The sequence below is a fragment of the uncultured Marinobacter sp. genome, from assembly GCF_913055835.1.
Taxonomy (GTDB): domain Bacteria; phylum Pseudomonadota; class Gammaproteobacteria; order Pseudomonadales; family Oleiphilaceae; genus Marinobacter.
On record NZ_CAJXKQ010000001.1, the window covers coordinates 223,005 to 278,879 of the forward strand.

56 protein-coding genes (2 of these 56 running past the window's edge) are annotated in these 55,875 nt (G+C 57.0%); 28 read left to right on the top strand and 28 right to left on the bottom strand.

Annotated features, from left to right (window positions below):
• Nucleotides 1–1,133, top strand: the 3' portion of a protein-coding gene (locus QZ534_RS01140; protein ID WP_296930389.1) for a hypothetical protein. The gene continues 184 nt to the left of window position 1, outside the view; the window shows 1,133 of its 1,317 coding nt (coding positions 185–1,317); the start codon falls outside the window, past its left edge; its stop codon occupies nt 1,131–1,133.
• On the opposite strand, the gene QZ534_RS01145 is transcribed toward QZ534_RS01140, so the two are convergent.
• From QZ534_RS01145 to QZ534_RS01155, 3 genes are all read right to left on the bottom strand, one after another.
• On the bottom strand, nt 1,130–2,212 hold the full coding sequence (locus QZ534_RS01145) for a helix-turn-helix transcriptional regulator (RefSeq protein WP_296930392.1): 1,083 nt from the start codon (nt 2,210–2,212) through the stop codon (nt 1,130–1,132). The two genes, QZ534_RS01140 and QZ534_RS01145, sit on opposite strands and share 4 nt — an antisense overlap.
• A 14-nt stretch (nt 2,213–2,226) precedes the next feature.
• Nucleotides 2,227–3,813 (bottom strand): hypothetical protein, encoded by a 1,587-nt coding sequence (locus QZ534_RS01150; protein ID WP_296930395.1) that lies wholly within the window; start codon nt 3,811–3,813, stop codon nt 2,227–2,229.
• A 105-nt stretch (nt 3,814–3,918) separates the two neighbouring features.
• Nucleotides 3,919–4,683 (bottom strand): DUF3750 domain-containing protein, encoded by a 765-nt coding sequence (locus QZ534_RS01155; protein ID WP_296930398.1) that lies wholly within the window; start codon nt 4,681–4,683, stop codon nt 3,919–3,921.
• A gap of 193 nt (nt 4,684–4,876) precedes the next feature.
• Between QZ534_RS01155 and QZ534_RS01160 the strand changes: the two genes are divergently transcribed.
• The 3 genes from QZ534_RS01160 to QZ534_RS01170 are packed head-to-tail and all read left to right on the top strand — an operon-like array spanning nt 4,877 to nt 7,040.
• Nucleotides 4,877–5,092 carry a dodecin gene (locus QZ534_RS01160; RefSeq protein ID WP_069182941.1) on the top strand — a complete coding sequence of 72 codons (216 nt, stop codon included), beginning with the start codon at nt 4,877–4,879 and terminating at the stop codon, nt 5,090–5,092.
• A 34-nt stretch (nt 5,093–5,126) separates the two neighbouring features.
• Nucleotides 5,127–5,675, top strand: coding sequence for an isochorismatase family protein (locus QZ534_RS01165; RefSeq protein ID WP_296930406.1), 549 nt, complete (start codon nt 5,127–5,129; stop codon nt 5,673–5,675).
• Between the two features lie 27 nt (nt 5,676–5,702).
• Nucleotides 5,703–7,040, top strand: a complete 1,338-nt coding sequence (locus QZ534_RS01170) for a nicotinate phosphoribosyltransferase (RefSeq protein ID WP_296930409.1) — start codon at nt 5,703–5,705, stop codon at nt 7,038–7,040.
• A gap of 27 nt (nt 7,041–7,067) precedes the next feature.
• Here the strand turns inward: QZ534_RS01170 and QZ534_RS01175 are convergent, their stop codons facing one another.
• A complete protein-coding gene (locus tag QZ534_RS01175) occupies nt 7,068–7,733 on the bottom strand; it encodes a hypothetical protein (protein WP_296930411.1) in 666 nt (221 codons plus the stop codon).
• Between the two features lie 48 nt (nt 7,734–7,781).
• Nucleotides 7,782–8,948, bottom strand: a complete 1,167-nt coding sequence (locus tag QZ534_RS01180) for a GNAT family N-acetyltransferase (RefSeq protein WP_296930414.1) — start codon at nt 8,946–8,948, stop codon at nt 7,782–7,784.
• 174 nt (nt 8,949–9,122) lie between these two features.
• On the opposite strand from QZ534_RS01180, the gene QZ534_RS01185 reads away from it, so the two are divergent.
• Nucleotides 9,123–9,809, top strand: coding sequence for a response regulator transcription factor (locus QZ534_RS01185; protein ID WP_296930416.1), 687 nt, complete (start codon nt 9,123–9,125; stop codon nt 9,807–9,809).
• Nucleotides 9,806–11,128: a HAMP domain-containing sensor histidine kinase gene (locus QZ534_RS01190; RefSeq protein WP_296930419.1), complete on the top strand. Its 1,323-nt coding sequence runs from the start codon at nt 9,806–9,808 to the stop codon at nt 11,126–11,128. Before QZ534_RS01185 ends, QZ534_RS01190 begins: the two co-directional genes overlap by 4 nt.
• Here QZ534_RS01190 and QZ534_RS01195 read toward each other — a convergent pair.
• Nucleotides 11,084–11,284, bottom strand: a complete 201-nt coding sequence (locus tag QZ534_RS01195; RefSeq protein ID WP_296930422.1) for a hypothetical protein — start codon at nt 11,282–11,284, stop codon at nt 11,084–11,086. The genes QZ534_RS01190 and QZ534_RS01195 overlap by 45 nt on opposite strands.
• A gap of 12 nt (nt 11,285–11,296) precedes the next feature.
• Here QZ534_RS01195 and QZ534_RS01200 point away from each other — a divergent pair, with 12 nt between their 5' ends.
• The 4 genes from QZ534_RS01200 (at nt 11,297) to QZ534_RS01215 (ending at nt 14,303) form a co-directional block, all read left to right on the top strand.
• Nucleotides 11,297–11,902 (top strand): YigZ family protein, encoded by a 606-nt coding sequence (locus QZ534_RS01200; RefSeq protein WP_296930425.1) that lies wholly within the window; start codon nt 11,297–11,299, stop codon nt 11,900–11,902.
• A gap of 82 nt (nt 11,903–11,984) precedes the next feature.
• Nucleotides 11,985–12,512, top strand: a complete 528-nt coding sequence (locus QZ534_RS01205; RefSeq protein ID WP_296930666.1) for a DUF4136 domain-containing protein — start codon at nt 11,985–11,987, stop codon at nt 12,510–12,512.
• A gap of 35 nt (nt 12,513–12,547) precedes the next feature.
• Nucleotides 12,548–12,904 (top strand): translation initiation factor Sui1, encoded by a 357-nt coding sequence (locus QZ534_RS01210; RefSeq protein ID WP_296930428.1) that lies wholly within the window; start codon nt 12,548–12,550, stop codon nt 12,902–12,904.
• A gap of 145 nt (nt 12,905–13,049) precedes the next feature.
• Nucleotides 13,050–14,303 (top strand): D-amino acid dehydrogenase, encoded by a 1,254-nt coding sequence (locus QZ534_RS01215; protein ID WP_296930431.1) that lies wholly within the window; start codon nt 13,050–13,052, stop codon nt 14,301–14,303.
• Nucleotides 14,304–14,364: 61 nt separating this feature from the next.
• Here the strand turns inward: QZ534_RS01215 and QZ534_RS01220 are convergent, their stop codons facing one another.
• The 8 genes from QZ534_RS01220 to QZ534_RS01255 all read right to left on the bottom strand — a co-directional run bounded on the left by QZ534_RS01220 (nt 14,365) and on the right by QZ534_RS01255 (nt 22,367).
• On the bottom strand, nt 14,365–16,008 hold the full coding sequence (locus tag QZ534_RS01220) for a fatty acid--CoA ligase (RefSeq protein WP_296930434.1): 1,644 nt from the start codon (nt 16,006–16,008) through the stop codon (nt 14,365–14,367).
• A 171-nt stretch (nt 16,009–16,179) separates the two neighbouring features.
• Nucleotides 16,180–16,461 (bottom strand): pyrimidine/purine nucleoside phosphorylase, encoded by a 282-nt coding sequence (locus QZ534_RS01225; protein WP_064228261.1) that lies wholly within the window; start codon nt 16,459–16,461, stop codon nt 16,180–16,182.
• 96 nt (nt 16,462–16,557) lie between these two features.
• Nucleotides 16,558–16,890, bottom strand: coding sequence for a Na+/H+ antiporter subunit G (locus tag QZ534_RS01230; protein ID WP_296930437.1), 333 nt, complete (start codon nt 16,888–16,890; stop codon nt 16,558–16,560).
• Between the two features lie 39 nt (nt 16,891–16,929).
• Nucleotides 16,930–17,199 (bottom strand): K+/H+ antiporter subunit F, encoded by a 270-nt coding sequence (locus QZ534_RS01235; protein ID WP_296930440.1) that lies wholly within the window; start codon nt 17,197–17,199, stop codon nt 16,930–16,932.
• Complete coding sequence (locus QZ534_RS01240) at nt 17,196–17,684, bottom strand: Na+/H+ antiporter subunit E (protein WP_069182954.1); 489 nt, start codon at nt 17,682–17,684, stop codon at nt 17,196–17,198. Before QZ534_RS01240 ends, QZ534_RS01235 begins: the two co-directional genes overlap by 4 nt.
• A complete protein-coding gene (locus tag QZ534_RS01245) occupies nt 17,684–19,201 on the bottom strand; it encodes a monovalent cation/H+ antiporter subunit D (RefSeq protein WP_296930445.1) in 1,518 nt (505 codons plus the stop codon). Before QZ534_RS01245 ends, QZ534_RS01240 begins: the two co-directional genes overlap by 1 nt.
• Nucleotides 19,198–19,566, bottom strand: coding sequence for a Na+/H+ antiporter subunit C (locus tag QZ534_RS01250; protein ID WP_069182956.1), 369 nt, complete (start codon nt 19,564–19,566; stop codon nt 19,198–19,200). The genes QZ534_RS01245 and QZ534_RS01250 overlap by 4 nt, the downstream gene beginning before the upstream one ends.
• On the bottom strand, nt 19,566–22,367 hold the full coding sequence (locus QZ534_RS01255) for a monovalent cation/H+ antiporter subunit A (protein ID WP_296930448.1): 2,802 nt from the start codon (nt 22,365–22,367) through the stop codon (nt 19,566–19,568). The genes QZ534_RS01250 and QZ534_RS01255 overlap by 1 nt, the downstream gene beginning before the upstream one ends.
• Nucleotides 22,368–22,720: 353 nt before the next feature.
• On the opposite strand from QZ534_RS01255, the gene QZ534_RS01260 reads away from it, so the two are divergent.
• Together QZ534_RS01260 and QZ534_RS01265 are read left to right on the top strand one after the other, a co-directional pair.
• Entirely contained in the window at nt 22,721–24,775 is a 2,055-nt protein-coding gene (locus QZ534_RS01260; protein WP_296930451.1) for an NADPH-dependent 2,4-dienoyl-CoA reductase, read from the top strand.
• Entirely contained in the window at nt 24,772–25,794 is a 1,023-nt protein-coding gene (locus QZ534_RS01265) for a CNNM domain-containing protein (RefSeq protein ID WP_296930454.1), read from the top strand. Before QZ534_RS01260 ends, QZ534_RS01265 begins: the two co-directional genes overlap by 4 nt.
• 15 nt (nt 25,795–25,809) lie before the next feature.
• On the opposite strand, the gene QZ534_RS01270 is transcribed toward QZ534_RS01265, so the two are convergent.
• Nucleotides 25,810–25,974, bottom strand: a complete 165-nt coding sequence (locus tag QZ534_RS01270) for a hypothetical protein (RefSeq protein ID WP_296930457.1) — start codon at nt 25,972–25,974, stop codon at nt 25,810–25,812.
• A 110-nt stretch (nt 25,975–26,084) separates the two neighbouring features.
• Entirely contained in the window at nt 26,085–27,080 is a 996-nt protein-coding gene (locus QZ534_RS01275; protein WP_296930460.1) for a helix-turn-helix domain-containing protein, read from the bottom strand.
• Between the two features lie 257 nt (nt 27,081–27,337).
• Here QZ534_RS01275 and QZ534_RS01280 point away from each other — a divergent pair, with 257 nt between their 5' ends.
• Nucleotides 27,338–29,140 (top strand): acyl-CoA dehydrogenase, encoded by a 1,803-nt coding sequence (locus QZ534_RS01280; protein WP_296930463.1) that lies wholly within the window; start codon nt 27,338–27,340, stop codon nt 29,138–29,140.
• A 205-nt stretch (nt 29,141–29,345) separates the two neighbouring features.
• Complete coding sequence (locus QZ534_RS01285; RefSeq protein ID WP_296930466.1) at nt 29,346–30,125, top strand: crotonase/enoyl-CoA hydratase family protein; 780 nt, start codon at nt 29,346–29,348, stop codon at nt 30,123–30,125.
• A gap of 229 nt (nt 30,126–30,354) precedes the next feature.
• On the opposite strand, the gene QZ534_RS01290 is transcribed toward QZ534_RS01285, so the two are convergent.
• Entirely contained in the window at nt 30,355–31,623 is a 1,269-nt protein-coding gene (locus QZ534_RS01290) for an alkane 1-monooxygenase (protein WP_296930469.1), read from the bottom strand.
• A 184-nt stretch (nt 31,624–31,807) separates the two neighbouring features.
• Here QZ534_RS01290 and QZ534_RS01295 point away from each other — a divergent pair, with 184 nt between their 5' ends.
• The 5 genes from QZ534_RS01295 to QZ534_RS01315 all read left to right on the top strand — a co-directional run bounded on the left by QZ534_RS01295 (nt 31,808) and on the right by QZ534_RS01315 (nt 36,924).
• Nucleotides 31,808–32,059, top strand: coding sequence for a hypothetical protein (locus QZ534_RS01295; protein ID WP_296930471.1), 252 nt, complete (start codon nt 31,808–31,810; stop codon nt 32,057–32,059).
• Between the two features lie 91 nt (nt 32,060–32,150).
• On the top strand, nt 32,151–32,447 hold the full coding sequence (locus QZ534_RS01300; protein WP_296930474.1) for a hypothetical protein: 297 nt from the start codon (nt 32,151–32,153) through the stop codon (nt 32,445–32,447).
• 179 nt (nt 32,448–32,626) lie between these two features.
• A complete protein-coding gene (locus QZ534_RS01305) occupies nt 32,627–34,630 on the top strand; it encodes a PhoX family phosphatase (RefSeq protein ID WP_296930476.1) in 2,004 nt (667 codons plus the stop codon).
• A 219-nt stretch (nt 34,631–34,849) separates the two neighbouring features.
• Nucleotides 34,850–36,490, top strand: coding sequence for a methyl-accepting chemotaxis protein (locus tag QZ534_RS01310; RefSeq protein WP_296930479.1), 1,641 nt, complete (start codon nt 34,850–34,852; stop codon nt 36,488–36,490).
• A gap of 68 nt (nt 36,491–36,558) precedes the next feature.
• A complete protein-coding gene (locus tag QZ534_RS01315) occupies nt 36,559–36,924 on the top strand; it encodes a hypothetical protein (RefSeq protein ID WP_296930482.1) in 366 nt (121 codons plus the stop codon).
• Between the two features lie 14 nt (nt 36,925–36,938).
• On the opposite strand, the gene QZ534_RS01320 is transcribed toward QZ534_RS01315, so the two are convergent.
• Entirely contained in the window at nt 36,939–38,252 is a 1,314-nt protein-coding gene (locus QZ534_RS01320; protein ID WP_296930485.1) for an MFS transporter, read from the bottom strand.
• A gap of 186 nt (nt 38,253–38,438) precedes the next feature.
• Here QZ534_RS01320 and rlmJ point away from each other — a divergent pair, with 186 nt between their 5' ends.
• Nucleotides 38,439–39,278, top strand: coding sequence for a 23S rRNA (adenine(2030)-N(6))-methyltransferase RlmJ (gene rlmJ, locus QZ534_RS01325; RefSeq protein ID WP_296930487.1), 840 nt, complete (start codon nt 38,439–38,441; stop codon nt 39,276–39,278).
• A 9-nt stretch (nt 39,279–39,287) separates the two neighbouring features.
• Here the strand turns inward: rlmJ and dctP are convergent, their stop codons facing one another.
• On the bottom strand, nt 39,288–40,367 hold the full coding sequence (gene dctP / locus QZ534_RS01330; RefSeq protein ID WP_296930490.1) for a TRAP transporter substrate-binding protein DctP: 1,080 nt from the start codon (nt 40,365–40,367) through the stop codon (nt 39,288–39,290).
• Between the two features lie 169 nt (nt 40,368–40,536).
• On the opposite strand from dctP, the gene QZ534_RS01335 reads away from it, so the two are divergent.
• Both QZ534_RS01335 and QZ534_RS01340 read left to right on the top strand, forming a co-directional pair.
• Nucleotides 40,537–41,442, top strand: coding sequence for a DMT family transporter (locus tag QZ534_RS01335; RefSeq protein WP_296930492.1), 906 nt, complete (start codon nt 40,537–40,539; stop codon nt 41,440–41,442).
• A gap of 13 nt (nt 41,443–41,455) precedes the next feature.
• Complete coding sequence (locus QZ534_RS01340) at nt 41,456–41,710, top strand: GIY-YIG nuclease family protein (protein WP_296930494.1); 255 nt, start codon at nt 41,456–41,458, stop codon at nt 41,708–41,710.
• Here QZ534_RS01340 and QZ534_RS01345 read toward each other — a convergent pair.
• Nucleotides 41,688–42,581: an alpha/beta hydrolase gene (locus tag QZ534_RS01345; protein WP_296930497.1), complete on the bottom strand. Its 894-nt coding sequence runs from the start codon at nt 42,579–42,581 to the stop codon at nt 41,688–41,690. The two genes, QZ534_RS01340 and QZ534_RS01345, sit on opposite strands and share 23 nt — an antisense overlap.
• Before the next feature lie 77 nt (nt 42,582–42,658).
• Here QZ534_RS01345 and QZ534_RS01350 point away from each other — a divergent pair, with 77 nt between their 5' ends.
• Together QZ534_RS01350 and QZ534_RS01355 are read left to right on the top strand one after the other, a co-directional pair.
• Nucleotides 42,659–43,666, top strand: coding sequence for an alpha/beta hydrolase (locus QZ534_RS01350; RefSeq protein WP_296930500.1), 1,008 nt, complete (start codon nt 42,659–42,661; stop codon nt 43,664–43,666).
• A 37-nt stretch (nt 43,667–43,703) separates the two neighbouring features.
• Nucleotides 43,704–44,360 (top strand): OmpA family protein, encoded by a 657-nt coding sequence (locus QZ534_RS01355; RefSeq protein WP_296930503.1) that lies wholly within the window; start codon nt 43,704–43,706, stop codon nt 44,358–44,360.
• A gap of 68 nt (nt 44,361–44,428) precedes the next feature.
• Here QZ534_RS01355 and serA read toward each other — a convergent pair whose 3' ends face one another.
• The gene (gene serA, locus QZ534_RS01360) at nt 44,429–45,658 is read right to left on the bottom strand and encodes a phosphoglycerate dehydrogenase (protein ID WP_296930506.1); all 1,230 of its coding nucleotides are present in this window, start codon (nt 45,656–45,658) and stop codon (nt 44,429–44,431) included.
• A 190-nt stretch (nt 45,659–45,848) separates the two neighbouring features.
• On the opposite strand from serA, the gene QZ534_RS01365 reads away from it, so the two are divergent.
• Both QZ534_RS01365 and QZ534_RS01370 read left to right on the top strand, forming a co-directional pair.
• The gene (locus tag QZ534_RS01365) at nt 45,849–47,252 is read left to right on the top strand and encodes an FAD-binding oxidoreductase (protein WP_296930509.1); all 1,404 of its coding nucleotides are present in this window, start codon (nt 45,849–45,851) and stop codon (nt 47,250–47,252) included.
• Complete coding sequence (locus tag QZ534_RS01370; protein ID WP_296930512.1) at nt 47,252–47,926, top strand: NAD-dependent deacylase; 675 nt, start codon at nt 47,252–47,254, stop codon at nt 47,924–47,926. Before QZ534_RS01365 ends, QZ534_RS01370 begins: the two co-directional genes overlap by 1 nt.
• On the opposite strand, the gene QZ534_RS01375 is transcribed toward QZ534_RS01370, so the two are convergent.
• From QZ534_RS01375 to QZ534_RS01405, 7 genes are all read right to left on the bottom strand, one after another.
• Entirely contained in the window at nt 47,913–48,374 is a 462-nt protein-coding gene (locus QZ534_RS01375; RefSeq protein WP_296930514.1) for a hypothetical protein, read from the bottom strand. The two genes, QZ534_RS01370 and QZ534_RS01375, sit on opposite strands and share 14 nt — an antisense overlap.
• A 76-nt stretch (nt 48,375–48,450) precedes the next feature.
• Complete coding sequence (locus tag QZ534_RS01380) at nt 48,451–49,302, bottom strand: hypothetical protein (RefSeq protein WP_296930516.1); 852 nt, start codon at nt 49,300–49,302, stop codon at nt 48,451–48,453.
• A 296-nt stretch (nt 49,303–49,598) separates the two neighbouring features.
• Complete coding sequence (locus QZ534_RS01385; RefSeq protein ID WP_296930519.1) at nt 49,599–50,909, bottom strand: AarF/ABC1/UbiB kinase family protein; 1,311 nt, start codon at nt 50,907–50,909, stop codon at nt 49,599–49,601.
• A gap of 49 nt (nt 50,910–50,958) precedes the next feature.
• A complete protein-coding gene (locus QZ534_RS01390) occupies nt 50,959–51,621 on the bottom strand; it encodes a fumarylacetoacetate hydrolase family protein (protein WP_296930522.1) in 663 nt (220 codons plus the stop codon).
• 23 nt (nt 51,622–51,644) lie between these two features.
• Nucleotides 51,645–52,187, bottom strand: a complete 543-nt coding sequence (locus QZ534_RS01395) for an adenine phosphoribosyltransferase (protein WP_296930525.1) — start codon at nt 52,185–52,187, stop codon at nt 51,645–51,647.
• A 30-nt stretch (nt 52,188–52,217) separates the two neighbouring features.
• On the bottom strand, nt 52,218–53,516 hold the full coding sequence (locus QZ534_RS01400) for an NCS2 family permease (protein ID WP_296930528.1): 1,299 nt from the start codon (nt 53,514–53,516) through the stop codon (nt 52,218–52,220).
• 151 nt (nt 53,517–53,667) lie between these two features.
• Nucleotides 53,668–54,285, bottom strand: a complete 618-nt coding sequence (locus QZ534_RS01405) for a trimeric intracellular cation channel family protein (RefSeq protein WP_296930531.1) — start codon at nt 54,283–54,285, stop codon at nt 53,668–53,670.
• A 193-nt stretch (nt 54,286–54,478) separates the two neighbouring features.
• On the opposite strand from QZ534_RS01405, the gene QZ534_RS01410 reads away from it, so the two are divergent.
• Both QZ534_RS01410 and QZ534_RS01415 read left to right on the top strand, forming a co-directional pair.
• Nucleotides 54,479–55,045 (top strand): BLUF domain-containing protein, encoded by a 567-nt coding sequence (locus QZ534_RS01410; protein WP_296930534.1) that lies wholly within the window; start codon nt 54,479–54,481, stop codon nt 55,043–55,045.
• 145 nt (nt 55,046–55,190) lie between these two features.
• A protein-coding gene (locus QZ534_RS01415) for an NADPH:quinone oxidoreductase family protein (protein ID WP_296930537.1) crosses the window boundary here: on the top strand, nt 55,191–55,875 show its 5' portion. 296 nt of this gene lie beyond the right edge of the window; only the first 685 of its 981 coding nucleotides appear in the window; it begins with the start codon at nt 55,191–55,193; its stop codon lies beyond the right edge, outside the window.

Genomic DNA, 55,875 nt, shown 5'->3' on the forward strand with positions numbered 1-55,875 from the left:
CTTTCAGCGGCAGCAGTACGGTGACCAGTGGAGAAGGTCAGCAAAGTGTGTTCACCAGCGCCCAGCTTGCCGAGAAAACCTCAGAGCTGTTTCTGATGGGCCAGCAGGCGCTGAGTGTAAGTCGCGCAGCGCTCGGTGGTGATGCCGGTGTCGAGGGTCGCGGCAGCCTTTCGGTTTCAGCCGGACGCTACATGTTCTACTCCGAGAGTGAATCCAGAAGCTTTGCCTCCACCGGCACCATAAGCCTCGAAAACGGTGAAACCGTTGATTTTACACTCTCCCTGCGACAGTCACAGTCCAGAACCTACGAGTACTCGGAGCTGGTGCAGATCCAGGAGCGGCCGCTCACCGATCCTCTGGTGATCAACTTCGGCAATGCCACTGCGCGCCTGACCGACACGCTGTTCGAATTCGATCTGAACGGCGACGGAGAAACCGGCCAGTTCGCCTCATTGGGCAGCGGAAGCGGGTATCTGGTGCTGGATCGCAATGGCAACGGCAAGGTGGACGACGGTTCCGAGCTGTTCGGCCCCCAGAGCGGATCAGGCTTCGGTGAGTTGGCCCGATTCGACGACGATGGCAACCGCTGGATTGATGCCAATGACGAGATCTTTCAGTCGCTCTCCGTATGGGTTCAAACCGCGGACGGCTCGCAGTCTCTCAAATCCCTCTCGGAAGTCGGGGTTCAGGCCCTGTATGTGGACAATGTCGAAGACCGCTTCACCCTTGCCAACAGCCAGGGTGTACCTCTGGGACAGATCAAGAGTTCCGGCATTTACCTGACCACCGATGGCGAGGTCCGCACCCTCGAAGAAATCGACCTGGCAGAGCAGAACACGGTCGAAGCGCCGGCTTCTGAGACAATCCTGAGCTCTGACCGTGGCTCTTCAGATCGCAGTGGCAATGGTCTGGTGGCTGCCCGCGTGGAAGCAATCCGCTCGGCGCTCGAGAAGCTGAACGAAATCCGCGAAAAACAGAAAGCGTTCATCGAAGAATCCAAAGACTCTGGCAAACCCGAATCACCGCTTGTTGATTACCTGAAACTGATCGACAGAATGCGCCTGGAGATGCTGAACAGCCAGGACGAGAAGAAGCAGGCGGCGAGCCGGTATCTGGAGTTTGCAGCACTTTAGTCGCCGGTGGTCGATCCGGTAGGGCTGGCATTCCCCCAGAGGAAGCAATTCATCAGGTCTGTTTTGCAGTCCACGCCCAGTTTCGCGTAAAGATTCCCAACGTGGGTAATGATCGAATGGCGTGAAATTTTCCAGAGGCTCGCCATATCTGCGAAAGACATACCAGAAGCCAGTCCACAGGCTACCTGAAGCTGTCGCCTCGAAATCGATCGATGATGAAGTTCACGAAACATTTTCAGGCTGAACGGAATGCATCTTTCTGAAACGAGCGCGAGTTGGCCCGGTTGGTTTGTGGGCTGTATATGTATACGGAATTGGCCCCAGGCATTATCAATCAGCTGATAATGTGGCCCTGGGCTTTTGTCCTCAACGCTCAACGCAAGGTTGGATGGCAGGTCGCTGGAGAAGGTGGTGGCCTCTTGCCCGGGGGCATTCTGGTTCAGCATTGTGCAATGCTGCCTGAAGATCGCGGTGCTCTGGCCCAGTCCAGACTGTGACGACCAGATACCCATGCCAGGTGGGCCGGAGGCGATGGCCGGTGCAGTGCCCGCAGAATCGCCGGAGATAATTGTGCCAATGCGTGGAGCAGCCTCGTTCAGCCAGTCCAGTTCATGAGGGGCGAAGGGTGGGTCCTGTTCACCACGGAAAACCACCAATCCGCCAACAGGCTTGGTGTTTGCTGTTACGACGATTCGGGCCAGATCGGAAATGCCCCATGGAGCGAGCATGTACTGGTAGGCCTCTGTTTTCTGAAATTCCGGGTAGCTCATCTGAAGTACATCCGAAAGGGTCTGGGCCCCGAAACTTCCATCCATGTCTTCGCGAAAGGTGGAGCCGCCAACCTGGCGCTCCCGGGCAGAGTTGGCGTAATGCCGCGCGTAATGGGCGATGCCGTTCTCGAGGTCGATCAGGCTCGAATAAGCACCGGCCACCGAGCCGTCGCGGCTTGACCAGAGCAACAAACTGCCCGCCCCGGGGATCGCCTGATCGACGATCCCGAGTACATCCGGGACCGCAGCGGCGGCGGGCAGCTGAAGCTGGCTGATTATTTCAAGTTTTTCAAGCGAATTGACTGACACAGGCACTCATGAGGTTATTGTGAATTGACCTCCAGAGTGTAGTCGACCTGACCGGGCGATGGCCGGAAGCTATCCCGGTTAAAGCCCGGCAGGAAGTTGATGACTTTCAGATAGTACTCACCAGCATCGAGGCTGGTTTCGATGGTTTGGTTGCACTTTCCCTCCTCCCAGTCGCGGGCTATCTGGTTGGAAAACCCGTCTTCATAAAGTTCGAGGCGAAGTCCACCATTGTCAGTACCACAGGGAAAGTCGGTCGCTGTAATCGTGTATTTGCCCTGGCCAACAGTAAACCTGTAGAAACTCTCGTCACTGGTCTGAATCAACCGTCCTACTGTCGCATCCACCTTCTGGTTGATCGGAATTTCCCGGGCAGCTGTTGTTGATTCAGAGCCTTCCGAAACACGCGTGGCGTTGAGGGTAAACCGTGCGACCGGCCCATTCTCATCGTCTTTCTCCACGACAGGGCGAACGTAGTATTTCTCGTTGGCATCCAGACGGAATGTGGTTACGTCTTCTACACCACAAAAGAAACCATCTGCATCGCTATCGCCGAGTTCTGATGCATTCAGGTCAGGTTCACTGTAGACCGTCCAGCGGCAACTGCCCGTATTGTCGTCATCTACGCTGTTATCACCGAATAGTTCGATGGTGTAGTGGCCTTTTACCAGAGGAACGAAGATCACGAACTCGCCACTGTCATCAAGATGATCGCCTCTGAAGGTGGTGTTCTCACAGAATACCCGCGGGTTATCCAGCTTTGCTGCAGTGCATGCGTCCAGGAGCCAGGCAAAACCGCCACCCCCGGCGGCATTAGGTGGTGTCACGCCATACTGGTTTTGAAGAGCCAGGCGGGCGTTCTCAAGTAACTCATCCGACCCGGCATCGTTGATGGCCGCGAGTTCATCCGCGCCGTCGCCGTTGATGCGTCCGTCATCGGCAAAGTCGGCGGCCAGGGTATCAAGCCCCGCTTGACCGATGTCTGCATCCAGGGAAGCCGCTGAGAACAGGAGCAGGTTTGCGCTGTCTGATTCAAGCTCGTCCCTGGCGTTCAGAAGGTTCAGATCAGCCGGCGCGCTGCTTAATCCGAAGGCGGCCTGAGCATCCGATCGGGCCTGGGTGAGAGCACTGTCGAAGTCGGTGCCGCCGGCCATGAGAGATCGTGTCCGGGCTGCTGTAAAGTGAGTAAAAAGGTTGACGTTGGCATTTGGCGGCGTCGATTCCAAAACCCGGATTACCGCTTCCAGTGTGCGCGAGCTGGTCGAGAAGTTGGCGGCAGTTTCGTCAAAATATTCACCTTGCATGCGCAGCAGGGTGGGGCCGGTCCAGGGGATTTCCTCGAATTGGTACTGCCCATTCTCGGCAATGGTTCCATCCAGCTGTTGGTTTCCAGTCGTGCCGTCGTTGGCCAGGATAATGGCTTCGGCGGTGCCCCCCGCCCGAAACGGACCCTTCTGGGCCACGCCGGTCTCTGTGGCTTCCGGGGTGTCAGGGTTTTCTGGTGTGGTGCTGGCAATCGGGTCAGAGTCATTATCACAGCCTGTAAGTGCAAGGCTGCCACTGAACGCCAGAATGGCGCAGAATCCGGTTTTTATGTGAAACATCGTGTTTCTCCTTTAGCTACTCCTTTGCATGAGCCGCGGGCTCAAGAGTCAGCATAGGGAAACGCATTTGCATTGCCTTCCCCTTGCATAGGGAAGGACTTTGGTTCAATTGGTTGGCATCGGATTCGGGTTCCTCAGGGACAGATCGCCCAGCCCGGGAAGTTTTATCCCCAGTGCTGCGGGATTTACACCGAACGACAGCCCGAGAATGTTGACCTCCAGGCCTTCCCTGGCGCCCACGAGTAGGCCAAGGTAGCCGCCTGCGGAAAACTGAAAGCCGGCACCTCCCGGTACTTCTGCAATAAGGCGCTCACCCAGGTAGTCCTTACCGATGGCATGGGCGGGAAGCGCGACATCGAGTCCCGGAACCTCCCTGATTACCCAGGCCACGAAGGTATTGCTGTTCGGGCCTGGCCAGGCTTCGTACTCGGTCGGGTAGGGGTAGGACTCCACTGCCTCGTAGATGTCGGGAATAAGCTTTTCTGCCTCTTCTCCGCGGATATCGGCATAGAGTTCCGGCTTCGCGCCATACCAGTGCCTGTCCGGTTCACCCGGCCTGGAATTAACCACGTAGCTGCGCCAGCCAGTAACCTCATGAACCCGGTAGTGGCTGGCACCTTTTTCCTTGGTGGCTATCCAGGTGTGCACGGCAAAGTAACCACGCCAGCTCCAGGCCCTGGCGCCATAAACCTGGACGATGGCTTCCTCAGCCTGCTCTGGCAAAGGCGCAATCCGGGCACTCTCCCGGGTGGCTGTTTGCCAGCTCTCCGCACCCTGCAGGCTACCGCTGGTGGCAAGCAGGATAGGGCCAGAAAGCAGCAGGAGCAGGGCCCCGACAAACCAGCCGATGTATTTCAGAAATCGTTTCATGAACCAAGTCCGGGACGTGAGGATAACGGGGACTCCTGCAGACGCAGAAAGTTCCGGTACAGGACATTCATTGTAGTGAACAGATACGTCACCCGTTAGTTGACGGATGAGGAGGTTGCCGGGCCGTGGTTTGCTGGCACCAGGCTTCTCTTCTAGGCTCAAAGGTACAAGTTGCAATTTTCAGGAGGATTTTATGTCGGACCATCATGTCTACAAAAAAGTGGAAATTGTCGGTTCTTCGAAGAAAAGCATTGAAGATGCAATCGAGAACGCACTTGAGGAGTGCGGAAAGAGTGTCCGCAACATGGAGTGGTTTGAGGTAACAGAAACCCGCGGCCATATTGTCGACGGCAAGGTCGGCCATTACCAGGTTGTGATGAAAGTAGGTTTCCGTATCGCTGACAGCTGAAATTGACAGAAACGGATAATCCGGGAGGTTTGACATGCCTGATACTCAGAATGCGCTGCTACTCGTGGATATCCAGAACGACTTTTGTGAAGGCGGAAGCCTCGCTGTTCCGGAGGCAAGCCAAATCCTGCCGGTGGTAAATCGCCTGATTGCTGAAGCCTCGGACGCGGGTCAGACGATTATCGCCAGCCGGGACTGGCACACTGTCGATCACGCCAGTTTTGAGGCGCGCGGAGGTCCCTGGCCACCCCATTGCGTTCAGGATACCGAAGGCGCGGCGTTCCATGCCGGCATGCAGCTGCCGGATGACGCGGTGCGGGTCAGTAAGGGAACCGGATTCGACACCGATGCCTATTCGGCCTTCGACGGTACCCAGCTCGACAGCTTTCTCCAGCGACACGGTATCGGCAAACTCAGGGTTGCGGGGCTGGCTCTGGACGTCTGTGTGCGGGCTACCGTGCTGGATGGGTTGAAATGCGGCTTCGATATCGAGCTGATAGCCGACGGAACCCGTGCGGTTGATCGGGAAGGGGCCCCCGGGGTCTTTGAGGAGCTTCGGGCCGCCGGTGCGACCATAGGCTGAACTTTCAGGATTATGCGAGGAGGGGCTTTGATTAAGCAGGAAGATCTTCCTCTGATGGTGGATCTGTATGAGTTGGCCATGGCCCAGGCCTACTGGGCAGAAGGCATGGCTGACACAGCGGTTTTCAGCCTGTTTTTCAGAGAATTGCCTGAGCACCGTAATTTTGTACTAGCCTGCGGCCAGCGGCACATTGCCGAGCTGATCGGTCAGCTGCGATTTACCGAAGATTACATAGAGCGACTGCGACAGCTGAATCGGTTTCAGCCGGAGTTTCTGGACTGGCTCAAAGGGTTTCGCTTCAGCGGCAATATCCGTGCTGTCGAAGAGGGAACGCCGCTGTTCCCGCAGGAACCGATTCTGGAAGTGACCGCGCCGATAGCCGAGGCGCAGCTTCTGGAAAGCCTGATCATGAATTATGTCCATCTTGAGTCGGTTCTGGCGTCAAAGGCAGTTCGCTTGACGTTTGCCGCCGACGGCAAACCGGTGGTGGATTTCGGCATGCGGAGGATGCACGGCCTGGATGCTGCCCACCGGGGCGTGAGGGCTTACCGGTTGGCGGGACTGACAGGTACCAGCAACGTGCTTGCCGGCCTGGATTATGGCATGGATGTCAGTGGCACTATGGCCCACAGCTTTGTGCAGGCGTACCCGGACGAAATGGAGGCGTTCAAGGTGTATGCACGGCTGTATCCGGGTACCACACTTCTTGTTGACACCTACGACACCCGGCGAGCAGTGAGGCGTATCGTTGACTGGCTCCGGCAGGAACCCGGTGTGCGCATCGGGGCAATTCGACTTGATTCCGGAGACCTTGAACAAGAGGCCATGGATTGCCGGCAAATACTGGACGATGCCGGCTTCACGGAGATAAAGATCATGGCCAGCGGAGGCCTGGACGAATACCGGATTGCCGCGCTCTTGCAGGCGGGCGCACCCATTGATGGTTTTGGCGTTGGCACTGCCATCGGGGCAGCGAATGACGCCCCCGCCCTTGAATTGGCCTACAAACTGACCGAATACGCGGGTGAACCGAAGATGAAAAGCTCATCGGGCAAGACGTCCTGGCCGGGCCCAAAGCAGGTTTTTCGGCAGTTCGATGGTAATGGCATGGCCAAGGTCGACATCATTGCGGGTATGGACGAACCAGTGGATGGCGCGCCGTTACTGGAGACCGTAATGGCGGACGGGGCGCTTTTGCCTGGCTTTCCGGCGCCCCTTGATGACCTGGTATCGAGTGCCCGTGATGCCTTGGCCGCTCTGCCGGAGCCGTTCAAAAGATTGCAGCCGGCAAAGGCGTTTCCAGTGGAATTCACCGACTATCTGAAGAATCTTCAGGCCGAAACCCTCAAGAAAGTCTCTGTCTGAACCGGCCCCGGTTGGCACCGGTAAGGCTTATGCGCCCCGGATGGTCCGGTGCCGGATGGAGGAAACGAGCTGGTTCATCAGGTCCCGGGCCTCGCCCTCATGCAGGCTGTGGCATTTGTCCTGCAGTACCCGGCGGTCGTGGTTGGATGAGGCGCTGGAGACGTCTTTGAGCAAATCCAGATACTGGCAGGCGGCCAGGTGGGCCTTTATCTCGGCATCAATGAGCCTGGTTACCAGTTCATCAACGGATTCGGTGCAGAAGGGACGGTTCCGGTTCAGCAGGTTGCGCGCCTCCAGGGCTGCATTGCGGGCTTCCAGTCTGAGTTCGCCGGCGGCTTCGCCCGCTTCAACCGCTCTCAGGAACATGCCCAGGCGTTCGTGAAGATGCCATACCTGGGGCCAGATCTTGCTGTAGGCTTCCACTTCTGTACGGTAGCGGGCTTCCTCGACGGACGAGCCCGGCGCCCCGTTGCCGGCCTCCCCGGGGCGATTGAATTGCGCAACTCTTATGTCGTCAACTTCCCGCCAGAGGGTGTCGGAACGCTCGCGCAGCGCTGTTAACTGCTCCTCGTATCGGCTTCGAGCCCCGGAGCACAAAAACAGGGCTATAAGGGCGAGGATCGATGCCCCGGCAGCAAGAAGCAGTGGCAGGCTGCCTGCCGATATCATGCTCCAAAATGGGTCTGTATCCATGGCTTCTGACCCCCACGAAAATCCTGTCTGGGTCTCTCAGTATAGAAGTTAATCCTGCGTCTGTTGTCGAAAGGGCAGGACTGATTGGGCATCGTTAAAGTAACCCCGGACGTCTTCCGCCTCCTCGTGGGTAAAGTTTTCAATGGCCTCCCGGAAGCCAGGGTGCATAATGCCGTGCCAGGAATGGGTAATCACCGGCTCAAAGCCTCGTACCAGTTTGTGTTCACCCTGGGCGCCGGCGTCGATGTGGCTCATGCCCAGATCCATGGCCAGCTCGATACCCTGGTAATAGCAGGTCTCGAAGTGCAGGTGGTTGTATTCGTCCAGGCAGCCCCAGTAACGGCCATAGAGTGTGCTCTCGCCGGCCAGAAATAGCGCTCCGGCAATCATTTCGCCTTCGCGCTCAGCCATCACCAGATGAACATGCTCGGGTAACTTCTCCAGAAGCAGCTCAAAGAATTGCTTGTTGAGGTAGGGCCGTTGACCACGCTTGAGATAGGTTGCCTGGTAGAACACATAGAAGGCGGAGAGTACATGCTCCGGAATGCCCCGGCCGTGGAAGCGGGTAAAGGAAATACCCTGTTCCGCAACTTGCCGACGCTCCTTGCGTATGGATTTTCGCTTGCGGGACGTCAATGCACCCAGAAAATCCTCGAAGTTCCCATAGCCGTGGTTGTGCCAGTGGAACTGACATCCGATACGGTGTAGCTCCCGGTCGTGGTGGAGCAGTTTCTGGTCCTCGCTGTCCGGAAACAGCAGGTGCCAGGAGTGGGCGCCCAGTGTGTCGGTCAGGGTGTCGAGCAGATCATGAATCTGTTCGGCGGTCAGTTGTTGACGCAGATCCGGATCCAGCAACAACCGGGGGCCTGCAGAGGGCGTGAAAGGAATGGCAATCAACAGCTTTGGGTAATACGAAAGGCCATGTCGCTGGTAGGCATCGGCCCAGGCCCAATCGAAAACATACTCCCCCATGGAGTGGCTTTTCAGGAAAGCCGGTGCCAGGCCGACGATTCTGCCCTCCACCTTGAACACAAGGTGGCTGGGTGACCAACCGGTGGCTTCTGATGTGCAACCGGACGCTTCCAGAGCCTGGAAAAATTCGTAGCGAAGAAAAGGGTTGGAATGCCCAGCCAGCCGTTCCCACTGCCTGGCGGGAATATCATCAATGCTGGTGCACGTTTCCAGTGTAAGGGTTGCTGGTCCGGGTTCTGGCATGGTGGGTGAAAACTCCTTTGTGTACCCGATACCATACGTCAGAAGATGGCTTCTGATCACCCCGAAAGCCATTGTAAAGGTTCTGCAAAGGGGCAAGCCCGAATCAGCGGCCTGCGGGTGGCGTGTTAGACTTCAGGCAGCAACGGTTGCCGGTGCGACAGGTGGAGAAGTGATATGCAGAACAGGGTGTTACTGGTCGAGGACGATGATGAACTGCGAGAGCTGCTTGCCCGCTACCTCAGCAACCAGGGGTTCACCGTCCGCGAGGCGGCAAACGGTCGGGACGGACTGGCCCTGGCGCTCGGCCAGGACTGCGATATCGTGGTTCTCGACATCATGCTGCCAGACATCAGTGGCCTTGAGGTACTACGGGAGTTGAGGGCAGAGACTCATCTGCCGGTGGTACTGCTGACTGCCCGCGGCGATGAGACGGATCGGATTGTGGGTTTTGAAGTGGGTGCTGATGACTACATTCCCAAACCATGTAATCCGCGGGAGCTGGTGGCCCGACTGCAGGCGCTGTTGCGACGGATTGCCTGGGACCAGAAAACTGAAGTTAATGCTGCGCGGACATACGGCGACCTCCGTGTCGAGCCGGGTCATCGCCGGATCTATCAGAACGATGTGGCGATGGAGCTGACTGCCACTGAATACGAGGTTCTGCAGGTTCTGCTGGCGCATGCCGGCAGCGTGGTGCGCAAGACCGATCTCATGCAGTGGGCACTTGGTCGGCGGCTGGAGGCCTACGACCGTACCCTTGATATGCACATCAGCAACCTACGCAAAAAGCTGGGCAATGACGATCCGCCACGGATCGAAACCGTTCGGGGGCTGGGTTATAGCTATCGGGTGCCGGAATGAAGCAACGGCCCATGTTTCCCCTGTTCTGGCGTATTTTTCTCTCGATCTGGCTGGCCATGGTTGTCACCGTGGTGGCCAGCAACCTGGCAACCAGAATGCTCCTGGACCGGGAACGTGAAGCCATCGAGCGGCAGGCGGGGCTCAGGGATCTGGCAGAAGAAGCGATCGCAATTCGCGAGGCTGGTGATCGCGGTGCTGCCTGGCGCTTTCTGCGGGATGAGGGAGAGCGACTTGAATTGTTTCTGGTGCTGCTCGAGCAGGATGAAAACGATGGCAAGTTGCCTTCGTTCATTAGAGACCGAATGAAATCCGGATGGTATCCACAGAAACCGGCGGTTCTGGATGTTGGCAACGGTTACAGGTTGGTAGCCTGGCCCCGGGTGCAGGGCGCTGGCTGGCTCAACCCCCGATTCTTTCGCGCTATCGAGCTGGGGCTGGCCTTGCTGATGATTTCCCTGGCGTGCTGGTGGATTGCCCGCCTCGTATCACGACCGCTCCGGCATATGGAAACCACGGCCAGGGCGATTGCGGAGGGGGATAAGTCACTGAGGGTTAGCGAGAAGATTGCACAGCGCCGGGATGAGGTTGGGCAGTTGGCAACGGCTTTCAATGGGATGACAGAGCAGCTTTGCAGCCTGCTGGAACGACAAAAGCACCTGCTCCGGGATATCTCCCATGACCTGAGGACACCGCTCACTCGCCAACGTATCGCCATCGAGCTGGCAAGCGAGGCCGGTGCGGACGAGGAGCTGATGGCGAGTATTTTGCGCCAGAACGAACGGCTTGAAACCATGACCGGGCAGATACTGACGCTTTACCGGGTCACTGAAGCCGGCGGCGATATCGAGCGCGAGCCCCTCCGGCTGGTCCATGTGATCAATCAGGTTCTGAAGGATGCCGCAGATTACGCCGAACAACAGGGTGTGGACTGCAAGCTTGTGGTTGCGCCGGAAAGCTCGCGGGCATCAGTGCTGGGCGATGAAGGCCTTTTACAGCGCGCTATCGATAACGTGCTTCAGAATGCCCTTGATCACACACCGCCTGGCAGGGCGGTTCATCTGGTCGTGACCGTGGCAGATGACTGGCTGACCCTGACGGTTGATGACGAGGGGCCGGGCGTTCCGGTTGAGCTGATGGGTCAGCTTTTCGAGCCGTTCTTTCGGGCGGACAAGTCTCGGGGAGGCAAGGGCTGGGGACTGGGCCTTGCCATCGCCAGAGACATTGTTGCCGCCCACGATGGTGTCATTGCGGCAGAAGCCGGTGAGTATGGCGGCTTACGGGTGACGGTTCGTCTGCCGGTGTTTTTCGGAGCTGGTTGATTCCGTCTCCGGATCGGAGGGCTTCAGTTTCTCAGCACCGGAAAAGTCGATACCCTCTTGCAGCTCGTCCTCGTCAAACCGGATCCCGCAGGCTGCCTTGCGGATTCTTGCGGGTTTGGCAGTGCCCGGGTTGTTGTACTCGTCGTCAGAGGCCATAGGTCGTTGTCCATGAAAAAAGATTACCCCGTTCCCGCAGGATACCTTGAGCGTGAAACGGAAGTGAAGAAAAGCCGGTTCATTGCACGGGTGGCCCCGGTGAGCTCCCGGGAAGAGGTGAAAGACTGGCTTGAACAGGCGCACCAGGACCATCCGGACGCCCGCCATATCTGCTGGGCTTACCAGATCGGCCGCCCCGGTTCTGCCGCCGAGGCCGCCATGAACGATGATGGCGAGCCTTCCGGAACGGCCGGCAAGCCGATTCTTAATGTGATTCAGCACAAGGATATGGGCGATGTCCTGGTGATGGTGATCCGGTACTTCGGCGGTATAAAGCTGGGTGCCGGCGGACTGGTGCGGGCTTATGCCGGTGCCGCAGAGAGTGTTCTGTCTGCCGTTGACCGGGTGGTCCAGAAACCCATGACCAACGCGCGGGTGTCCCTGTCCTTCGCCGATGAACAGCCCCTTCGCCATTGGTGCGATGTGAACGGTGCATCGGTGGAGTCGGTTGATTATGGGGCGTCCGTCCGTGCCCATGTGCTGGTTCCGGAGGACCTCCAGGCGGAGTTCGGGGCGTTCTGCGATGCCCAGAAGCTGGATTACAGTTTTGAAAGATGATGGATCCCGGGGGCATCGTCACGCGTTAGCTACGCGTATACTGTTTGAATAGCGATCTTCTCAATTGAGGGCAGAAATCATGATGCGTTTTCTGATGTTGGCGGTTGTTGCACTGGCCATGACCGGTTGCGCCAGCAATGTGGTGACCGACTACAACTCGTCTGTGGTTTTTGGAAATTATTCATCCTGGGCGTTTGCCAGTGGTACGAACGAGTCGTCATTTACCTCACTCGATGGCACACGGGTACGCAGTGCCGTTGAGCGAGAGCTGAATCGCAAAGCATTGCGACAGGTGCCTGAGGCCGAGGCGGACTTGCTCGTCAGCTGGCAGATTGTCCCGGAAGAGCGGCTCGAACAGACTGGCCTGGGCCTCGGGTTTGGCTTCGGTAGCGGTAATTTCGGCTGGGCTCTGTCCGCGCCGCCACCGGTGCGTGAGATTGAAGAGGGCAAGCTGGTCGTCGAGCTGGCGGACAGCGAGACGAAGGAAGTTGTCTGGCGTGCAGCCAGCCGACGCTATCTGAATGAAAACCAGTTACCGGAAACCCGCAGGGAACTGATCGACGAAGTCGTGGCTGAAATGTTTACCAAGTACCCTCCCGGTCTTGATTGAAAGACCTGGCAGGACAGCAATTGCACGGAGACGGAATGAAGAAGCGATCTGAGGGCGGTCTGGTTTTCTCGACCGAAAAGGGGCGAATGTGCCCGGATTGCCGCAACCCGGTGGATGAATGCACCTGCAAGGCAGCATCACCGCCTGCCGGAGACGGTATCGTCCGGGTGAGCCGGGAAACCAAGGGCCGGAAGGGCAAGGGTGTCACCCTGATCACCGGTATCCCGCTCGACGACAAGGAACTCAAAGCCTACGCCAAGGTGTTGAAAGCCAAATGTGGCACTGGCGGCACGGTAAAAGACGGTGTGGTCGAAATCCAGGGCGACCAGCGCGACCTTCTGGTTCCATTGCTGGAACAGAAGGGGTGGACCGTCAAACGCGCTGGTGGCTGATGGTATGACACGCAATTCCCCATTGCTCACGCTACAATAGAGCCCTCGAACAACGAATCCCGAGTTTTACATCAACCGGAATCTGGCCGGAAATCCCCGGGGTATATCCCTGGGGGTGGCAAGTTTCGTTCTACCGGAGGCAAGCATGCATATACTGGTTTTGGGCGCAGGCGTTGTGGGCATTACCACGGCCTGGTATCTGCAGAAGCAGGGGCACCAGGTAACGGTGGTTGATCGCCAGAATAAGGCCGGTCTGGAAACCAGTTATGCCAACGGGGGGCAGATCTCGGTCTCCCATGCCGAGCCCTGGGCCAATCCATCAGCTCCCCTGAAGGTGTTGAAGTGGCTTACCAAGCCGGACGCCCCGTTGCTGTTCCGGCCAAAGCTGGACCCGGCCCAATGGCGCTGGGCGCTTTCTTTCCTGGGGCAATGCACTTCGGCCAAGGCCGCTCACAATATCCGCCAGATAGTGAACCTTGGCACCTACAGCCGTAGCCAGTTGCAGGCTCTTCGCAAGGAAGCCGGAATAGAGTACGACCATCTTGAGAAGGGTATCCTCCATTTCTACACCAATCCGGCCGAGTTTGAAGGCGCCATGGAGCCGACCCGGATCATGCAGGAGCTGGGTTGTGACAGGCAGGTTATCGATGCCGATCGCGCCGTTGAACTGGAGCCGGCACTCAAGCCGATCCAGAACCGGATCGCGGGTGCAACCTACACCTCGGAAGATGAATCCGGTGATGCAAGGATGTTCACCCAGAACCTCGCAAAGCGATGCGCAGAGGCCGGTGTTGAGTTCCGGTACGGGACAGAGATTCTGAGCTTCGAGCGTGCCGGCGAGCGGGTGCTTGGGGTTCAGACTCTCCGTGAAGGCCACCATGAGACTCTGCGCGCCGACGCCTATGTTCTGAGTATGGGCAGTTTCAGCGCGGCGCTGGCCCGACAGCTTGGCATCTTCCTCAACATATACCCGGCCAAGGGGTATTCGATTACCGTGCCGGTGAAAAACGAAGAGGCAGCCTTCAAGGTCAGCCTGACCGACGATGAGTACAAACTGGTTTACTCACGCCTCGGGGATCGAATGCGTGTGGCGGGAACCGCGGAACTCAGTGGTTACAGCCGGAAACTGAATTACACCCGTTGCCGCGCCATCGTCCGTCGCACTGCGGAAGTCATGCCCGAAGCAGGCTACTGGGACCAGGCCGAGTTCTGGACGGGCCTGCGGCCTGCGGCCCCTTCCAATGTGCCATACATCGGGAAAAGCCACTTCGCCAACCTTTACCTGAATACCGGTCACGGCACCCTGGGCTGGACCCATTCCTGTGGCTCCGCCGCGGCCCTTGCGGACATTATTGATGGTCGCAAGCCTGAGGTGGATTTTACGTTTTCCGGGCTTTAGAAATGAAAAAGGGGCCAGATGAAAATCTTCATCTGACCCCTGGCTCTGGTTTACGGACTGGTTACTGCAACTGATCCCGAATCAGCTTCTTGTTGATCTTGCCAACACTGGTTTTCGGAATATCCTCCACGAAATCAATGTGCTCTGGGATCGCCCATTTGTTGATTTCGCCGCTTTCCACGAACTGCTTCAGATGGTTCTGGATATCCCCGGCACTGGCCTGCTCACCGGGCTTCAGGGTCACCAGTGCATGCGGGCGTTCGCCCCATTTCTCATCAGGCACGCCCACCACGGCAGCACCTGCGACAGCCGGGTGCTGGCTGATCAGGTTCTCCAGGTCCAGGGACGACAGCCACTCACCGCCGGTCTTGATCACGTCCTTGATGCGGTCCTTGATGGTGATGGTGTTGTCCGGCTCCATGGACGCAACGTCGCCGGTATGCAGCCAGCCACCTTCCCAGAGCTGTTCGCCTTTCTCGGGTTCCTTGAAGTAACCCTGGGTGAGCCAGGGCGCGCGGGCCACGATCTCGCCCTTGGCTTCGCCATCGTGGGGTACCGGGTTGCCCTCTGGGTCTACGATTTCCAGTTCAACCATGGGCGTTGCAATGCCGGTCTTCACCCGCTTCGCCGTTTGCTGTTCAAGAGGCAGTTCCAGATCTTCGGGGGTGAGGTGGGAAGCGCAGAGCAGTGGGCAGGTCTCAGACATGCCGTAGGCAGTGTACATCTTGATGCCGAGCCTGGCTCCGGCGTCGCACAGTCCCTTGGTGAGTGCGCTGCCGCCGATCAGCACGTGCCAGTTGCTCAGGTCTGCGGTCTTGATGGATTCGGTGGCCATCATCATCTGCATGATGGTGGGAACGCAATGGGAGAAGGTGACCTTGTGCTCTTTGATAAGGTCGACCAGCAACTCCGGCTCATAGCGTCCGGGGTAGACCTGCTTGATGCCCATCATGGTGGCGGCATAGGGAACACCCCAGGCATGCACATGGAACATGGGTGTCACCGGCATGTAAACCGATGAAGAGCGCATCAGCGGCATTTCATCGAACGACGCCACGGTGCCGGTCATGGCCAGTGTGTGGAGGACGAGCTGGCGGTGGCTGAAGTAAACACCCTTGGGGTTGCCGGTGGTACCGGTGGTGTAGAAGGTGGTTGCCACACTGTTTTCGTCGAAATCCGGGAAGTCGAATTTGTCATCCGCCTTGGCCAGCAGGCTCTCGTACTCGCCGATGGTTTCAACCGGTGCCTGTTGAGCGGCATCGCTGTCGGTGAGCTGAATCCAGGTCTTGACCGTTTTGATCTCGCCCTTGACGGCTTCAATGATCGGGAGGAAATCATCGTGCACCAGGACCACATCGTCTTCGGCGTGGTTCATGGTGTAAACAATCTGGTCCGGCGACAGCCGGATGTTGACCGTGTGCAGAATGGCACCAATCATCGGAATGGCAAAGAAACACTCCAGATACCGCGGCGTATCCCAGTCCATCACTGCAACCGTATCACCGGGTTTTACACCAGCATCGGTCAGGGCGTTTGCCAGGCGATGGATGCGCTCTACCAGATCGGTGTAAGTGTATTTGCTCCGGTTAGAATACACGATTTCCTGGTCCGGATTGTATCGAGGGCCGGAAAGCAGAAGTCGTTTGATCAACAGGGGGTATTCGTAGGCGTTCTCAGCCGGGGGTAGTATGCGGGTCTGTGCCATTGCTTGTTTCCTCTTTCCCAGTTGTTGGTGTTATCGCGAGAAACAGGAATAAATCTGACACAGTTTGGCTGAAACAGGAACCGGTGAAAGTGAAAAAATGCAGAGCGGACGGCGGGTTAGCCAGGCTTTCTGTTCCGCTCTGCGGACCTTTGGCAAGATCGAAGGCCGGACCTACTCGTAGGTGCAGAGGTAAGCGGTGTCGATGTCGGTTTTTGCCTTGAAGCTGGCCTGGCCGGCTACGTCAAAACTCTCGCCCGCGCCGTAGGTCATCCACTCTTCCATGCCCGGCAGCAGGACGGTCAGGGCGCCACTGATGACGGTCATGGTTTCTTTTTTGCTGGTGCCGAACTCATACTCACCCGGGCTGATAACGCCCACCGTGGCGGGCAGAGTGGAGGTCTGGAAGGCGATGGATTTTGCCTTGCCGTCGAAATATTCATTTACTTTCAGCATGTGCTGGGCTCCTCAAATAAGTTTGGGAGCCTACTATACGGCAATTTTCTTGAAGTCCAATGACAAAATGCGGATCAGGATCCACGATCAAGGTTTTCACTGGTCCCAGGGGTTGCCCTCGGTATTCTCCATGGTTTTGACACCGATATGCATCGCTGCTTTGGCCAGGATATTTGCACTCACCGGTGCGGTCATCAGCAGAAACACAGTGATAAGGATTTCTGAAATGCCGATTCCTGCGCCATTGGCACTGAAATAAAACACAGAGCTCAGCATGATCGCGCCAACACCCACTGTTGTGGCTTTTGTTGGGCCATGCAGGCGGGTGAAGAAATCCGGAAGTCTGGCAAGACCTATGGCGCCTATCAGGGTAAAAGCGCCACCCAGTATCAGCAGAGCTGATATGAGGTATTCCGCAATCAGGCTCATCGTGACATGTCTCCAGCAAGTGAAGGATAGAAAACGGGACTATTCAATGACACTGCCTCGCTTGAGATACTTGGCCATGGCAACGGTCCCGACAAAGCCCATCACCGCGATCAGCAGGGCTGCTTCCAGGTACATACGGGTACCCAGGGTGATTCCGAGGAGGATGATCAGAGCAATGGCGTTGATGTAAAGCGTGTCCAGTGCCAGAACACGATCTGGTGCATCGGGTCCCTTGATCAGCCGGTAGACATTGAGCAATGCGGCCAGAGTCACCATGGCGATCGTGATGTAGAGAGCGACTGTCATCATTGGAACATCTCCATCAGTGGCTTCTCATAGCGCTTGTGAATGGCGTCAATGACCTCCTGATCGCTGCCGGCATCCAGAGTATGGATCAGCAGTGTTTTCTGGTCATCACTGACATCGGCAGATACGGTGCCCGGCGTCAGAGAAATTGTGCTGGCGAGAATTGAAATAGCCAGCGGATGCTCGAGCTGAAGCGGGTAACAGACGAAGATCGGTCTTGGCTGGCGCGGACTCAGAATCAGCCGTGCGACAGAGAAACTGGCTACCACAATATCCTTCAACACGATGGCCAGATAAGCAGGCATCTTCCAGGATTTGATGAATGCCGGTCGCTCAGGCCAGAATCCCTGGGTGATTTGGGGGATCAGCCAGGCGAGAATGATCCCCATCACAACGCTGGCTCCGGATACTCCATCGCTCAGCAACTGCCAGGTCGTAAAAAGGATCAGGCTTAACCAGGGTTGCGGAAAACTCAATCGATCAAGCATCAGTCATCCTCCCCGACCACGGGGGTCTGCAAGATGTTGATATAGGCATCGTTGTTAAAGAGTTGGGTCGCCGTCTCATCGGTGTAGCGTGTTATTGGCCCTGCCAGGACCACTATCGCAACCGCCAGGGCAGTCAGAGCGCCAGCTGCGACGGAAATCCGGCCGTTGAGGGGGTCAGGTTTTTCCAGATGGCCGTCCACAGTCCGCCAGAAAACAATACTGCCCGCACGACTGTACGCGATAACGGTCAGGAAGCTGCCAATAAGCAGTACAGACCATAGCCAGGCCATTTCAGTTCCCGACTGCACGGATTGCAGAATCAGTACCTTGCCAAAGAATCCACTCAGTGGTGGTAGCCCTGCCGCGGCAACGGCGCCGACCAGAAACAGCACGCTGAGGAAGGTGCGGTTTTGCATTTTTGGGGCCGTAACGATGCGATCCTGAGCAGAGCCTCTTTGGTTGGCCACCAGCTCCGAGACGAGGAACAGACCACCAACCGTCCAGGTTGTGCTCAACAAATAGAACAGGGCAGCGGACAGCCCGGCTTCGGAGCCGAGCGATATTGGTGCCAGTAATGTGCCCACGGAAATGATGACCTGCCATGCCACCAGGGTTTTCAGACTGCCAGAACCAAGCGCTCCTATAACGCCCATGGCGAGGGTGGCCAAGGCAATAGGGAACAGCCAGTCCATGCCCAGATTGGCCAATTCGCCCGCATCGTCGCCGAAAATCAGCAAATACACGCGCAAAATCGCATAGATGCCAACCTTGGTCATGACTGCAAACAATGCGGCGACCGGAGCCGTGGCTTTCGAGTAGGCCCTGGGTAGCCAGAAGCATAGAGGCAGAATGGCTGCTTTCAGGCCGAAGACCACGAGAAGCATCATCCCGCCAGCCTTGACAATATTCACGTCCTCGCCCGAGACCTGGGGAATTTTTACTGCCAGATCGGCCATGTTCAGGGTCCCGGTGACACTGTAGATCATTCCGACACTGATGAGGAAAATGGCGGAACCGGCGAGATTCAGGACCACGTAGTGCAGGCCGGGGACGGTTCTGACGGTGCCCCCGCCGTGCATCAGCAAGCCATAGGAGGCAATGAGTAACACCTCGAAGGCAACGAAAAGGTTGAACAGGTCACCGGTGAGGAAGGCAATGTTCAGACCCATGATCTGGAACAGGAACAACGCGTGGAACTGGCGGTTGCCTTCATCGGCGCCGCCAATGGCATAGATATGGCAAAACAGTGCCAGCACGGCTGTCATCACCAGCATCAGTGCAGCCAGGCGATCCAGTACCAGAACAATCCCGAAGGGCGGCTGCCAGTTGCCAAACGCATAGATCCGATAGCTGCCATCGTCTGCCAACACCAGAAGCACGATGGCTGAGACCATGATCAACACAGTTGTTGCCAGCGCCAGGGTGCGGCGCAGACTGATAGGTGCGTAGCCCATGAAAGCCTGAAGAATGCCACCAAGCAACGGAATCAGAACAGGAGCGGTAAGCCAATGGTTCATTTACCGGTTACCTCCTCTTCTTCTTCCGGAGCAGGTGATTTGTAGGGCTGCTTGCCATCGACATGATCGTCATCGTTGTCTGCCAGGTTTCGCAGCGACAACACCACAACGAACGCCGTCATGGCGAAGCCAATCACGATAGCCGTCAGTACCAGCGCCTGTGGCAGTGGGTCTGAGTGGGTAGCTGCAGTGCCGAGCACTGGCTGCTGGCCCGTCGCTAGGCGACCACTGGAAAACAGGAAGAGGTTCACGCCGTAGGAAAGCATGGTCAGACCGACCACCACGGGGAAGGTGCGTGACCGCAGAATCAGATAAACGCCGGATGCCGTCAGGGCGCCAATAACCAGTGCGAAAACGAGCTCCATTACGCACCCTCCTTTTTACTCTTGATAGCCGAGTGGGGCGACAGCCGTCCAATACTCACCAGCGCAAGCAAAGTGGCTCCGATAACCGTCAGATAGACGCCGAGATCAAAAACCAGGGCGGAAGCAACCTCGAATTTTCCTACTACCGGCCAGGTTATGTAGCCGAAGGTGGACGTCAGGAATGGGTAGCCGAAGGCAAAACTTCCGACGCCAGCAATAGTTGCGAACAGAAGGCCCAGACCAATTACGTTGTGATAACGGAATGGAATCCTGTCCTGGGTCCAGATCATGCCGCTGGCAATGTACTGGAGAATGAGTGCCACCGAGGTGATCAGGCCGGCGATGAAGCCGCCGCCAGGCAAGTTGTGGCCTCGCAGGAAAATGAACACCGATACCATCAGAGCCAGTGGTAACATCGGGCGCGCAATCTGGCGAAGCATCAGCGGATAGGCATCCCGGGTCCACGCGTGCCCCTCGCCATCACTTGGGGGTGGTGTCAGGGCCGTGTTTTTGAGCATGGCGTAAATGCCGAGGGCGGCAATAGCCAACACGGCGATTTCCCCGAGGGTATCGAAGCCACGGAAGTCCACCAGAATTACGTTGACCACGTTGGTGCCGCCGCCGCCGGTTTTGCTGTTCTCCAGGAAAAATTCAGAAATTGAACTGAATGGCTGGGTCAGCATGGCGAGCGTGACCAGCGTCATACCGATACCTGCAGCTCCTGCGATCGCCATGTCCCTCAAACGCCGTTTCATTGGGGTTTCTATCGGAGTCCAGGACGGCATGTAGAAAAGTGCGAGCATCAGAAGAACAATGGTCACAACCTCGACAGACAGCTGGGTCATGGCAAGATCCGGCGCCGAGAATCGGGCGAAGGCCAGGGCCACAATCAGGCCCACCACGCTGAGCAGAACCAGTGCATAAAAGCGCTGCCGATGCACGGTAGCGGTTGCCAGGGCGCAAAGAATAAGGATGCCAGCAGCAATCGTCGTAGGTGCATCAATCGGACTCAATCCGTTCTCCCCGACGAAAATCCCCAGACCAAGAAGGGGCGCTGCAGCAACAGCAATAACACTGGCGAAAAGCAGCAATGCGTACCGTTGAAGCGAACCATTCTCGATGCGCGTGGTAACTCTGTTGGCCAGATCGACAACCCGAAGAACCACTGACTCGAAGACAGCTTTTTCGTCAATTTCCTTGAATCGGGCATGGAAGTCGAAGAAACGCTGACGCTGGCTGTACATGAGCAGGCCCCCGAAAAAGGCAACGAAACTCATGAGCAACGGAAGGTTGAAGCCATGGTAGACAGAAAGTGTGTATTCTGGCACATCACCACCAAGCGTGGCGGACGCAGCGATGTAGAGTAGCGGCCCGACCGAAATTGCGGGGAACACACCTACCATGATGCAGGCAAACACCAGGATCTCCACAGGAAACTTCATGTAGCGCGGAGGCTCATGGGGCGGATAGATTGGAAGATCCACCGGTTTGCCATTGAAGAAAACATCGTGGACGAAACGGGCCGAATACGCCACCGCGAAGATACCGGCCAGGGTAGCAACAACCGGTGGCAGCCAGGCCAAAAGACCGGGGAGGTTCAGTTCCAGGGATTCGGCAAAGAACATTTCCTTACTCAGGAAGCCGTTCAGAAGCGGAACACCGGCCATGGAAGAGGCAGCCACCATGGCGAGGGTGGCGGTGTGGGGCATGTAGCGCCACAGGCCGTTGATGCGCCGCATATCCCGGGTGCCGGTTTCATGGTCGATGATACCGGCGGCCATAAACAGGGAGGCTTTAAAGGTCGCGTGGTTGATTACATGGAAAACCGCCGCCACGGCGGCAAGCTGGGTGCCCATGCCAAACAGCAGGGTGATCAGGCCCAGGTGGCTGACCGTTGAATGGGCCAACAGTCCTTTAAGATCATGCTTGAACATGGCGACATAGGCGCCAATGAGCAGGGTGGCCATGCCGGTAAAGCTGACCATATAGAACCATTGCTCGGTGCCTGCCAGGGCCGGATAAAGCCGGGCCATAAGGAAAATGCCGGCTTTGACCATGGTAGCCGAGTGCAGGTAGGCCGACACCGGGGTAGGCGCCTGCATGGCGTGAGGTAGCCAGAAATGGAACGGAAACTGGGCCGATTTGGTGAACGCGCCCAGCAGAACGAGAGTCAGGGCCACCGGGTACATGGCATGTGCCTTGATCTGGTCACCGGCTGCCAGCACGTCATCGAGTTCGAAGCTGCCAACAATGTTGCCGATGATCAGTATGCCGGCCAGCAGCGCCAGGCCACCGCCACCAGTGACCGCAAGCGCCATACGGGCACCGCGACGGGCGTCCTGTTTGTGGGTCCAGAAGCTGATCAACAGGAATGACGTCAGGCTGGTCAGTTCCCAGAAAATCATCATCAGCAGCAGATTACTGGAGAGCACAATGCCCAACATCGAGCCCTTGAAACAGAGCAGGAGGGCGTAGAACTTGCCGACGTTCTCGTGAGCTTTCAGGTAATAACGAGAGTAGAGAATGATCAGCAGGCCGATAATCAGGATCAGCAGGGCGAACAGCAGAGACAGTCCGTCCAGCCGGAAGCTGAAGGACAGGCCGAGGGCCGGGAGCCACTCGTAGCTGTGCAGCACTACACCGCCATCGGCCAGGGTTGCCCAATGAGGGAACAGGGCCGCCAGTGCGATGAGCGCGGGTACGGAAGATGCAACGGCAATCGCCGTTCTGCCGCCCTGGGCGAAAAGGGGTGCGGCTATGGCACCCAGAAATGGCAGTAAAACAACCAGCGGTAGCGACATCGCAACCTCGTTATTGGTTTTCTTTTACGTGAGTATTGAAGGCATGTTTGCCTGAGTCTAGTCTCCGGCCGGCCACCCTGCACATTGATCAAAAAGGCCTTTACGGCATTCAGGGCGGGGTGGATCAGCAGAAAAGAGGCGGGTCGGGGAAGTACGGTAGACGTCCCCGGTGCCGCGCGATGTCAGCGGTAACAGGTGGGCGGGTAACTCTTGTGCAGCCGAAGGACCTTGCGGTCATGGTTGCTCCGTCAGTCGAACTTGATTGCCGATGATACGTGGCCCGTCTGGAAGGTCAAGTCAACTTGCGATTGATCAAGTGTATACTCCCGATAAATATTTCATGAGAGAGCCCCATGAGCGACACCTATCCCAACCTTTTGAAACCGCTGGATCTCGGCTTCACGGAACTGAAGAACCGGGTGCTGATGGGGTCTATGCACACGGGTCTTGAGGACCGATTCTGGAATATCCACAAATTCGCGCAGTACTTTGCGGAGCGGGCTGAAGGCGGTGTCGGGCTCATGGTGACGGGCGGATTCTCGCCAAATCTGGTCGGGCAGTTGGCCCCGCTTGCCTCAACCATGAACAACCGGGCCACGGCCCTGCTGCATCGCCATGTGACTGGAGCGGTGCATGAGGCGGGTGGCAAGATCTGCATGCAGATACTGCATGCGGGTCGCTACGGTTACCAGCCGTTGATTGTCTCGGCCTCGGCAACCAAAGCGCCAATCAGCCCGTTCAAGGCCCGCGCCCTTTCCTCGAAAGGGGTGGAGCGACAGATCAACGATTTTGTCAGTGCCGCGAAACTCGCAAAGTTCGCCGGTTATGACGGCGTCGAGGTGATGGGCTCGGAAGGTTATTTTATCAACCAGTTCTTGTGCGAGCGCACCAATAAACGCACCGACAAGTGGGGCGGCCCTTACGAGAACCGCATGCGCCTGCCCGTGGAAATTGTCCGGCGCATGCGCGAGGCCGTTGGGCCCGAATTCATCATTATCTACCGGTTGTCGATGCTGGACCTGGTAGAAGGTGGCCAGACGTGGGATCAGATCGTGATGCTCGGCAAGGCCATCGAACAGGCCGGTGCCACCATTATCAACACAGGCATTGGCTGGCACGAAGCCCGGGTCCCCACCATTGTTACCTCGGTTCCCCGCGGTGGCTTCGCCAATGTGACTGCAAAGTTCTATGGCGAAGTAGATATCCCGGTGTGTACCACCAACCGCATCAACACCCCGGAGAAAGGGGAAGAAATCCTCGCCGCAGGCAAGGCCGATATGGTTTCCATGGCACGGCCCCTGTTGGCAGACAGTGAGTTTGTGCGCAAGGCCGAGCAGGGGCGCAGCGATGAAATCAACACCTGCATAGCCTGCAACCAGGCCTGCCTGGATCATGCTTTCCAGGCCAAGCGGGCCTCCTGCCTGGTCAACCCGAGAGCTTGCCACGAAACCGAGCTGGTGTTGACGGTGGCCCCCGTTGTGCGCCGAGTTGCTGTAGTAGGCGCCGGACCTGCGGGACTGGCGGCGGCAACAACCGCTGCGAAACGGGGCCACAAAGTGACGCTGTTCGAAGCGGGTGACCGGATCGGCGGCCAGTTCAACTACGCCAAGCGCATCCCGGGCAAGGAAGAGTTTTACGAAACCCTTCGTTACTTCCAGCGCCAGATCGAGCTCCTGGAGATTGAGCTCAAGCTAGGCACCCGCGTGGACGCGGACTCACTGAAAGCGCAAGGGTTCGATGATGTGGTGATCGCCACTGGCGTTAAGCCGAGAACACCGGCGATCGAGGGCATTGATCACCCCAAAGTGCTCGGCTATCTGGATGTCCTTCGCCATAACAAACCCGTTGGTAAGAATGTGGCGGTTATCGGCGCCGGCGGCATTGGTTTCGATGTCAGCGAATTCCTGACCCATGATTTCAGCCATCATCTCGAAGGCGAGCAGGTCAGTGTTGCCGACTGGCAGGCAGAATGGGGCGTTAATCCGGACTTTGATGGACCCGGTGGCCTGGCCGAACGACAACCGACCCCGTCACCCCGCAAGATTTATCTGATGCAGCGAAAAACCGGCAAGGTCGGTGGGGGCCTGGGCAAGACCTCGGGCTGGGTTCACCGCAACAGCCTGAAACATCGCGAAGTGGAAATGCTCCGGGGGTGTCGCTATGAGCGCATCGACGACCAGGGACTGCATATTTCCCTTACCGATAAAGAGGGCAAGGTTACGGAAAGTCGGGTGCTGCCGGTGGACAATGTGATAATTTGCGCCGGTCAGGAACCCTTCCGGGAACTTTTCGACCAGTTGTCGGACTCTGGGGTGAACGCACATTTGATCGGCGGCGCAGACGTTGCCGAAGAACTCGACGCAAAACGGGCCATCCGGCAGGGAACGGAAGTCGCAGCCAAACTATGACACTACTTATTGCCTTCGCAGTACTTTCGATTGGCTTTTCCTTTTTGTGCTCCATTCTTGAAGCGGCGCTGCTCTCGGTCACTCCCAGCTACATCGCTTCATTAAAAAAAGAGAAGCCGCAGCTCTTCGCCCGGTTGCGCAAGCTGAAAGACGATGTGGATGATCCGCTGTCTGCAATCCTTACACTGAATACTGTTGCCCACACCGTCGGCGCCACCGGCGTCGGGGCCCAGGTCACAGTGGTTTTCGGTGAAGCGTGGTTGGGGATTGCCTCCGCAGTGATGACCCTGGCCATCCTGATCTTCTCGGAAATTATTCCCAAAACCATCGGGGCCAAATATTGGCGGGGCATCGCTCCCAGATTGCCCGCCATTCTGGGTTTCATGATCAAGGCACTGCTGCCATTTATCTGGCTGTCCAAACAGGTTACTCGCCGCATTGCCTCCGGTGAGGCAGACACGGACATTCGCGCCGAGATTAGCGCCCTGGCAGAAATAGGTAAGGACCAACAGGCCCTGGATGAAGATGAACGGCGGATGATCCATAACGTCTTGCGCTTTCACGAAATCAAGGTCAGTTCGGTGATGACACCGCGGACGGTGTGTAAATACGTCGACCCGGACATCACCTACGAGCAGTTCCGGGAGCAAGTCAGAAAATCACCGTTCTCCCGCTATCCCGTGATAGACGAGGATGGTGAGGCCCTTGGCTACCTGCACAGGGCTGACCTGATCAATCTTGATGCCGACGTCGACCTGCTGGAACACATGCGCAAGATCAAGCGGGTGAAAGGCAACACCAACATCGAATTCGTGTTCTCGGACATGCTGAGAGAGCGGCAACACCTGGCAGTGGTCTATGACGAACTGGGTACCTGGCTGGGAATAGTGACGCTGGAGGACATACTGGAGACACTTTTGGGCACGGAAATCATGGATGAAACCGACAATGTCTCTAATCTTCGCCGGTATGCGAAGCAGCGCTGGAGCCGTCGCCTGAAGAAGTATGGCTCCGGATAGAAACGGATTTGAGGGTTACCGGGCGGCTTTCAGCGCGTTGGAAATCGCCTCGGCCTCGGCTTCAAGTACCTGACACCGAAGGCTGTTTCCTTGCTGAAGTGCCTGCTCGATCTGCTTTCGCTTCATGTCGTACAGCTTGCTTAGAATGTCTGCCTGGCTTTGTCTGATCGGTGCATTCATGGCGGACCTCCCCATAGTGACACCTGTCGGTATTCTTTACGTTTCAGGCCGAACATTGGCCTTCACCGAAAACAGATGCATAACCCGGGCCATTCAGGCGTTTCCAAACATTACCTGACAAACCGTGACCGGTAGGCGCCCGGGGAGAGCCCGGTATGTTTACGGAAGAGGCGAGTGAACGAGCTCACGTCTTCATACCCCACCAATTGCGTGATTTCATCAATCGGCAGCCGTGATTTCTCCAAATGCTGACGTGCCACCTCAATCCGCAGAAGCTGCAGGTACCCGGTGGGCGTGTCGCCAGTTGCAGTCTTGAATCGGCGAATCATCGAGCGCTCGGTCAGCCCGCCCAATGAGGCCAGGCGCTGGAGGGTTATGTGTTCACTGTAGTGGCCATCCAGCCAGTCCTGAAGTTTTAGAATGGCCGCGTCCGAATGGTAGCGGCGGGCCTGCAGAGCGCCGTAGGGTGCCTGACTGGTTCGCCCCGCATCTATCACAAAGGCCTTTGCCAGCTCCCGCGCCACCTGAGCCCCGGCGTACCGTTCCACCAGGTAAATACCCAGATCCCACCAGGCCATCCCGCCCCCGGCACAGGCAACGTCGCCGTCCACCGTCACCAGCTTGTCTGGCTGCAGATTCACCGTCGGGAACCGCTGCCGGAACTGATGGCTGAAACCCCAGTGCGTCGTCGCCTGACGACCATCCAGAAGTCCCGCCTCGGCGAGCATGAAGGCCCCGGTACAGTTACTGGCAACCCGGACCTGACCGGCGTCTGATGACTGAAAAGAACTGAGCCAATGGATGAGTTCTGCATTTCCAGCCAGAACAACATCAATTGGGCCGCCAATTGTCGGTATCACCACCAGATCACTGCCGTCGCCACCCGGCAGCAGATCATTCCAGGCCCCGTCCGACTGAATGGTCAGCCCGTTGATGCAGCGGCAGGGTGCTCCGTCTTTGGTCAGAAGCCGGGTGGTGAACCGCGGTGCCGGCGTCTCATCGTTAATCCGCGCCCAGGTAACGCCGGCAAGACGGAAAAGATCAATAATCCCAGTGATGGCGCTGGCTAAAGCGCCATCGAAACCAATAACTGAAACTATTCGCATGCAAACTCCAAGGCAGGCTACCAGCGAGGCATTCCCTCCCGGGACTGTCTGCAGCATGGATGCTGCAGTCAAGCGTACAGGGATGTATTTACAGCGTGTCCCGGGAGGGAATGCCTTGCTGGTGGCCGGTCGTCAAGCGTGGGTTTGATCACCAAAAATATTGGGCGTGGCAATAATGACCATAATTATGTCATAAACGCCGGTTCCCAGAAAAAACCAGTTGTGAGAGGCTGTCGACAACAAACAGGAGACCAAGCATGACCGACACCCTGATCGACCGCCGCGACCTGGCGTTCCAACTATACGAAGTCCTCGATACCGAAAGCCTCACCACCCGCGAGCGCTTCAGCGAACACAACCGCGACACCTTCGATGCCGTCATCGAAACTGCCGACAAAATGGCCCGGGAGAAGTTCGCCACCCACAACAGCGCCGCCGACAAAGATGAGCCGAAATTCGTCAACGGCCAGGTCGAGATGCTGCCGCAGGTAAAAGAAGCCTTTGATGCCTACGCCCAGGCTGGCTTTATCGCCGGACGTTATGACTACGAACTGGGAGGCATGCAACTGCCCGAATCCGTCATGGCCGCCTGCAACGGCTTTTTCACTGCTGCGAACCCGGGCACCGCCGGCTACCCCTTCCTGACCACGGCTGCCGCCAACCTCATTCGTGTGTTCGGCAACGACAAGCAGAAAAACACCTTCCTGCCGAACATGCTCAGCGGCCGGTTCAGCGGAACCATGGCGCTGACCGAGCCCCATGCCGGCTCGTCGCTGGCGGATATCCGCACATCAGCGTCGCCAACCGATGAAGGGCACTACCTGATCAAGGGCGCAAAAATTTATATCTCAGGCGGCGAGCAGTCCATCACCGACAACATCGTTCACATGGTGCTGGCCAAGATCAAAGGGGCACCGGCGGGCGTTAAGGGCATCTCCCTGTTCATCGTTCCCAAGTTCCTGGTAGATGACGAAGGTAACCCCACCGAGCGCAATGGTGTCAGCCTGGCCGGTTTGATCCACAAACTGGGCTACCGCGGTACCACCTCAACGGCACTGAGTTTCGGCGACGATGCCCCCTGCCACGGCTATCTGGTGGGCGAGCCCCATCAGGGCCTGAAATACATGTTCCAGATGATGAACGAAGCGCGGGTTGGCGTCGGTTTTGGTGCGGCTGTGATCGGTTATCGCGGTTACATGCACAGCCTGGAGTACGCCAAGGACCGGCTACAGGGCCGCAAGGCCAGCGAGAAGAATCCGGAATCCCCGCAGGTGCCGATCATCGAACACGCGGACGTGCGCCGCATGTTGCTGGCCCAGAAAGCCTACAGCGAGGGTGGCCTGGCCCTGTGCCTCTATGGCGCCCGGCTGATGGACGACCAGCATACCCACCCGGATGAACAAAAACGCCTGGAAGCCGGTAAACTTCTGGACCTGCTCACCCCGGTGATCAAGGCCTGGCCGTCCGAATACGGCCCCAAGGCCAACGATCTGGCCATCCAGGTATACGGTGGTGCTGGCTACACCCGTGAGTATCCGGTGGAGCAGTGCTGGCGTGACAACCGTCTGAATCCGATTCATGAGGGCACCAACGGCATTCAGGCCATGGACCTGCTGGGTAGGAAGATCTGGCAGGATCAGAGCCATGGTTTGCAGCTGCTCATGCAAGAGATGCAGGTAGATCTGCAGGCAGCCACCACCGATCGCTGCCAGCAGTGGGCCCTGTCCCTGAGTGAAACACTGCAGCAGGCGGTGAAGGTTACCCAGAGCCTGGGTAAATCCCTGATGGAAGGTGATCCCGACAGAACTCTGGCCAACGCCTCCTGCTATCTGCACTTGTTTGGGCACATCATGGTGGCCTGGATGTGGTTGCGGCAGGCCAACGCAGCGGCCCATGCCCTGGGTTCAGCCAATACCGATGATGAGCGCAATTTCTACCAGGGCAAACTGCAGGCGGCCCAGTATTTCTTCCACTGGGAGTTGCCGACTGTGGCCCAGGATCTGGTTCTGCTGCGCAATCAGGACGATACCTGCCTGAACATGAAGGCCGATTGGTTCTGACTTAGGAGCGCTCTGGGCCTGCCGGTATCGGAGTAAGCGCGACCAACGGGTGCGGCTTCCCGGGACACGCTACAAGCACATCCATGTGCGCTCGGCTGTGGCCATCCATGGCCACAGACGGTCCCGGGAAGCCGAACCCGTCGGTCGCGCCCCCGCTTGAGTGCGGCCTGGAAGCAACGGCAAAGCATTTAGAAGGTAAAAGAAAATGGCTTTGGTGAACGTTGAAAAGAAACAGCACATCCTGCTGATCGGGCTAAACCGCCCGGAAAAAATGAACGCCATGAACCGCGAGATGTACCACCAGATCGCGGCGGCTTATTACCAATTGGAGAATGATCTTGAGCTCAGGGTCGGCCTGATGTACGCCGAGGGCGACCACTTCACCAGTGGCCTGCAACTGGACGACTGGGCTGGCGTGTTTGCCAATGGCAAAGGCATTGAACCGGGCGAGGGCGAACTGGATCCTTTCCACATCACTGGTCAGGCGCTGAGCAAACCCGTGGTTTTCGCCGCCCAGGGTATCTGCTTCACTTGCGGCGTTGAGATGATGCTCAACACCGATGTGCGAATCGCGGCCAAAGGAACGCGCTTTGCCCAACTGGAAGTCAAACGCGGAATCTTCGCCTGCGGCGGCGCCACCATCCGCCTGCAACGGGAAATCGGTTGGGGTAATGCGCAGCGATACCTGCTGACCGGCGATGAGTGGACGGCCGATCAGGCCTATCAGTGGGGTTTGATCCAGGAATTGGTGGAACCCGGCGAGCAGTTCAACGTTGCCTTGGAAATCGCCGACAAAATCGCAAAGGCGGCGCCCTTGGGCGTTCAGGGCAGTTTGAAATCCTCGAAGATCGCTGTCAGCGAAGGCCAAGAGGCTGCAAAGCAGCGTCTGTTCCCGGATCTTCAGCCTGTAATGGCCAGTGAAGATGTCAAAGAGGGAATCCAGTCATTCCTGGAACGTCGAGAGGCCGTTTTCAAAGGGAAGTGATTCCTGAGTTTTCTCAGGAAACACTGACACACTCCATCTCAACAGATCTGATTTTTTCTTCCGTAGTCCGGGCAGCCGACCGGGGTCTTCCTTCCGGGAGTGTGAGCAGCAAGGATGCTGCGATCAAGCCCCCATGGATGGGTTCACGGCGTCTCCCGGAAGGAAGACCCCGGTCGGCTGCATGCACCAGGCCCTGAAGGCTGGGGCCAGGGCTAAAGAGCAAGCAGAATCAGGCGGCCTCAGAATTCGAGGATTCGCGACGAGCCTTCGCTTCTGCTGCCACCTCCGCAGCGTAGTCCGCATATTTCGCCATCAGTTCCTCCTTCCGATCTGGATCCCAGTTAATCTTGCTCAGATCCCCCTCGTAGTGATCAATCACCCGCTTATCCATGGTTTCATACCACCACTGCGGCAGATAGGCCGGCAACAGCATCGAGGCATAACCGCCGGGTAGCTGCGGTGCCTTCTCGAAATGCCGCAGGGCCTGGAAGCTGCGCTGGGGGTGAGCGTGATGATCTGAATGCCGCTGCAGCTGATACAGGAACAGATTGGTCACGATGTGGTTACTGTTCCAGCTGTGCTCCGGTTGGGTGCGCTCGTACTTGCCGCTCTTATCCTTCTGGCGCAGCAGGCCATAGTGCTCAATGTAGTTCACGCTTTCGAGCAGGCTGGCGCCATATACCGCCTGCGCTGCCAGGAACGGAACCGCTCTTGGTCCGCAAACCAGCGTTGTCGCGCCGAAGAAGCCGGCGCTCATGGCCCAGCCCTGAAGCAGTTCGTTGTCCAGGCTCCAGAAGCTCTTACCTTTGCGGGCAAGTCTGTTCTTTTCGATCTTGATGGAGGATTTGATGCCTCCCAGCACCGTGCGCGGCAGGAATTTCCAGAAACTCTCACCCATGCGGCTGCTGGCCGGATCTTCGGGCGTTGCCACCCGTTTGTGATGGCCGAAGTTATGCTCAACAACAAAGTGGGTGTAGCCGGTGGGGGCCAGGGCCGCCATTGCCAGCAACTTGTTCAGCTTGTTCGACTTGTGGCCGAGTTCGTGGGCCGTGTTGATGCCCACGCCGTTGATGGCGCCAACCGTGAGCGTCAGGCCTATCTTGTCGTCCAGGGGCGTGCTTTTGCGGCTGGCAAGCCAGGCGCCCATGAAGGTCATGGCGTACTGGGTGGGAATGAAGGCCTTTACAATCCGGTCGTAGTATTTGTCCTGCTCCAGTGTCTTAACGGCGGATTCTGGAGGGTTGCTTTGATCCTCACCAATCGCACGGTCCAGGGCGGGAATGATGCCGTGCACCAGCGCTGGGCCGGTCCAGGCCAGGGCTTTCAGCTTTTTCGGGGCCAGGGCGTAGCCTGTGAGAGCGGCCAATCCGATTCCCGGCAGGGCAGGGCCGAGTAGCCACATGTAGCGTTTCGGGTCTTTCCAGTTGCCGGCGGCTTCTTTTTCGACAGGTGATGTGACCTGATGGGATTGCAGATTGTCTGGGGTTTTGGCGTTCATTGTTGTCTCCCGTTCGGTGCGCGTAACTGCAATCTATGTCGGACAATCTAACAATGCAACGGTCGTCGAGGTTCAATAGGGATCATTGGCTCGAAATGACAAAAACCAATTCTTTGGCAGAAATCTGGTTTCTGAGCCAGACTGATGTAAATAAGAAGAGCTTGATCACAAGGAAGAATCAGCCATGACGAATCCTTCTTCTGCCACTGCTTCATACTCCGTTCAAGGGATGCTTCGTGAGTACCTGTCGTCCGGCAAGCTTGCCGAGGTGGTGTACCGCGACAGCGCCGGCCAGATCTGTCTGGTTCATGATGTTATTCGCGATCTCTTCAGCCGAGCCGGTCAGGATTTTCTGCTACTCGGGCGCGGCACCATGCTTCCGTTTGATCACCTGATTACCATCGATGGCCAGATGCTCTCTGACAACGCTGGCTAACGAAAGGGTAATCGGTCGGTAATTGTGTTTTCCAAAGCTCTCGCCGTACCCTGTGCCCCGTTGTAAATACTTACCAACAGAGGGATATGGTATGAATAAGCTCACACTGAGTGCGCTTTTGATGGTGCTTTCACTGGGCCTTGCTGCCTGCAGTTCGGAAGAGAATGAAGGGGTCGATGTCGAGCAGGCTGCGGATAACGCCGGAGACATGATGGAGGACGCGGCCGATTCCACTGAGGAAACCGTGGAAGAAGCCACCGGCCAGGACGAAAGTGCCATGGGCGAATTGCAGGAAGGCGCAGAGGAAGCTGGTGAGGCCATGAGTGATGCTGCCGAAGAAGCTGGCGATTCAATCGAAGAGGGCTATGAAGAAGCCACGGAGCAGTAATTGAGTGGACTGACCGCTCTGGCGCAACAGATTGCCCGGAGCGGTCGGATCGCCGGTGCCAACCCTTGTAAACTAATGTTAACGCATTTGTCTTTTTAACTTCCGCTTACTGTCATATTTCCCGCCGAAACTGGCCTCTCAACAACATTGACCCGCTGTTCTTTGAGAGAGGCAATAACATGGCTAAGCACGACCTTGATCCCAATTACCTGGATCCCAACTACGAGCCGGTAGTCAACCATACTGAAAACACCCCATTCCACCAGGTCCTTGCCGCACGCATGCAGCGACGCACGCTGATGAAAGGCAGCGTCGGCGCAGCGCTTGCCAGTGTTATGGGCCTGGGGCTTGCCGGCTGTGGCAGCGACAGCGACGACAGCACCACCAGCAGCAATGTGTCGAGCACCGATATCGGTTTCAAGGCGGTGCCGACATCAACGGCTAACGAAGTGGTTGTTCCAGAAGGCTACTCCTCCGAAACATTCCTGCCCTGGGGCACTCCCATCACCGGGTCTTACCCTGAGTACAAGCCGGATGGCACCAATACCGGCGCGGAGCAGGAGCAGCAGGTGGGCATGCACCACGACGGCGTGCACTTCTTCCCGATTGACCTGAAGGCTGGCGGCAACAGCTCAACCGAAGGCCTTCTGGTGATGAACCATGAGTACATTGCCCAGGGTGCGTTGCATGCCAACGGAGCCACCTATGTTAACGATATGCGCCCTGCGGACGAAGTTCGCAAGGAAATCGCTGCACACGGTGTTTCCGTTGTGCACATCAAGCAAGACGCCAATGGCAAGTGGGATATTGTGTTTGGCAGCCCATTCAACCGTCGCATCACCGGCAACACCGAAATGGATATTCGTGGTCCGGTCCGCGGGTATAGCAAACTGATCACTAAGTACAGCCCCGATGCAACCGAGACCCGCGGCACGCTGAATAACTGTGCAATGGGGCCCACCCCCTGGGGAACCTACCTGGCCGCTGAAGAGAACTGGCACGGCTACTTCGCCAACGGTGACGCCACACAGCCCCGGGAACAGTCCCGCCATGGCGTAGGCAGTTCCAGCCGATATGACTGGGAACTGGCCGACAGTGCTGAGGACCAGTACGTTCGATTCAATGTGAGCACCATTGGCGCAACGGCTGCCGATGACTATCGCAATGAAGCCAACACCTACGGCTACATGGTTGAGATCGATCCGTTTACTCCTGAAAACAAGCCACAAAAGCGAACAGCCCTGGGCCGATTCGGTCACGAGGGTGTGATCTTCGCACCGGCCAGGGAAGGCGAACCGGTGGTTTGCTACTCCGGCGATGACTCCCGTTTCGAGTACATCTACAAATTCGTGTCGTCGAAGCCCTACTACGCCGCCACGGCCGGTGGATATCTGTTGGATGAAGGTACTCTCTACGTAGCTCGGTTCAATGACGACGGTTCAGGCGACTGGTTGTCACTGGATCTCGACGACGCCGACTTTGCGGCCAAGGTTGCTGCGGCCGAGGGCACTCAGGTGGGTGATGTCCAGTTTGACGGTTTTGAAAACCAGGCTGACGTGCTTCTGAACACCCGTCTGGCCGCCGATATCGCCGGTGCAACCCCGATGGACCGTCCGGAGTGGGGGGCCGTCGACCCGAATTCTGGCCAGGTTTATTTCACCCTGACCAACAATTCCCGCCGGACAGAAGAACAGGTGAATGCAGCGAACCCGAACGCTAACAACCGCACTGGCCACATCATTCGCTGGAGCGAGGAAGGCAACGACCACACCGCTACCACTTTTGACTGGGACATCTTTGTGTTCGCCGGTGAGCAGGGTACGGAAACCGTGGTAGACGACGAGGTGATCGTATCCCTGACTGACGACAACATCTTCAACAGCCCGGATGGCCTGTGGTTCGACTACAATGGCCGTCTCTGGATCCAGACCGATGGCTCCGATGCTGCCCCGTACCAGAACAACATGATGCTGGCCGCCAATCCGGAGACCCGCGAAATCAAGCGCTTCTTCGTTGGTCCCGTGGGCTGTGAGGTAACCGGCGTTGTCTCCACTCCGGATGTGAAGACCATGTTCGTTAACATCCAGCACCCTGACGGAAACTGGCCGGATTCCAGCGATCCGCGCCCGCGCGATGCAACTGTCATCGTTACCAAGGACGACGGCGGTGTCATCGGCGCGTGAGCCCAGGCTGAAGTAGCCTTCTGAATACCGCAAACCCGGCCCACTCGGTAACAGAGTGCGTCGGGTTTGCGGTTTTTTGTTTCAGAAACGCTATTCCCCGCCGATATGCATATTAAATACACTAAAGTATGAGTTATAAACTCATGTCAATTCTTTAGTCTCCACAATGGCCTTTAATAGCAAAATGTTTGCAGAAATAACAAAAAAGAAGAGGTTTCTATGGGCTTATTGGACCGGGCATCAGTTCTATGGGGGGTGGCGATTGCCGCTGTTCTTGCAGTCGTCTCTGCAGTGGTGGCGCCTTTGCTAGGCCTGGAACCCGTCTCAATTCTCATCGGTCTTGTAGTCGGTCTTGTGGCTGCCGGCGGCTTCCTGATTATCAGGGTGTTGGAGCCAACCGAGCGAGGTCTCCAGGCGCTGAATGACGGCACCCTGGCCGACGGTCATCCGCTGCAGGCCCAGTGCCGCCAACTGCTGGCCGACGCCAGGGCGGGGCGCTCTTTGGTGGAAACCTTGTCCGGGAGCGCCGACAAAAACGCTATCTCCGCAGCCCAGGTGTCTTTCGCAGCAGATCAACTGAAGCTCCGGCTTGACCGCCAGGTGGAAGAAACCGCCCAGATGGCCGACTACGCCGGCCAGATCACCGAGACTGTCCGGGAGTCCTCCGAACAGGCCACAAATGCAGCCACCATGGCACTTCAGAACAAGCAGGTTAGTACCGAGGGCCGTGAAGCCTTGATATCGGCCATCGACAGTGTGCGGGCTGTGCATGAGCAATCCGGCGAAAACCTTCGGCTGATCCAGGAACTGAACGAAAAATCCAACAAGATCCAGGGCGTGACCACCACGATCCAGGGTATTGCCGAACAGACCAACCTGCTTGCCCTCAACGCCGCCATCGAGGCGGCCAGGGCCGGCGATCAGGGTCGCGGATTTGCGGTGGTGGCCGACGAAGTACGCCAGTTGGCGGGCCGAACCGCTCAGGCAACGGGTGAAGTGGCGGAAACCCTGGAGGAAATACGGTCTGATACCACCCTCATCGTGTCCCGCATCGAAGACCTCGCCCGCAGCATTGAGGAAGGGCTGTCGTCTGTCGAAAGTGTGGGCGGGCGCCTTGAACAGATCAGTGAGCAGTCCGAGCGGGTTCAACAACAGGTTGCCCGGATAGCTGAAATCGACCAGAACAACGAGCAGAGTCTGGCTCAGGTGTTCTCCGCGATTGAAACCGTGCGCGACCAGATTTCCGAGAGCGACACCAGTGTTTCCTCGTTGGCAGAGCAGGCGGCTACACTCATGGAACTGGCGGAGAAAGCCAATGCCTCATTCGCATTGAACAGCGAAGCAAGTTACCACCGTCCCTTCTTCGATCAGGCCAGAGCGGGCGCTGACCAGATTGGTCAGATGTTCGAGCAGGCAATCCGGGATGGCAAGCTCTCTGAGAGTGCGCTGTTCGACAAGACCCGGACTCCGATCCCGAACACCCACCCGCCAAAGTACTCGAGTAGCTTTGACAAGTTTACCGATCAGTATCTGCCGGCGATTCAGGAGCAGGTGAAAAATGCCCATGAGGCCATTGTCTTTGCCATAGCCGCTGCCCCAGACGGGTATGTACCGACCCACAACCGCGATTTCGCCCACGCACCGACCGGAGATCCGAAGGTGGATCTGGTCAAGAGCCGGAGCAAGCGGCTATTCAACGATCGAACAGGCATCCGTTGTGGCACCCACACCGAGAACATGCTCCTGCAGACCTATCGCAGAGATACCGGCGAAATCATGCATGACCTCTCCGTACCTATTTATGTCAATGGCAAGCATTGGGGCGGTTTCCGGCTGGGCTACCGTCCGGATAATCACTGACCGTGTCGGGATTTTCGACTATGGGGGCTGTGGTAGACTCCGATTAACCGATCAATAGGAGACTTGACTTGGCTGAACCGGAGTTTATTCCTGCCGACGCAGACCCCGCCTCCCGGCGCAGAGACCCGGCGCGTAATCTGGCAGTGGTGGTCTACATCCTTCAGGCGTTGTCTTTTTTCGTAGGGGGCATTACTGGTCTGGCGGGCGTGATTATCAATTACGTCAAACTGGATGACGTCCGCAATACCTGGGTGGAGCAGCACTTCCGCTGGCAAATCCGCACCTTCTGGATTGGCCTGCTCTGGACCGTGATTGGCATCGTGACAACCCCGATTATCATCGGCTGGTTCATTATCCTTGGTATTTCTATCTGGATCATCTACCGGATTGTTAAAGGTGCCCTGGCCCTCAATGACGGCAAGGCGCCCTCCTGAAAGGGCGCCGTGGGTCAATCTTCGGTGACTTCCTTCAGCCGTATGGCACTGAACATCCCAGCCAGTCCCATCAGGCCCAGAACGATAATGACCGCCACTTCTGAGATCATCGATACGAGGGCGGTCAGGCCGCCGGTAACCAGCAGCAGAACACCGATGACTGTGTTGCTCACCGCCGTGTAATCGGTGCGCTTGTTACCCCCGGCCATATCGACCAGATAGGTTTTACGGCCCAGCCTGACGCCCGCATGGGCAATGCTCAGCACGAAAAAGGCGATCGGGTAAAACCAGACGCTGCCGATTTCCGTCCCGATGAAGAGCGCGGTGAAGCCGACGAGCAGGCACACGCCGCTGGCCATTGCCGCTCCACGGATCATGACCCTGCGGCTGGAGGTGTCTGCAGCCCAGCCCCAGAAGCTGGCACTCAGTGAACTGGCGAGGCTGCTGGCCAGCAGGAAGATACCCAGCATCCAGCCAATGTCGGATTCTCTTTGAGCAAGCACCACGAAGTAGGGCGACGCCAGGGCCGAGCAGAGTAGCAAGGCCCGGGTGATCACGAAGTTTCTGAACGGGACATCATCGCGGAGCAGGGAAAGGCTCCGAAACGCCTCGTTGATGGCGTTGCCCCCACCGCCTGTTTCACCGTCATACTCTTTCACTCCGGCGAACAGAAAACCCGCAATCACCCAGAGCACACCGGCGAGAAGCAGGAGCACGGTATAAAAAGCAACCGTCGGATCGCCGCGCTCCCAGAACAGCAGGGCGGTCAACACAACGGTGGCAGAGCCGCCGATGGTGGAGGCCAGTCCGCTGAGTCTCCCCCGGCGGGTTTTCGGGATGCATTTGCCCTGCACATCTTTCATGGACACTGAGCAGAATCCGCGGGCCAGAGAGAATACGATCAGGGCGGCAATAATCCCCGAGCCGGCGGCGTAACCCTCAAGAAACCAGATGCTGGCTGCCATGGCCACGACGCTGGCGGCCTGGCCGAAGCTCCCGAGGGTCCAGAACCACTTGCGAACGGGTTTGCGGCGCACCCAGGCTGCAATGACCATCTGTGGGACCAGGGAGCCGGACTCCCGGATTGGTACCAGCCAGGCCACCAGGGCGGGTGCTCCGATGGCGCTCATTAGCCAGGCCAGCACGGTTTTGGGACTGATCAGCAAGTCACCCAGCTTGGTCAGGACGTTACTGGCGAGAATCAGGAAAAAATTACGGGGTACCTCGCGGCAGGCTTCCTCCGGAATGTCTTTACAAACCCGCGCATCTTCTTCGTTGGCAATCAGGCTGTAAAGCTGGTCGATGGTGTCCTTTCTGCTCTCGGGCAAACCGCTGTCCTCCGGAAAATGAGTCGAAAGGATACCAGCGTGGGCTCCTATTCTTAAGTGCGGAGTACGCCAGTTACGGGCAATCAGACCAGATGGCGAAACAGTGATCGTGATTCCGGCTATCACTCTTGCCCTGAGCATCCGTGATCGGGCCTAATGGCCCGGTCACCAGGGAGCGATTATTGTATGTTGAGTTATCTACACGCCTTCCACGCCGGCAACTTTGCCGATGTTCAGAAGCACGGTGCCTTGGCGCTTGCTCTTTCAATGATGCAGGCGAAGAAATCAGGCATAGCCTGTTTCGACACCCATGCCGGCAGCGCCATCTATGATTTGCGCAGTGAGCGGGCCCGGAAGACAGGAGAGGCCGACGAGGGTGTTCAAAAACTGTGGAGCGCCAGAGACGGACTAAGGGCCGAGGATTGGAAGCCGTTTCTGGACGTGCTGGAAGGGTTCAATGCCGGTACGGGAAAACTGTCTGTTTACCCGGGTTCACCGGCCTGGTTCCAGCATTTTCTCCGGCCCTCGGATGCGTTGACAGTTTTCGAGCTTCATCCATCCGAGAGTGAACAACTTTCAGGTTGGGCCTCCGAGGCCCCTATTCGTGTGCTCAGGCAGGATGGCCTGGCTGGTCTTCTGAAGCAGTTGCCACCGAAGCAGCCCCGGCTGCTTACGCTGATTGATCCCTCTTACGAGATCAAATCGGATTACGCTGACGTTGCAGAAACGCTTGGGAAAGCCTGGCAGAAATGCCGTCATGGGGTTTATCTTGTCTGGTATCCGATACTCACCAGCGGGCTGCAGGCGCAGTTGAAAGAGGCGGTCAGGCGCACCGACCTGCGCAAGGTGCTGTGCAGCGAGGTACACCTGCGCCGCCCGCCGGAGCGAGGCATGGTCGGTTCAGGCATGCTGGTGGTAAACCCGCCCTGGGGCTTCGATTCCCGTCTGTCCGCAATGATGAGCGATGTTGCCGGGCCCGAGGTTTTGAATATGACCCATGATATCGGATGGCTGGTGCCGGAGTGATCCGCTAGCCTACTCTGGTGTGTTGGCTTCCTTCTCTTCGATCAGTTGCTGCACTCGCTCAAAAATACGCTGCCCACTGTCTCCCGTGTGTTCCAGATAAATGTCACGCACGGGCATGCTGGCCTGCCGGAAAACCTCGCGCTCAGCATTGGTGAGTCGGACGACCTTCAGGTGCCCCTCTTCCAGCATTGTTTCAAGCCGCGTCTGATTGAGCTCTTCCTGGGTCTCCCAGGCGATCTGTGCAACATCGTCGAGACCGTTATTCAGCCATTGCTGCTGTTTTTCGGGCAACGCGTTGTACCAATCAAGATTGGACACCACGGAAGCAACGAACTGCGCTGGCCGGGCTAGCGTCATAGTGCTCTGGACTTCATAGAAATCCATTTCCTCGATGGCGAACACCGGATTGCTCTGGCCATCGATCTTGCGCAGTTGCAGATCGCTGTAGACCTGAGAATAGGGGATCTGGCTCGGTTCGGCGCCATAGGCCTTAAAGGCTTCCTCGGCCATATCGGATGTCATGGTGCGGATACGCTGGCCTTTGAAATCGTCCGGTGTGCGAAGCGGCTTGTTGGCAGTCCATGCCATCCAGCCCTCAGGTACAAAGCCCAACAGCTTCATGTTCTCCCGGGCGTAGGGCTGTTCAAACAGACCGAGCAATTGCGGGCTCGCCAGAACCTCTCGGGTTACCTCAGCGTCGTCCGGCAGGACATAGTGCAGGGTAAACAGACCAACTTCAGGAATGGTGTTGGCAAGGTGTCCGGGCGAGGCGAAGGCGAGGCTGACCGAACCATTCTGGACCAGCTCCGTGAGCTGGGCCGAGGTTCCCAGTGAACCATAGGGAAAAATGTCGATTTCGACCTTGCCATCGGAGCGCTCTTCAATTCGCTCTTTCAGCGCTTCGGCATAGGCGTGCTGGACACTACCCTCAATTTCTTCCAGAGCGAAGCGCCAGGTGACGGGGTATTCGGGCGCTTCCGGTGCTTGCGCGGTTCTGTCCCCGCTGTCGGTCTGGCTGTCTGAACAACCGGTCAGTGCAGTGGCCAATGCGAGGCTTAATGGCCAGAACCTGAAACGGGCGGTGGGCATAACGGGGCTCCAGTTTTCTCAATCCTTGTCTGCTATCGGTATACAAGGTAACACAAGAATGCCCAATGCCGTGGGTAACCGGGTCCGATTGGATTACACTGTCGGCCAAACGATCCAGTGGCGAAAGGAGAGAGTTGATGCAGTTTGAGTGGCTGGCAGGAGGCCGTGAATGAAGAACCAGAAACAGGCAATGCTCTATGGCCTTGGCACAGTGCTGTTGTGGTCCACGGTGGCAACCGCATTCAAGCTCTCCCTGAGAGAGTTGGCTCCCGTTCAGATGTTGTTGATTGCCTGCAGTGCATCGGTGGTCGTCATGGCCGTCATTCTGATTCTGCAGGGGCGCTGGCATCTGGTGTTTTCACTCAGTCGCAAACAGTACGCCCAGTCTTTTGGCATGGGTCTGATCAATCCCTGTCTTTACTATTTCCTGTTGTTCGGTGCTTTTGACCGACTGCCCGCCCAGGAAGCGCAACCGCTGAACTACACCTGGGCCCTGGTGCTGGCCTACATGTCGGTACCGTTTCTGGGGCACCGGCTGCGCAGGCTGGATATTGTCGCGGGCCTGATCTGCTACGCCGGCGTGGTGGTCATTGCCACCCGTGGCGCCGTGACTTCCCTGAGTTTCGAGGATCCGCTCGGGGTTTCTCTCGCCCTTGGCAGTACCGTGGTCTGGGCGTCCTACTGGATTATTGCTACCCGGGATACCCGTGATCCGGTGGTTGGCCTGTTCCTGAATTTCATGTGCGGGCTGCCGGTGATTCTGCTGATTTGCTGGTGGACGGAGGGCCTGAACTTCGCTAGTGGAACCTCCCTTGCGGCTGCGGTTTACGTTGGTGTGTTCGAGATGGGCATTGCGTTCGTACTCTGGTCCTACGCCATGAAGAAGGCGGAGAACACCTCGAAGGTCAGCAACCTGATTTTTATCTCTCCGTTCCTTTCGCTGGTATTCATTTACTTCATTCTGGGCGAGCATATCCTGCCCTCCACCTACATTGGCCTGGTTCTGATCATGATGGGGCTCTGGATCCAGCAGAAAAAGGTCAAAGACCGGGAAGAGGCCCTGAACCTTGGCTAGCTGGTTCATTTATATGGTGCGAACTGCACGTGGGGCGCTTTATACCGGCATTACCACCGACGTGGAGCGGCGCTTTAATGAACATCAGTCCGGTGCTCCCAGGGGAGCGCGTAGTTTGAGGGGCAAGGGACCGCTGGAGCTGGTATATAGCGCGGCTGCCGGCGACAGGAGCCGGGCCTCACGGCTGGAGTGGCACGTCAAACAGTGGCCCCGGCCCAGGAAAGAGGCTCTGGCCCGGGGCGAGCTCAAGCTGCCAGATGACGTTTGATGTGCGCGCCGGCGGTCTCCATCGCGGCGGTGGCACGGTCGAGCTGGCCGCTATGCACCTGGAATACGTGCCATAGACTGTTATAAATCTCGAGGCGGGTCTCTACATCTTGCCGGTTTGCCGCCGCGGCCAGCCGCTCGGCATCGTTCAGCAGGATTTCCTGGCTTCCTACCTGTACCAGCAACGGCGGCAGTCCGCCCAGATCGCCGAATATGGGGGATATCAATGGATTGCTCAGGGATTCCTGACCGGCGTAGAGTTTAGCCGCTTTACTGGTCCAGCTGGCCTGGAGTACCGGCTCACATTCCGGCGCGTAGAGGTGGTCCTGGGTAAGATCCACCCAGGGTGAGAACACCGTAAGCGATGCCGGCACAGGCGCACCCTTATCTCGCAGCCGCATGGCGAGGGCTACGGCGAGCCCCCCGCCAGCGGAATCTCCGGCGACAGCAATCTGCTCCGGTTTGAATCCTTCCTCGAGTAGTCCGTTCCAGCAAGCTTCAGCGTCATCCAGGGCGGCGGGGAAGGGAAATTCGGGTGCCAGCCGGTAATCCGGCGTAATGACGCTGCAGCCACTGGTTTTGGCCAGGTGCCCGGTTATGCCACGGTGGGTGTTGGAGGAACCGATAATATAGCCCCCGCCATGCAGGTAAAGCACCGCGCCATTAGGGGTATTGCCGAAGCCGGTCCGGGTAACCGGAACATTGCCAACCCTGGTGTTTTCAAACATTGCGCCTTTTGGCGGTATCGAACTGCGGTAAGCCTGGCGCACAACGCGTCGCTGAAGTGGAACGGGTACCGCCGGGTTGAGAATCGGTCTGACTAACCGGTTCATGGTCTGGCGCAACGCATTCTCCAGAAGCTGTTGCAACATCTGTGTCTTTCCCCTGCTATGGGTTAGGATTGGAGGCCAAAATTTATAACCTATTCATGACAGGCGTTTAACTCTACGTGTACTGGAAAACAGATACCATAGAAATACCGGATTGGGACAGGCACTCGCTCCTCGACAGACTCGAACCGTTCGACCCGGCCTGCCCACGGGATCTCAGTGATGAAATGGTGGCCTATTGCCGCTTTTATGGCCTGGATCTCTGGGTGGAACATCCGGACGTTGCCTATCATCAGGGTTACGTCAAAGCGTGCGATCATGAAGTCATGGTGCACTATTTCCGGTTGCCGGAGCAGGAAGCTGCACGTGGTACCGTGTTTATTCTGCACGGCTACTTCGATCATGTCGGATTGTATAGCCAGTTGATTGATCGTTGCCTGGGCGCCGGCTTTGATGTACTGGCTTATGATCAGCCGGGACACGGCCTCTCCAGTGGTACGCCGGCGGCGATTGGCAGTTTTCTGGAGTACCAGGGGGTTTTGGCAGATGTCATGGCTCAGGTCAGAGAAAAGGTGCGTGAACCCTGGTTTGCCGTGGGCCAGAGCACTGGTGGTGCGATCCTGATCGACTACCTGCTGTCCAATCAGCACAATCAGGAGACGTCCGACTTCCAGAAAGTGGTGCTTCTGGCGCCACTGGTACGGCCTGCGGGCTGGTTGGGAGCAAAGGTGCTCCATAGCATCGCCAAACCGTTTATTTCGCGCTGGCGACGGGTGTTCGCGGAGAACAGTGGTAACAGTCGGTTTCTGCGTTTTCTGCGTGAGCATGATCCACTCCAGGCCAGAGCGGTACACGTGGATTGGGTAAGCGCCCTGCGAAAATGGGTGCCCCATATCGAATCCGCCCGGCCTGTCGACTTTCCCGTGACCGTAGTGCAAGGTGAAAAAGACCTTACTGTCGACTGGCAGCACAATTTGCGCATTATCCGGAATAAATTTTCCTCGGTGGAGGAACTGAAAATCCCTGACGGACGTCATCATCTTGTGAACGAAGCTCAGGATTTGCAGGCAACCGTATTCAATACCATCATTGATACATTCTCGAACCCGGCATCACAGACCCGCTAACGGTCTCTGCCAGGAACAACAGGCACAGGAGATAGTTGTGAAAAAGACAATACTCGCGTTTGCAGTGGCCACTGTCGGTCTCGGTGGTTGCATGACCTATGACCCCTACACCGGCGAGGAGAAAACCTCCAGTGCGACCAAAGGCAGTATCATTGGCGCCATTGGCGGGGCTGCGATTGGTGCGGCAACCTCCAGCAGCAGCGATCGCGGTAAAGGCGCACTGATCGGTGCTGCCAGTGGTGCGGCCATTGGTGGTGGTATCGGTTACTACATGGACAAGCAGGAAGCCGAACTGCGCCGTAAGCTGGAAGGCACCGGTGTTCGCGTAGTGCGCAACGGTGATGAGATTGAGCTTGTTATGCCGGGCAATATCACCTTCGACCTGAATGAATCGACCATCCAGCCGTCATTCAGCGGAACGCTGGAATCTGTGGCCCTGGTTCTGAAGGAGTATGACAAGACCATCATCCAGATCGAGGGGCACACCGACAGCTCCGGCTCAGACAGCTACAACCAGTTGCTCAGTGAGCGTCGGGCTTCTTCCGTGCGGGACTTTCTGCTGAATCAGGGCATTGAGCCCAAGCGTACCCGTGCTGTTGGTTACGGCGAACGCTACCCTGTGGCTTCCAATGATACAGCGGCTGGTCGGGAGCAGAATCGTCGTGTAGAGCTGACGCTCGTGCCCATGCAATAAGCAGGGCCGGCACACACATAAAAAAAACCGGAGCACGCGGCTCCGGTTTTTTTGTGCCATTTCGTGAATCAGAACAGCACGCGGCAGCGGATAGTGCCTTTCACTTTGAGCAGCTTTTCCAGAGCCAGCTCGCCGTACTCTTTGTCCACATCCACGACCACGTAACCAATGTCTTCCTTGGTCTGCAGGTACTGACCGCATACGTTGATGCCGTTCTCGGAGAATACCTGGTTGATTTCGGACATCACGCCCGGCACGTTCTCGTGAATGTGCAGCAGGCGGTGCTGGTTCGGGTGGGACGGCAGTGCCACTTCCGGGAAGTTCACGGAGGAAACGGACGTACCGTTGTCACTGTACATGGCCAGCTTCTCTGCCACTTCCCGACCGATGTTTTCCTGGGCTTCGATGGTGGATCCGCCCACGTGTGGAGTCAGGATCACATTGTCGAATTCCCGCAACGGAGAAACAAATTCCTCATCGTTGGATTTGGGTTCAACCGGGAATACGTCGATGGCGGCACCCAGCAGCTTGCCGCTGCCAAGTGCGTCGGCCAGGGCGTCGATGTCGACAACCGTGCCCCGGGAGGCGTTCATCAGAATGCTGCCGGGTTTCATCTGGGCGAACTGCTCAGCCTTGAACATGTACTTGGTAGCCGGTGTTTCCGGCACGTGCAGGCTTACCACATCAGCAATGTTGAGCAACTCCTGGAGTGTACCCACCTGGGTGGCGTTACCGATCGACAGTTTCGAGACGACATCGTAAAAGTACACATCCATGCCCAGGCCCTCGGCCAGGACACTGAACTGGGTGCCGATGTTGCCGTAGCCAATGATGCCCAGCTTCTTGCCACGGATCTCGTAGCTGTCCTTGGCGGACTTCAGCCATTCACCGCGGTGCGCCTTGGCGTTTTTCTCCGGAACACCTCGCAGCAGCAGGATGGCCTGGGCCAGAACCAGTTCCGCCACGCTCCGGGTGTTGGAGAAGGGCGCGTTGAAGACGGCAATGCCACGCCGGGTGGCGGCCTGCAGATCCACCTGGTTGGTGCCAATACAGAAACATCCCACGGCCACCAGCTTGTTGGCGGCTTCAAATACTTTCTCGGTCAGCTGGGTGCGCGAGCGGATACCGATAAAGTGCGCATCGGCGATCTTCTCGATCAACTCTTCCTCTGCCAGCGAGTGAGACAGATACTCGATGTTGGTATAGCCCGCAGCGTTCAGGGTATCAATGGCAGATTGATGCACGCCTTCCAGCAGCAGGATACGGATTTTGCTCTTCTCAAGAGACGTATTTGACATGGGCTTGCTTCCGAACCTTTCGTCACGTGAAATGACCCGTGGCCAGTGATCGTCAGGGCTGGCTCACAGAACAGGGCCGGTATGATACCATAAACGCAGATTTTCACAGCGCGCCGGTTTGCCTGAATCAACTGTCTGTGACTCCTGTTGCAGGATGCTCCGGCCCAAACCTGACGAGACCGAAAAATTCATGAATTCTGAACAGATCATTGCTTCCCTCAAAGACCTGATGGCGACCGGCGACGCACCCGGCAAGGTGCTGACCGACCCGGCGGATCTGGATACTTATGGCAAGGACTGGACCAAGATCTATCCACCCAAGCCCCTGGCGATCGCGTTGCCCAAGACCACCGAACAGGTGCAGGCGCTGGTGAAGTTCGCCAACGAGAATCAGGTGGCACTGGTGCCCTCTGGCGGTCGCACAGGTCTGAGTGCCGGGGCGGTGGCCGCGAACGGGGAAGTGGTTGTGGCGTTCGACAACATGAACCAGATCCTGGATTTCAATGCCAGCGATCGAATCGTCCGTTGTCAGGCCGGTGTGGTTACCGAGCAGCTGCAGAATTTTGCCGAAGAGAATGGCCTTTACTACCCGGTAGATTTTGCCTCCGCCGGTTCCAGCCAACTCGGTGGCAACCTCTCGACCAACGCTGGCGGCATCAAGGTAATTCGTTATGGCATGAGCCGGGACTGGGTTGCCGGGCTCAAGGTTGTAACCGGCAAAGGGGATATCCTGGATCTGAACAAGGATCTGGAGAAAAACAACACCGGTTACGATCTGCGCCACCTGTTTATCGGTGCGGAGGGTACCCTGGGCTTTATCACGGAAGCCACCATGAAACTTTCCCGCCAGCCGGATAACCTGACGGTACTGGTGCTGGGTCTCAATGATCTGACCAATACCATGGACGTGCTGCAGACATTCCAGAAGAAAATCGACCTCACAGCCTACGAGTTCTTCTCCCATCAGGCCATGGGGCATGTACTTGCCCATGGCCAGGTGCAGGCGCCCTTTGAAACCGAGGCGCCGTACTATGCACTGCTGGAATTCGAATCTGTCTCCGACCAGGTGATGGACGACGCCATGGCACTGTTCGAGCAGTGTGTGGAGAACGGTTGGGTGCTGGATGGTGTGATCAGCCAGAGCGAGACCCAGGCCCAGAACCTGTGGCAGCTGCGCGAGCGCATATCCGAATCCATTGCGCCCCGTACGCCCTACAAGAATGACATTTCCGTGGTCGTGTCCAAGGTGCCGGGCTTCCTACAGGAGATCGACGCTGTGGTCACCGAACATTACCCGGACTTCGAGATTATCTGGTTCGGCCACATTGGCGATGGCAACCTGCACCTGAACATCCTCAAGCCAGAGGGCATGGCCAACGAGGATTTTTTCGAGAAGTGCCAGCAGGTCAACAAATGGGTGTTCGAGATCGTCGAGCGTTATCAAGGCAGTGTCTCGGCCGAGCACGGTGTGGGCATGACCAAGAAGCCTTATTTGCAGTACACCCGTAGCGAGGCGGAAATCGCCTACCTCAGAGGGATCAAGCAGGTATTCGATCCCAATGGAATCATGAACCCGGGCAAGATCTTCGACTGATGCAGGACCACATCGTTGTACTGACAGGCGCTGGCATCAGCGCCGAAAGCGGCCTCTCCACATTCCGTGACAATGGCGGATTGTGGGAAGAGCACAGTGTCTACGATGTGGCCACCCCCGAGGCGTTTGCCCGGAACCAGGAGCTGGTTCTTAGGTTCTACAACGACCGCCGCCGCCAGTTGGCATCGGCCCAGCCCAACCAGGCTCATCGCCTGCTGGCAGAGCTGGAAAAGCGCTACCGGGTAACCGTGATTACCCAGAACGTGGACGATCTCCACGAACGCGGCGGCGCCAGCAACGTCATTCACCTCCACGGTGAATTGACCAAGGCCCGTAGCTCCAGGTATCCGGAGCTCGTCTATGACATCGGTTACCGTGATATCAAACCGGGCGACACCTGCGACCGCGGCGCACAGCTTCGGCCCCATATCGTCTGGTTTGGCGAGGAAGTGCCCATGCTGGACAAAGCCGCCGAAATAGTCCGCACCGCGGACCATTTGCTGATCGTCGGCACGTCACTTCAGGTTTATCCGGCTGCCGGTCTGGTTTACGAAGTGGACAGGGACGTGCCCATCACGGTCATCGACCCGGGAGAGCCTGCGTCGGTGTCCCGGGCAAGAATAATTCGCAAAGGGGCTTGCGAAGGTGTCTTGGAGTGGGTTAGCGGGTTGTAGCTGCGAATTGTGCTGTTGCTTCTATTTTGCAGAATTCATCCCGAACATGGCTGGTTAAAAGGCCAATCAAGGGCGGTGTCGAGAAGCTCAGTTTGAGCCGGTTTTGCCCCGAGGTGTTCTGGTCGACACTGACTGCCATGTGATATTGCTTGCCGTTGGAAAGGAAAACACCGGTGAATTGAGTTTCACGGTTCTCAGTGCGAATGTCATAACCCTCGGCCATCAGATACGAGGCCATGCGCTCCATATGCTCAATGCGTATCTCACGTCGCCCAGTCATTCCCTCAATGTGATGGCCGCTTAGAAAAGATCCCTGATTGCTTACCACAATGTCGCAAGCGCCATCCTGGTAGTGCGCATAGTTGGTACCGCTGCCGCCGCCGATAACTGAACAACCGCCAAGAGTCATTACAAATGAGAGCGCTATGACTGATCCAATTCTGTTCATGCTTGTTCCGCAGAGGTTGTGAATACAAAAAGGGGGAGTCAAACTCCCCCGACATGCTTAGCTAGTGATTAGTCACTTAATAGCGTTTGCGATCTTTCAGTGCTTCAACATCTCGTGAGAAGCTGAGGATTTCTTCTGGTGTCAGGTAGGTATCGATGCGCCCCATAGCCGCAGCGTAAAACTCGTTTACGGCTTCAGCGAGTACCTTGTCACTAGTGTCGATATTTTTACTATTGTCGACCTTCCCTTGATTGCTTGCTTTTTCAATCTGTTCGAAAGCAGTATTTAGAGCAAGGCCAACCAGATCATTCTTGTTATGCCCAGGGTTGTCGAAAATCGCGCGATATTCTTTGGAAATACCAAGATCCTGCAGCGAAATACGCTTGGTCATGAAGGTTTGCATGGTGAGGGGCTCAACCAGCTTGAATGAAAAGTCCCCGCTAATGGCGAAGCTTCCCTCTTCCACGCAGCGAGCTCCCGAGCAGTTTGGTTGGGCTGCGGCTTTGCTGAATTTAAGGTCTAAAGAGGGGATGATCGCGAGGTAGGTGTCTCGCTTGTCAGTGTAGGTGATTTCGTCGAAGCTCTGATAAGGGCCGACGAACCGGAACCCTTTATCCGTGATCAGTTTCTGAAAGCCTTGTCCGAGCGCGCTCTCAAGGGTAGCCGCGTAGTTTCCTTGATAGAAACGCTGGTTGAAATCTGCCGTAACCCGGGGAATAGGGAGACCGTTGTAGCTGGTTGGCTGTGCTGATTCATATTCAGCGAACTTCGGGCTGACGATAGCGATTGTTTGAACATGGGTTTTTGAGGATCTCTCAGAGTTATATTTGAGATCCAGCTCTCCTGTCTGGCGTTCGATTGGTGCCGCTACACATCCTGTCAAGAGACTGAAAACTAAGGTAAGTGAAAAGATTCCCTTGAGATTCATCTGAACTCCGTTTGTTTGATTTTCAGTGTTTGTTTATTAACGGCTGGTAATCCTATAGATCCAGATTGAATGGAGACAGTCTCGTTAAGAATATTTTGCAATATTTAATGGTTTGAAAATGAATTGTTACAGGGTGCTGAGCCCTGATCCGGGAGTTTCAGTCTCAGGGCAGGGACAGGTTGGGTTGGGATTGTTATCCGATGCAGAGGGGACGTCAGCCTGTGACGCGGTTTCAGTACTGGTCAAATGTTCAATTAGGGTACTTGTAAGTTTCGCCGAGCTTTTTTGATGCAGTATTACTGGTGCAGGAGGTATTTCTCCAGTTCCGTTCTGAACGCCGCCTGAACCCCCAGCCGCTTGAGCATCCAGTAATGGCCGGCAATCATCCGGTCGATAAAGATGCTTTCCACCGGTGGCTTGAAGTAATCCAGGTATTTGAACACGGTACTGGTTTTCTCGGCGACGCGTCTGTGGATGTCGGCCTCGGCGAAATCGTAGGGCACATCCCGTTGCTCAAAAGGCACTACCAGAATGTCCCGCCACATGGCGTAGTAGGCTTCATCCACGGCAGGCTGACTTCCCACGCGGGCGCCCAGGTCGATCAGGTAGCGGTCGAGGGCCTCGTAATCTTCATCCAGTGCCGCTATCAGGGCGTTGCGGTAGGCCTCGACGATCTCCGGTTTGAGTTTTTTTACGCAGCCGAAGTCGTACATGATGATCGAGCCGTCCGGTCGGTAGGCGAAGTTGCCGGCGTGGGGATCGCCGTGGATGCACTGGAACCGGAACAGCTGGTCTGCCATCAGGGTAAAGATGCGGTGGCCGATCAGGTTGATGGTGTCCTGATCGTACTGTTCCCGGGTGACCTTGCTAACGTGGTCGCCTTCCACCAGCTCCATGGTCAGCACCCGCCGGGTGGAATGGTTGGTCATAACCGAGGGAATCAGGACCCAGGGTTGATGCTCGTGGAACTTGCGAAACAGCTCTATATTCCGGGCCTCGTTCTCGTAATCCAGCTCTTCTTTTAACCGTTCCCGAATCTCCGCGAACAGGCGGTCTACCGATTCCTTCGGCATTTTTAGCAGGCCACCGAGCTTCAGTGTCATTCTCAGCTGTTTGAGATCCGAGTCGCAGGATTCGTCGACGCCGGGGTATTGCACCTTGACGATCACATCGGTGCCGTCGTGCAGGCGGGCCCGGTGCACCTGACCGATGGATGCGGCTGCGTAAGGATTTTCCTGGAGGTATTCAAACAGCTCTGAGACCGGCTTCCCGAGCTCCGACTCAATCTGCTCCACGATCACCTCAAAGGGCATCGGTGGTGCTTCTTTCTGCAGTTTTTCCAGGGCTTCCGAGAACTCCCGGGGCAGGAAATCCTGGGTTTGTGAGGCTATCTGACCGACTTTCATCACGGCGCCTTTCAGCTCCCCTAGGGTGTCGGCAATCTGCCCTGCCATGCGGGTGTAGCTTTCACTCTGGGCGCCTTCGTCGTTTTCCGAGCGGAATAGCCTGCGAGCGCGCTGACCGGCATATTGCCCTGCCACAGAGGCAGTCATGCCAGCGAGTTTGAAGAAGCGACCACGTCGGGAGGTAACCGGTTTCTTTGTCATAAACAGATGTACGCCCTTGACCGGGTTTGGGTTTAGCCGGCCCTGCACGTTAAACCACTTTGGTCTCCACGAACAGCAGGTCTTCGAGTTCAAGTGACAGGGTCTGGCCAGAGATCAGCGGTCCAACGCCTTTCGGCGTCCCCGTTAGCACCACATCGCCGGGAAGCAGGGTGAACTGGCTACTGATATGAGCGATAAGTGGAATGACAGGATTGAGCATATCGCCGGTATCGCCCGTTTGCTGGCGATTGCCATCGATGTCCAGTGTGAAGTGAATGGGATCGCCGGAAAATTTATCGACTGAGACAAAAGGCGACAGCGGACAGGCTCCGTCGAAGCCTTTCGCCCGTTCCCAGGGCTGGCCCTTTTCCTTGAGTTTGCCTTGTAGGTCCCGCAAGGTCAGATCCAGTGCCAGGCCGTAACCGAGGATCGCAGACTTGGCCTCGCTGGCTGAAGCCCGGGTCAGGGGGCGGCCGATCAAAACCGCCAGTTCGGTCTCGAAATGCACCTCCCCCTGGTCTCTCGGGAAATCCAGGGGGCGTGTGATGTGCACCGCCGAAGTTGCCGGTTTGATGAACAGCAAGGGCTCATCCGGCACGGGATTATTGAGCTCTCTGGCGTGCTCGGCGTAGTTGCGACCAATGCAGACGATTTTCCCCAGCGGCAAGTGGACGGGTGTGCCATCCTTCCAGTGGTGTTGGTAATCCGGCATGGTCGCCTCCTGATTGCTGTTAATTATTCCCCTTCAAACGAGCAAACAGTATAAACCTGAAGGCCTTCATCCTGCAGCTTGCGGGAGCCGCCGAGATCTGGCAAATCGATCATGGCTGCCACTTCCACAATCTCCGCGCCAATCCGGCGGATCAGGCGGGTTGCGGCCAGCATCGTGCCACCGGTGGCAATCAGATCGTCCACCAGAACCACCTTGTCGCCGGGCTTGAATGCATCCTTGTGCAGCTCAACGGAGGCCGTGCCGTATTCAAGCTCATAGTCTTCCACAAGGGTGTCGAACGGCAGCTTGCCTTTCTTGCGGACCAGTACCAGCGAAGCGTTCAGCTCATAGGCCAGCGCCGAGCCGATGATGAATCCGCGTGCATCTACTGCTGCCACCGCGTCAATCTTGTTGCCGTGATAACGGTGTACGAAGGCATCAATCAGCTTCCGGAATGCAGTCTTGTCCTGCAGTACCGTGGTGATATCGCGAAACGCCACGCCGGGCTTTGGCCAGTCCGGGACGGTGCGAATCGCCTTTTTGATGCTCTCTGAAAAATAATCCATAAACGTTCCGGTTAATGCTCTGGATGCGGATCAGGCCGCATCCAGGAAAATGAATTTCAGAACAAAGACAACGGCAATGATAACAACACTGGCGTTCAGATCTGCCCAGCGACCGCTCAGTGCCTTCAGGATAGCGTAGGTGATGAACCCTAGTGCGATACCGTTGGCGATGGAAAACGTCAGCGGCATCATCAGGGCGGTGACCACAGCCGGAGCTGCGTCGGTGACGTCATCCCAGTCGACCAGTTTAAGGCCGCTGGCCATCAGAACCGCAACGTAGAGCAGTGCCGGAGCGGTCGCGTAGGCAGGAATGATGCTGGCAATGGGCGACAACAGCAGACACGCGAGGAACAGCGCAGCCACAACCACAGCCGTCAGGCCGGTACGTCCGCCGGCGGAGATGCCTGCCGTCGATTCGATATAGCTGGTGGTGGTCGAGGTGCCAAGAGCGGCACCGGACATGGTCGCGACCGAATCGGACATCAGGGCCCGCCCCAGGCGCGGCAGCTTGCCATCCTTGTCCAGCAGGCCGCCCCGCTGGGCGGCGCCGATCAGGGTGCCGGAGGTGTCGAACAGGTCAACGAACAGGAACGCAAAAATAACGCTGATCATGCCCACGTTCAGGGCGCCGGCCAGATCCAGCTGCATGAACGTTGGTGCGAGGCTGGGCGGCGCGGAAACAAAGCCCTTGTACTCCACCATCCCGAGTGCCATGGCAACGCCGGTAACCGCAATGATGCCGATCATGACGGCGCCGGTTACCTGACGGAACGACAGCGCGCAGATCAGCAGGAAACCGCCGAAGAACAGCAGGCTCTCTGCAACCTTTACCTCGCCCAGACCCACGAGTGTTGCGGGGTGATCCACCACGATGCCGGCGTTCTTGAGTGCAATCAGAGCCAGGAAGAAGCCAATGCCGGCAGAAATACCGAAGCGCAGCGACATGGGGATGCTGTTAATGATCCATTCGCGGACCTTGAAAATGCTCAGCAGGAAGAACAGGAAACCGGAGAGGAACACCGCCCCCAGTGCCACTTGCCAGCTGTAGCCCATGCTGCCAACAACCGTGAAGGAGAAGAAGGCATTCAGTCCCATACCCGGCGCCAGAGCGATGGGATAGTTCGCCCACAAGCCCATGATCAGGGTGCCGATAACGGCGGCAAGGCAGGTGGCAACGAAAACAGCTCCGAAATCCATGCCGGTAGACGACAGGATGCTCGGGTTGACCACAATGATGTAAGCCATGGTCAGGAAAGTGGTAATGCCCGCAACCACTTCTTTACGAACAGTGGTGCCGTGGGCCTGGAGTTGGAACAGTCGTTCAAGCATGACGGGTGTCTGCCTCAAAGGATGCTGAAGTTTAGTGTTTGGGAGTCTGATCTGAGCGGAATTCGTGAATTGCGTGAAAAAACGGCAATATTACCGGCTCATCTGCCTCAGGCCAAGGGATGATTGACAGTTCGTCAAACAGACGATGTTGTTAATTGCTCTGTGGGTCCCGCTGCAGCCGGATATCAAACCGAACGGCCAGCATGCGCACAATCACAATGAAAAGCAGACCAATGGTCAGTGGCAGGGCTTCGTTATCGAGGAACCACTGACACACGAAATACAGCCAGCAGCCGGCAAAGGAAATCGACGCGTATATCTGGTCTTTGCGAAAAATGTAGGGCACTTCGTTGCACAGAGTGTCTCGCAGTGCACCGCCGAAGGTGCCGGTCATCACGCCGAGCAGGGAAGCGACAAACCAGGAATGACCGAGGTCCAGCGCCAACTGGGCGCCAAGAATGGAGAAAACGCCCAGCCCTATCGCGTCCGGAAATACGATTCTGGACTCCCGCAGTCGCTCCGCCCGTTTCCAATAGCTGAAGACAACCGCCATGGCGAGAATCAGCATGGGCTGCTCCTCGTGCTTGATCCAGTAGAGCGGGTGGTTGTCCATGATCAGATCCCGGAGGGTGCCGCCGCCCAGGGCGGTGATGAACCCAATGGTAAACACGCCCACGGGATCCATATTCTTGGAGCGTGCCACGATCATTCCGGAAATTGCGAATGCAACAATTCCAATCATTTCAAGTATGTAAATGATGTCGGGCATGGCTGAATCCGGAAGAGGCTAAAAAAGGCCTTATGGCGTGGTTTCGAGCGCGGAGGATAGCGGAAATCGTGTTTTCTTTCATCTACAGATCCAGTCTGGCACATTCTTCGCCAGAGGGAGACTGTGATCCATAGCGACACCTTCAAGCGTATCTTGCATTCATCTTACCTCTATCCTGTTGTACGGAGTTGTTATGTCCTTGATGCGTCTGGCCTATGCCAGTGAAGCCACGTTCGACGCCAAACCGGTGGAAAAGGGTGTAGAGCCCCACGTTGCGCGAATTCTGATGACCTCCCGAAAAAACAATGCCAAAGATCAACTGGTGGGTGGTCTGTACTACGGGAACGACCGCTTTTTCCAATATCTGGAAGGTGATGAAGATGCGGTGCGCAGGACCTATGATCGAATCTTGAAGGATGAACGCCACCGAAACGTCGTGACCCTCATCGAGGAACCGCTCTCGAGCCGGACCTTCAGCAACTGGTCCATGAAGTATGTGCCTCTGTCCCGGGATGTCCGAAATTTTCTGGATGAGCAAGGGCTTGAATCCTTTGACCCTGCCTCATTCACTTCCGACCAGTGCGAGCGAATGATCGACCTCATTCGCAATTCCAGCCATGACCAGAATCTGGCCAATCACGACAATCGGCAATCAGTAGGCGAAGCGCCGCAGGTGCTCTCTTCCGGGATGAAAGTGAGTCTGATTGTTGCTGGCCTGGTTCTCGTCGGGGCGCTGGTGATCGGCGGCTCCATGCTTTGAAGGATGGGTGCGGGTAAATAAGTACGGTTTATGCATTTAGATAAAAGAACTTTATTTGCTTCATGATAAGACTCTGTTTAGCTTGACGGGTATCAATCGTAGGCGAAACTCGCCCGAAACCTGATCAAACAAGAACGGAGAGCTCATGAAAGCCATCCTCTGCAAGGAATACGGCCCGGCCGAGAAACTGGTCATCGAAGATGTCCCAAGTCCCGAAGTTAAAGGCCGCGGTGTAAAAGTCCGCGTAAAAGCCGCCGGCCTGAATTTTCCCGACACCCTTATAATTGAAAACAAATACCAGTTGAAGCCGAGCCTGCCTTTCTCTCCGGGTGGCGAAATGGCGGGCGAGGTAATTGAGGTTGGTGACAAGGTCACCCGTTTCAAAGTGGGCGACCGTGTTGCAGGGTTGACGGGATACGGCGCCTTTGCCGAAGAAGTCATCGTGCCAGAGCAGAACCTGCTGCCCGTGCCCGATACCATGTCGGATGAGAAGGCCGCCGCCTTCACCATGGTTTACGGAACTTCCTATTATGCCCTGAAGCAGCGCGGCAACCTGCAGCCTGGCGAAACGCTCCTGGTTCTGGGCGCCAGTGGCGGTGTTGGTCTTGCGACGGTTGAACTGGGCAAAGCCATGGGCGCCAAGGTCATCGCCGCCGCAAGCTCCGCGGAAAAGCTGGCGGTAGCGAAGGAAGCGGGCGCTGACGAGCTGATCAACTACACGGAAGAGCCTCTCAAAGACGCTGTGAAGAAGCTCACCCATAGCAAAGGGGTGGATGTGATCTACGACCCGGTAGGCGGCGACTTCACCGAACAGGCCCTGCGTGCCATGG

What these genes read in the sequence shown, in the direction of transcription:
- QZ534_RS01150 (WP_296930395.1), bottom strand. Translation starts at nt 3,813, where the DNA reads ATGTTTCACATAAAAACCGGATTCTGCGCCATTCTGGCGTTCAGTGGC.
- QZ534_RS01155 (WP_296930398.1), bottom strand. Translation starts at nt 4,683, where the DNA reads ATGAAACGATTTCTGAAATACATCGGCTGGTTTGTCGGGGCCCTGCTC.
- QZ534_RS01160 (WP_069182941.1), top strand. Translation starts at nt 4,877, where the DNA reads ATGTCGGACCATCATGTCTACAAAAAAGTGGAAATTGTCGGTTCTTCG.
- QZ534_RS01165 (WP_296930406.1), top strand. Translation starts at nt 5,127, where the DNA reads ATGCCTGATACTCAGAATGCGCTGCTACTCGTGGATATCCAGAACGAC.
- QZ534_RS01175 (WP_296930411.1), bottom strand. Translation starts at nt 7,733, where the DNA reads ATGGATACAGACCCATTTTGGAGCATGATATCGGCAGGCAGCCTGCCA.
- QZ534_RS01180 (WP_296930414.1), bottom strand. Translation starts at nt 8,948, where the DNA reads ATGCCAGAACCCGGACCAGCAACCCTTACACTGGAAACGTGCACCAGC.
- QZ534_RS01185 (WP_296930416.1), top strand. Translation starts at nt 9,123, where the DNA reads ATGCAGAACAGGGTGTTACTGGTCGAGGACGATGATGAACTGCGAGAG.
- QZ534_RS01190 (WP_296930419.1), top strand. Translation starts at nt 9,806, where the DNA reads ATGAAGCAACGGCCCATGTTTCCCCTGTTCTGGCGTATTTTTCTCTCG.
- QZ534_RS01195 (WP_296930422.1), bottom strand. Translation starts at nt 11,284, where the DNA reads ATGGCCTCTGACGACGAGTACAACAACCCGGGCACTGCCAAACCCGCA.
- QZ534_RS01200 (WP_296930425.1), top strand. Translation starts at nt 11,297, where the DNA reads ATGAAAAAAGATTACCCCGTTCCCGCAGGATACCTTGAGCGTGAAACG.
- QZ534_RS01205 (WP_296930666.1), top strand. Translation starts at nt 11,985, where the DNA reads ATGCGTTTTCTGATGTTGGCGGTTGTTGCACTGGCCATGACCGGTTGC.
- QZ534_RS01210 (WP_296930428.1), top strand. Translation starts at nt 12,548, where the DNA reads ATGAAGAAGCGATCTGAGGGCGGTCTGGTTTTCTCGACCGAAAAGGGG.
- QZ534_RS01215 (WP_296930431.1), top strand. Translation starts at nt 13,050, where the DNA reads ATGCATATACTGGTTTTGGGCGCAGGCGTTGTGGGCATTACCACGGCC.
- QZ534_RS01220 (WP_296930434.1), bottom strand. Translation starts at nt 16,008, where the DNA reads ATGGCACAGACCCGCATACTACCCCCGGCTGAGAACGCCTACGAATAC.
- QZ534_RS01225 (WP_064228261.1), bottom strand. Translation starts at nt 16,461, where the DNA reads ATGCTGAAAGTAAATGAATATTTCGACGGCAAGGCAAAATCCATCGCC.
- QZ534_RS01230 (WP_296930437.1), bottom strand. Translation starts at nt 16,890, where the DNA reads ATGAGCCTGATTGCGGAATACCTCATATCAGCTCTGCTGATACTGGGT.
- QZ534_RS01235 (WP_296930440.1), bottom strand. Translation starts at nt 17,199, where the DNA reads ATGATGACAGTCGCTCTCTACATCACGATCGCCATGGTGACTCTGGCC.
- QZ534_RS01240 (WP_069182954.1), bottom strand. Translation starts at nt 17,684, where the DNA reads ATGCTTGATCGATTGAGTTTTCCGCAACCCTGGTTAAGCCTGATCCTT.
- QZ534_RS01245 (WP_296930445.1), bottom strand. Translation starts at nt 19,201, where the DNA reads ATGAACCATTGGCTTACCGCTCCTGTTCTGATTCCGTTGCTTGGTGGC.
- QZ534_RS01250 (WP_069182956.1), bottom strand. Translation starts at nt 19,566, where the DNA reads ATGGAGCTCGTTTTCGCACTGGTTATTGGCGCCCTGACGGCATCCGGC.
- QZ534_RS01255 (WP_296930448.1), bottom strand. Translation starts at nt 22,367, where the DNA reads ATGTCGCTACCGCTGGTTGTTTTACTGCCATTTCTGGGTGCCATAGCC.
- QZ534_RS01260 (WP_296930451.1), top strand. Translation starts at nt 22,721, where the DNA reads ATGAGCGACACCTATCCCAACCTTTTGAAACCGCTGGATCTCGGCTTC.
- QZ534_RS01265 (WP_296930454.1), top strand. Translation starts at nt 24,772, where the DNA reads ATGACACTACTTATTGCCTTCGCAGTACTTTCGATTGGCTTTTCCTTT.
- QZ534_RS01270 (WP_296930457.1), bottom strand. Translation starts at nt 25,974, where the DNA reads ATGAATGCACCGATCAGACAAAGCCAGGCAGACATTCTAAGCAAGCTG.
- QZ534_RS01275 (WP_296930460.1), bottom strand. Translation starts at nt 27,080, where the DNA reads ATGCGAATAGTTTCAGTTATTGGTTTCGATGGCGCTTTAGCCAGCGCC.
- QZ534_RS01280 (WP_296930463.1), top strand. Translation starts at nt 27,338, where the DNA reads ATGACCGACACCCTGATCGACCGCCGCGACCTGGCGTTCCAACTATAC.
- QZ534_RS01285 (WP_296930466.1), top strand. Translation starts at nt 29,346, where the DNA reads ATGGCTTTGGTGAACGTTGAAAAGAAACAGCACATCCTGCTGATCGGG.
- QZ534_RS01290 (WP_296930469.1), bottom strand. Translation starts at nt 31,623, where the DNA reads ATGAACGCCAAAACCCCAGACAATCTGCAATCCCATCAGGTCACATCA.
- QZ534_RS01295 (WP_296930471.1), top strand. Translation starts at nt 31,808, where the DNA reads ATGACGAATCCTTCTTCTGCCACTGCTTCATACTCCGTTCAAGGGATG.
- QZ534_RS01300 (WP_296930474.1), top strand. Translation starts at nt 32,151, where the DNA reads ATGAATAAGCTCACACTGAGTGCGCTTTTGATGGTGCTTTCACTGGGC.
- QZ534_RS01305 (WP_296930476.1), top strand. Translation starts at nt 32,627, where the DNA reads ATGGCTAAGCACGACCTTGATCCCAATTACCTGGATCCCAACTACGAG.
- QZ534_RS01310 (WP_296930479.1), top strand. Translation starts at nt 34,850, where the DNA reads ATGGGCTTATTGGACCGGGCATCAGTTCTATGGGGGGTGGCGATTGCC.
- rlmJ (WP_296930487.1), top strand. Translation starts at nt 38,439, where the DNA reads ATGTTGAGTTATCTACACGCCTTCCACGCCGGCAACTTTGCCGATGTT.
- dctP (WP_296930490.1), bottom strand. Translation starts at nt 40,367, where the DNA reads ATGCCCACCGCCCGTTTCAGGTTCTGGCCATTAAGCCTCGCATTGGCC.
- QZ534_RS01335 (WP_296930492.1), top strand. Translation starts at nt 40,537, where the DNA reads ATGAAGAACCAGAAACAGGCAATGCTCTATGGCCTTGGCACAGTGCTG.
- QZ534_RS01340 (WP_296930494.1), top strand. Translation starts at nt 41,456, where the DNA reads ATGGTGCGAACTGCACGTGGGGCGCTTTATACCGGCATTACCACCGAC.
- QZ534_RS01345 (WP_296930497.1), bottom strand. Translation starts at nt 42,581, where the DNA reads ATGTTGCAACAGCTTCTGGAGAATGCGTTGCGCCAGACCATGAACCGG.
- serA (WP_296930506.1), bottom strand. Translation starts at nt 45,658, where the DNA reads ATGTCAAATACGTCTCTTGAGAAGAGCAAAATCCGTATCCTGCTGCTG.
- QZ534_RS01365 (WP_296930509.1), top strand. Translation starts at nt 45,849, where the DNA reads ATGAATTCTGAACAGATCATTGCTTCCCTCAAAGACCTGATGGCGACC.
- QZ534_RS01370 (WP_296930512.1), top strand. Translation starts at nt 47,252, where the DNA reads ATGCAGGACCACATCGTTGTACTGACAGGCGCTGGCATCAGCGCCGAA.
- QZ534_RS01375 (WP_296930514.1), bottom strand. Translation starts at nt 48,374, where the DNA reads ATGAACAGAATTGGATCAGTCATAGCGCTCTCATTTGTAATGACTCTT.
- QZ534_RS01380 (WP_296930516.1), bottom strand. Translation starts at nt 49,302, where the DNA reads ATGAATCTCAAGGGAATCTTTTCACTTACCTTAGTTTTCAGTCTCTTG.
- QZ534_RS01385 (WP_296930519.1), bottom strand. Translation starts at nt 50,909, where the DNA reads ATGACAAAGAAACCGGTTACCTCCCGACGTGGTCGCTTCTTCAAACTC.
- QZ534_RS01390 (WP_296930522.1), bottom strand. Translation starts at nt 51,621, where the DNA reads ATGCCGGATTACCAACACCACTGGAAGGATGGCACACCCGTCCACTTG.
- QZ534_RS01395 (WP_296930525.1), bottom strand. Translation starts at nt 52,187, where the DNA reads ATGGATTATTTTTCAGAGAGCATCAAAAAGGCGATTCGCACCGTCCCG.
- QZ534_RS01400 (WP_296930528.1), bottom strand. Translation starts at nt 53,516, where the DNA reads ATGCTTGAACGACTGTTCCAACTCCAGGCCCACGGCACCACTGTTCGT.
- QZ534_RS01405 (WP_296930531.1), bottom strand. Translation starts at nt 54,285, where the DNA reads ATGCCCGACATCATTTACATACTTGAAATGATTGGAATTGTTGCATTC.
- QZ534_RS01410 (WP_296930534.1), top strand. Translation starts at nt 54,479, where the DNA reads ATGTCCTTGATGCGTCTGGCCTATGCCAGTGAAGCCACGTTCGACGCC.